Origin of the sequence: Orlajensenia leifsoniae, assembly GCF_004570845.1 — a bacterium.
In the GTDB taxonomy this organism is placed as follows: Bacteria; Actinomycetota; Actinomycetes; order Actinomycetales; family Microbacteriaceae; genus Orlajensenia; species Orlajensenia leifsoniae.
On record NZ_SPQZ01000006.1, the window covers coordinates 55,264 to 112,934 of the forward strand.

48 protein-coding genes and 1 pseudogene (2 of these 49 only partly in view) are annotated in these 57,671 nt (G+C 69.9%); 26 read left to right on the forward strand and 23 right to left on the reverse strand.

Annotated elements, in window-relative coordinates; all coding sequences use genetic code 11:
- On the reverse strand, positions 1-743 hold the 5' portion of the coding sequence (locus tag E4M00_RS14710; RefSeq protein WP_135121244.1) for a DUF4097 family beta strand repeat-containing protein. Its footprint begins 130 nt before the window's first position; 743 of the gene's 873 nt are visible here — the first part of the coding sequence; it begins with the start codon at positions 741-743; its stop codon lies beyond the left edge, outside the window.
- A gap of 211 nt (positions 744-954) precedes the next feature.
- Between E4M00_RS14710 and E4M00_RS14715 the strand changes: the two genes are divergently transcribed.
- Complete coding sequence (locus E4M00_RS14715) at positions 955-1,713, forward strand: MerR family transcriptional regulator (protein ID WP_135121245.1); 759 nt, start codon at positions 955-957, stop codon at positions 1,711-1,713.
- A 417-nt stretch (positions 1,714-2,130) separates the two neighbouring features.
- On the opposite strand, the gene yczE is transcribed toward E4M00_RS14715, so the two are convergent.
- Entirely contained in the window at positions 2,131-2,826 is a 696-nt protein-coding gene (yczE, locus tag E4M00_RS14720; RefSeq protein WP_204773017.1) for a membrane protein YczE, read from the reverse strand.
- A 61-nt stretch (positions 2,827-2,887) separates the two neighbouring features.
- Here yczE and yczR point away from each other — a divergent pair, with 61 nt between their 5' ends.
- Entirely contained in the window at positions 2,888-4,363 is a 1,476-nt protein-coding gene (gene yczR / locus E4M00_RS14725; protein WP_135121246.1) for a MocR-like transcription factor YczR, read from the forward strand.
- 18 nt (positions 4,364-4,381) lie between these two features.
- Here yczR and E4M00_RS14730 read toward each other — a convergent pair whose 3' ends face one another.
- Positions 4,382-4,948 carry an HhH-GPD-type base excision DNA repair protein gene (locus tag E4M00_RS14730; protein ID WP_135121247.1) on the reverse strand — a complete coding sequence of 189 codons (567 nt, stop codon included), beginning with the start codon at positions 4,946-4,948 and terminating at the stop codon, positions 4,382-4,384.
- Positions 4,949-5,098: 150 nt separating this feature from the next.
- On the opposite strand from E4M00_RS14730, the gene E4M00_RS14735 reads away from it, so the two are divergent.
- From E4M00_RS14735 to E4M00_RS14745, 3 genes are all read left to right on the forward strand, one after another.
- Complete coding sequence (locus E4M00_RS14735) at positions 5,099-8,242, forward strand: efflux RND transporter permease subunit (RefSeq protein ID WP_135121248.1); 3,144 nt, start codon at positions 5,099-5,101, stop codon at positions 8,240-8,242.
- Positions 8,243-8,398: 156 nt separating this feature from the next.
- Positions 8,399-8,872: an NUDIX hydrolase gene (locus E4M00_RS14740; protein WP_056165087.1), complete on the forward strand. Its 474-nt coding sequence runs from the start codon at positions 8,399-8,401 to the stop codon at positions 8,870-8,872.
- On the forward strand, positions 8,869-9,477 hold the full coding sequence (locus E4M00_RS14745) for a DUF6226 family protein (RefSeq protein ID WP_135121249.1): 609 nt from the start codon (positions 8,869-8,871) through the stop codon (positions 9,475-9,477). Before E4M00_RS14740 ends, E4M00_RS14745 begins: the two co-directional genes overlap by 4 nt.
- A 63-nt stretch (positions 9,478-9,540) precedes the next feature.
- On the opposite strand, the gene E4M00_RS14750 is transcribed toward E4M00_RS14745, so the two are convergent.
- A complete protein-coding gene (locus E4M00_RS14750; protein WP_240037167.1) occupies positions 9,541-11,745 on the reverse strand; it encodes a copper-translocating P-type ATPase in 2,205 nt (734 codons plus the stop codon).
- Positions 11,746-11,864: 119 nt separating this feature from the next.
- Between E4M00_RS14750 and E4M00_RS14755 the strand changes: the two genes are divergently transcribed.
- A complete protein-coding gene (locus E4M00_RS14755) occupies positions 11,865-12,845 on the forward strand; it encodes an arginase family protein (RefSeq protein ID WP_135121250.1) in 981 nt (326 codons plus the stop codon).
- A 160-nt stretch (positions 12,846-13,005) separates the two neighbouring features.
- Here the strand turns inward: E4M00_RS14755 and E4M00_RS14760 are convergent, their stop codons facing one another.
- The gene (locus E4M00_RS14760; protein ID WP_135121251.1) at positions 13,006-13,809 is read right to left on the reverse strand and encodes a dienelactone hydrolase family protein; all 804 of its coding nucleotides are present in this window, start codon (positions 13,807-13,809) and stop codon (positions 13,006-13,008) included.
- A 64-nt stretch (positions 13,810-13,873) separates the two neighbouring features.
- Here E4M00_RS14760 and E4M00_RS14765 point away from each other — a divergent pair, with 64 nt between their 5' ends.
- Positions 13,874-14,413 carry a SixA phosphatase family protein gene (locus E4M00_RS14765; RefSeq protein ID WP_135121252.1) on the forward strand — a complete coding sequence of 180 codons (540 nt, stop codon included), beginning with the start codon at positions 13,874-13,876 and terminating at the stop codon, positions 14,411-14,413.
- A gap of 20 nt (positions 14,414-14,433) precedes the next feature.
- Here E4M00_RS14765 and E4M00_RS14770 read toward each other — a convergent pair whose 3' ends face one another.
- Positions 14,434-15,639, reverse strand: coding sequence for an ROK family protein (locus tag E4M00_RS14770; protein ID WP_135121253.1), 1,206 nt, complete (start codon positions 15,637-15,639; stop codon positions 14,434-14,436).
- 146 nt (positions 15,640-15,785) lie between these two features.
- On the opposite strand from E4M00_RS14770, the gene E4M00_RS14775 reads away from it, so the two are divergent.
- The 4 genes from E4M00_RS14775 to E4M00_RS14790 are packed head-to-tail and all read left to right on the forward strand — an operon-like array spanning position 15,786 to position 20,678.
- A complete protein-coding gene (locus tag E4M00_RS14775) occupies positions 15,786-17,048 on the forward strand; it encodes an ABC transporter substrate-binding protein (RefSeq protein WP_135121254.1) in 1,263 nt (420 codons plus the stop codon).
- A 24-nt stretch (positions 17,049-17,072) separates the two neighbouring features.
- Positions 17,073-18,041 (forward strand): carbohydrate ABC transporter permease, encoded by a 969-nt coding sequence (locus E4M00_RS14780; RefSeq protein WP_135121255.1) that lies wholly within the window; start codon positions 17,073-17,075, stop codon positions 18,039-18,041.
- On the forward strand, positions 18,038-18,955 hold the full coding sequence (locus E4M00_RS14785) for a carbohydrate ABC transporter permease (RefSeq protein WP_135121256.1): 918 nt from the start codon (positions 18,038-18,040) through the stop codon (positions 18,953-18,955). The genes E4M00_RS14780 and E4M00_RS14785 overlap by 4 nt, the downstream gene beginning before the upstream one ends.
- Before the next feature lie 55 nt (positions 18,956-19,010).
- A complete protein-coding gene (locus tag E4M00_RS14790; protein ID WP_135121257.1) occupies positions 19,011-20,678 on the forward strand; it encodes a glycoside hydrolase family 13 protein in 1,668 nt (555 codons plus the stop codon).
- Positions 20,679-20,795: 117 nt separating this feature from the next.
- On the opposite strand, the gene hutI is transcribed toward E4M00_RS14790, so the two are convergent.
- Together hutI and hutU are read right to left on the reverse strand one after the other, a co-directional pair.
- Positions 20,796-22,061, reverse strand: a complete 1,266-nt coding sequence (gene hutI / locus E4M00_RS14795) for an imidazolonepropionase (protein ID WP_135121258.1) — start codon at positions 22,059-22,061, stop codon at positions 20,796-20,798.
- A gap of 124 nt (positions 22,062-22,185) precedes the next feature.
- Positions 22,186-23,940 carry a urocanate hydratase gene (hutU, locus tag E4M00_RS14800; RefSeq protein WP_135121259.1) on the reverse strand — a complete coding sequence of 585 codons (1,755 nt, stop codon included), beginning with the start codon at positions 23,938-23,940 and terminating at the stop codon, positions 22,186-22,188.
- A 122-nt stretch (positions 23,941-24,062) separates the two neighbouring features.
- Here hutU and E4M00_RS14805 point away from each other — a divergent pair, with 122 nt between their 5' ends.
- Positions 24,063-24,605, forward strand: coding sequence for a DUF1697 domain-containing protein (locus E4M00_RS14805; RefSeq protein ID WP_135121260.1), 543 nt, complete (start codon positions 24,063-24,065; stop codon positions 24,603-24,605).
- 39 nt (positions 24,606-24,644) lie between these two features.
- Here E4M00_RS14805 and E4M00_RS14810 read toward each other — a convergent pair whose 3' ends face one another.
- Together E4M00_RS14810 and hutH are read right to left on the reverse strand one after the other, a co-directional pair.
- Complete coding sequence (locus E4M00_RS14810; protein WP_135121261.1) at positions 24,645-26,159, reverse strand: peptidoglycan DD-metalloendopeptidase family protein; 1,515 nt, start codon at positions 26,157-26,159, stop codon at positions 24,645-24,647.
- A gap of 165 nt (positions 26,160-26,324) precedes the next feature.
- Positions 26,325-27,914 carry a histidine ammonia-lyase gene (hutH, locus tag E4M00_RS14815; RefSeq protein WP_135121262.1) on the reverse strand — a complete coding sequence of 530 codons (1,590 nt, stop codon included), beginning with the start codon at positions 27,912-27,914 and terminating at the stop codon, positions 26,325-26,327.
- A gap of 143 nt (positions 27,915-28,057) precedes the next feature.
- Here hutH and E4M00_RS14820 point away from each other — a divergent pair, with 143 nt between their 5' ends.
- Positions 28,058-28,543 carry a hypothetical protein gene (locus E4M00_RS14820; RefSeq protein WP_135121263.1) on the forward strand — a complete coding sequence of 162 codons (486 nt, stop codon included), beginning with the start codon at positions 28,058-28,060 and terminating at the stop codon, positions 28,541-28,543.
- 33 nt (positions 28,544-28,576) lie between these two features.
- Positions 28,577-29,377: an IclR family transcriptional regulator gene (locus tag E4M00_RS14825; RefSeq protein ID WP_135121264.1), complete on the forward strand. Its 801-nt coding sequence runs from the start codon at positions 28,577-28,579 to the stop codon at positions 29,375-29,377.
- A gap of 141 nt (positions 29,378-29,518) precedes the next feature.
- Here the strand turns inward: E4M00_RS14825 and E4M00_RS14830 are convergent, their stop codons facing one another.
- Entirely contained in the window at positions 29,519-30,601 is a 1,083-nt protein-coding gene (locus E4M00_RS14830) for an alpha/beta hydrolase (RefSeq protein WP_135121265.1), read from the reverse strand.
- A gap of 78 nt (positions 30,602-30,679) precedes the next feature.
- On the reverse strand, positions 30,680-31,177 hold the full coding sequence (locus tag E4M00_RS14835; protein ID WP_240037172.1) for a GNAT family N-acetyltransferase: 498 nt from the start codon (positions 31,175-31,177) through the stop codon (positions 30,680-30,682).
- Between the two features lie 260 nt (positions 31,178-31,437).
- On the opposite strand from E4M00_RS14835, the gene E4M00_RS14840 reads away from it, so the two are divergent.
- The 3 genes from E4M00_RS14840 (at position 31,438) to E4M00_RS14850 (ending at position 36,216) form a co-directional block, all read left to right on the forward strand.
- A complete protein-coding gene (locus tag E4M00_RS14840; protein WP_135121267.1) occupies positions 31,438-33,492 on the forward strand; it encodes a DEAD/DEAH box helicase in 2,055 nt (684 codons plus the stop codon).
- 236 nt (positions 33,493-33,728) lie between these two features.
- Positions 33,729-34,457, forward strand: a complete 729-nt coding sequence (locus E4M00_RS14845; protein ID WP_167756910.1) for a sulfite exporter TauE/SafE family protein — start codon at positions 33,729-33,731, stop codon at positions 34,455-34,457.
- Between the two features lie 295 nt (positions 34,458-34,752).
- Positions 34,753-36,216 (forward strand): FAD-binding oxidoreductase, encoded by a 1,464-nt coding sequence (locus E4M00_RS14850; RefSeq protein ID WP_240037174.1) that lies wholly within the window; start codon positions 34,753-34,755, stop codon positions 36,214-36,216.
- A 42-nt stretch (positions 36,217-36,258) separates the two neighbouring features.
- On the opposite strand, the gene E4M00_RS14855 is transcribed toward E4M00_RS14850, so the two are convergent.
- Positions 36,259-36,765, reverse strand: coding sequence for a hypothetical protein (locus E4M00_RS14855; RefSeq protein ID WP_135121269.1), 507 nt, complete (start codon positions 36,763-36,765; stop codon positions 36,259-36,261).
- Between the two features lie 113 nt (positions 36,766-36,878).
- Positions 36,879-37,925 (reverse strand): LLM class flavin-dependent oxidoreductase, encoded by a 1,047-nt coding sequence (locus E4M00_RS14860; protein WP_135121270.1) that lies wholly within the window; start codon positions 37,923-37,925, stop codon positions 36,879-36,881.
- Positions 37,926-38,113: 188 nt separating this feature from the next.
- On the opposite strand from E4M00_RS14860, the gene E4M00_RS14865 reads away from it, so the two are divergent.
- The 4 genes from E4M00_RS14865 (at position 38,114) to E4M00_RS14880 (ending at position 40,814) form a co-directional block, all read left to right on the forward strand.
- Positions 38,114-38,362, forward strand: coding sequence for a glycine zipper domain-containing protein (locus E4M00_RS14865; protein ID WP_135121271.1), 249 nt, complete (start codon positions 38,114-38,116; stop codon positions 38,360-38,362).
- An 18-nt stretch (positions 38,363-38,380) separates the two neighbouring features.
- The gene (locus E4M00_RS14870) at positions 38,381-38,815 is read left to right on the forward strand and encodes a YdeI/OmpD-associated family protein (protein ID WP_135121272.1); all 435 of its coding nucleotides are present in this window, start codon (positions 38,381-38,383) and stop codon (positions 38,813-38,815) included.
- 35 nt (positions 38,816-38,850) lie between these two features.
- Positions 38,851-39,189 (forward strand): gamma-glutamylcyclotransferase family protein, encoded by a 339-nt coding sequence (locus tag E4M00_RS14875; RefSeq protein ID WP_240037176.1) that lies wholly within the window; start codon positions 38,851-38,853, stop codon positions 39,187-39,189.
- Positions 39,190-39,323: 134 nt separating this feature from the next.
- On the forward strand, positions 39,324-40,814 hold the full coding sequence (locus E4M00_RS14880) for an HNH endonuclease signature motif containing protein (protein ID WP_135121274.1): 1,491 nt from the start codon (positions 39,324-39,326) through the stop codon (positions 40,812-40,814).
- 132 nt (positions 40,815-40,946) lie between these two features.
- Here E4M00_RS14880 and E4M00_RS14885 read toward each other — a convergent pair whose 3' ends face one another.
- Both E4M00_RS14885 and E4M00_RS14890 read right to left on the reverse strand, forming a co-directional pair.
- The gene (locus tag E4M00_RS14885) at positions 40,947-41,207 is read right to left on the reverse strand and encodes a glutaredoxin family protein (RefSeq protein WP_135121275.1); all 261 of its coding nucleotides are present in this window, start codon (positions 41,205-41,207) and stop codon (positions 40,947-40,949) included.
- Positions 41,208-41,216: 9 nt separating this feature from the next.
- The gene (locus E4M00_RS14890; RefSeq protein ID WP_135121276.1) at positions 41,217-41,885 is read right to left on the reverse strand and encodes a TetR/AcrR family transcriptional regulator; all 669 of its coding nucleotides are present in this window, start codon (positions 41,883-41,885) and stop codon (positions 41,217-41,219) included.
- Between the two features lie 169 nt (positions 41,886-42,054).
- On the opposite strand from E4M00_RS14890, the gene E4M00_RS14895 reads away from it, so the two are divergent.
- Both E4M00_RS14895 and E4M00_RS14900 read left to right on the forward strand, forming a co-directional pair.
- A complete protein-coding gene (locus E4M00_RS14895; RefSeq protein ID WP_135121277.1) occupies positions 42,055-43,110 on the forward strand; it encodes an agmatine deiminase family protein in 1,056 nt (351 codons plus the stop codon).
- Positions 43,107-44,849 (forward strand): annotated as a pseudogene (locus E4M00_RS14900) (amidase); the annotation flags it as partial. The gene E4M00_RS14895 and the pseudogene E4M00_RS14900, both read left to right, overlap by 4 nt.
- A 396-nt stretch (positions 44,850-45,245) precedes the next feature.
- On the opposite strand, the gene E4M00_RS14905 reads toward E4M00_RS14900, so the two are convergent.
- Positions 45,246-48,857 carry a TM0106 family RecB-like putative nuclease gene (locus E4M00_RS14905; protein WP_338033197.1) on the reverse strand — a complete coding sequence of 1,204 codons (3,612 nt, stop codon included), beginning with the start codon at positions 48,855-48,857 and terminating at the stop codon, positions 45,246-45,248.
- A gap of 119 nt (positions 48,858-48,976) precedes the next feature.
- On the opposite strand from E4M00_RS14905, the gene E4M00_RS14910 reads away from it, so the two are divergent.
- Positions 48,977-49,585: an asparagine synthase gene (locus E4M00_RS14910; protein WP_135121279.1), complete on the forward strand. Its 609-nt coding sequence runs from the start codon at positions 48,977-48,979 to the stop codon at positions 49,583-49,585.
- Here E4M00_RS14910 and E4M00_RS14915 read toward each other — a convergent pair.
- The 3 genes from E4M00_RS14915 to E4M00_RS14925 form a co-directional block, all read right to left on the reverse strand.
- A complete protein-coding gene (locus E4M00_RS14915; RefSeq protein ID WP_135121280.1) occupies positions 49,582-51,039 on the reverse strand; it encodes an MFS transporter in 1,458 nt (485 codons plus the stop codon). The two genes, E4M00_RS14910 and E4M00_RS14915, sit on opposite strands and share 4 nt — an antisense overlap.
- Positions 51,040-51,107: 68 nt before the next feature.
- On the reverse strand, positions 51,108-52,481 hold the full coding sequence (locus E4M00_RS14920; RefSeq protein ID WP_135121281.1) for a M20/M25/M40 family metallo-hydrolase: 1,374 nt from the start codon (positions 52,479-52,481) through the stop codon (positions 51,108-51,110).
- A gap of 44 nt (positions 52,482-52,525) precedes the next feature.
- On the reverse strand, positions 52,526-52,747 hold the full coding sequence (locus tag E4M00_RS14925) for a hypothetical protein (RefSeq protein WP_135121282.1): 222 nt from the start codon (positions 52,745-52,747) through the stop codon (positions 52,526-52,528).
- A gap of 224 nt (positions 52,748-52,971) precedes the next feature.
- Here E4M00_RS14925 and E4M00_RS14930 point away from each other — a divergent pair, with 224 nt between their 5' ends.
- The gene (locus E4M00_RS14930; protein ID WP_056165152.1) at positions 52,972-53,220 is read left to right on the forward strand and encodes a hypothetical protein; all 249 of its coding nucleotides are present in this window, start codon (positions 52,972-52,974) and stop codon (positions 53,218-53,220) included.
- Between the two features lie 29 nt (positions 53,221-53,249).
- The gene (locus E4M00_RS14935; RefSeq protein ID WP_135121283.1) at positions 53,250-54,737 is read left to right on the forward strand and encodes an MFS transporter; all 1,488 of its coding nucleotides are present in this window, start codon (positions 53,250-53,252) and stop codon (positions 54,735-54,737) included.
- On the opposite strand, the gene E4M00_RS14940 is transcribed toward E4M00_RS14935, so the two are convergent.
- From E4M00_RS14940 to E4M00_RS14950, 3 genes are all read right to left on the reverse strand, one after another.
- A complete protein-coding gene (locus E4M00_RS14940) occupies positions 54,734-55,570 on the reverse strand; it encodes a TspO-related membrane protein (RefSeq protein ID WP_135121284.1) in 837 nt (278 codons plus the stop codon). The two genes, E4M00_RS14935 and E4M00_RS14940, sit on opposite strands and share 4 nt — an antisense overlap.
- Positions 55,571-55,707: 137 nt before the next feature.
- Positions 55,708-56,634 carry an endonuclease/exonuclease/phosphatase family protein gene (locus E4M00_RS14945; protein WP_135121285.1) on the reverse strand — a complete coding sequence of 309 codons (927 nt, stop codon included), beginning with the start codon at positions 56,632-56,634 and terminating at the stop codon, positions 55,708-55,710.
- A gap of 129 nt (positions 56,635-56,763) precedes the next feature.
- A protein-coding gene (locus tag E4M00_RS14950; protein ID WP_135121286.1) for a sugar porter family MFS transporter crosses the window boundary here: on the reverse strand, positions 56,764-57,671 show its 3' portion. Its footprint extends 601 nt past the window's final position; 908 of the gene's 1,509 nt are visible here — the last part of the coding sequence; its start codon lies off the right edge, out of view; it ends in the stop codon at positions 56,764-56,766.

Consider the following 57,671-nt stretch of genomic DNA (forward strand, 5'->3'; position numbering starts at 1 on the left):
CCGCCGTCGAGCGAACCCGTGACGCGCTCGAAGCCCTTGCCCAGCGTGCCCTTCACGGTCACGTCGTCGAGCTGCACCTTCCCGCTCACAGTGTTGATGCGGTAGCGAGCGCCGTCGCCGCGGACGAGCCGCAGCGTCAGGTTGCCCGACACGGTGTTGCTGTTGACGTACGAGGGGGTGCCCGACGCGTCGACGACGATGTTGCCCGAGACGCCGTCGGCCGAGAACCGGCTGATGTCGCCGCTGGCGATGAGGTCGCCCGAGACCGTGTTGGCCCGGATGCGACCGGTGTGGTGACCGACCGACAGTTCGCCACTGACGGAGTTGAGTTCGAGGTCGCCGGTGATGTTGTCTGCGACGATGTCACCCGAGACCGTGCTGAGACGGGCGTCGGTCTCGAGTCCGGCGATCAGGGCGTCGGCCGTGACGACTCCGAGCTTCAGCTCGACGTCGCGCGGCACGAGGACGCTGACCTCGGCCTTGGCGTGCCCGCGGAAGCCCTTGAACACCTCGATGAAGTTGTCCCAGCGCACCATGGGGTGATCGATCACCAGACGGTCGCCGTCGATCTCGACGGTGAGCTCCTTGCTCGTGACTGCGCTGACCTCGACCCGGGCGTTCGGTTCGTCGTGGCCGATGATGTTCACGCGTCCGCCGATGAGGCTGACCTTGAGCTTGCGGACGAGCTCGAGGTCGATGACCTTCGTCTGGCCGGGCTGGATGACCCATTTCTCGATCGCCATGGTGTTCTCCTTGCTGTGTCCTGCGGGGTGGCATCCGCGATTCGGATGCGGGAAAGACGTTATTCGCGATATATCGCGTGTGCTGCTGAAATCACGATATATCGCGTTATGCCTCGATGCAAGACAATCAGCGAAAATACAGCTTGACCTTGACGCAACGTCAACTTGTACCGTGGAGGCATCGCACGGAGGAACGAGAGGAGGTCGACGCATGGACTGGTCCATTCAGGAGATCGCCCGGCTCGCGGGGACCACGAGCCGAACACTTCGCCATTACGGCGAGGTCGGACTGCTCGAGGCGACCCGCACCGGGAGCAACGGCTACAGGTACTACGACGAGCAGGCGCTGGTGCGGTTGCAGCGCATCCTGCTGCTCCGCGACCTGGGGCTCGGGCTCCCCGCCATCGGCGAGGTGCTCGAGAACGAGCGGGACTCCGGGCGGGCGCTGCTGAACCACCTCACGTGGCTGCAGCGCGAGCAGGACCGGCTGGCGCGACAGATCGCGTCGGTCGAGAACACGATTCTGGGAATGGAGGGAGGTGAACAACTGATGGCAGAGAACATGTTCGACGGGTTCGACCACACCGAGTACAAGGAGGAGGTCGAGGACCGTTGGGGACAGGACGCGTACGCGAAGAGCGACGCGTGGTGGCGCTCGATGAGTGCCGCGGAGAAGAAGGACTGGCAGCAGCGCCAGGCGGCGCTCGCCGCCGACTGGGCCGAGGCCGCGAATCGCGGTGCGGCACCGGACAGCGACGAGGCCCAGGCCCTGGCGAAGCGCCAGGCCGACTGGCTCGGCGGCATCCCGGGAACTCCGGGCAGCGCGCAGGGCCGCCCGACGAAGGAGTACTTCGTCGGGCTCGGCGAGCTGTACGTGGCCGACGAGCGCTTCGCGGCGAACTACCGCGGAACGCAGGGGGCGACCTTCGTGCGCGACGCGATGAAGGTCTATGCGGAGAAGCTGGGCTGATCCGCTTACGCCTCCGCTGATCGAGTAGCGACCGAGCGCAGCGAGGACGCGTATCGAGATCACACCGGCGTCAGCGCGACGCTGGCAGTGGTCTCGATACGGCTGCTCGCTGCGCTCGCGGCCTACTCGACCAGCGGGGGTCTCAGCGGGTCGGCGTGCGCCGGTAGCCGTCGCGGACGAGGGCGACGACCGTGCCGACGATGCCCCACAGGGCGAGGATGGCGATGGCTGCGAGGGTGACGAACATGGGACACCTCCTGGTGCGTTGGGTGGATTGAGGGTCGTTCGCCTTCTGGCCGTTCGCTGAGGCCCGACGAAGTCGCGGTCGAAGCGCATGAGAAGGGCGCGCTGAGGAGCGCTTCGACCGCGGACTACGTCCGGGCCTCAGCGAGCGGGTTCGGTGAGAGTGAGTGGCGCCTAGTTCGCCGGGGAGTCCACGGCCGGCTCCGAGGGGGTCACGTCGCCTTCGAGCACCTGTTCGGTTGCGGCATCCGTCGCCTTCGTGGGCTGCGTGATGGCGAAGAACGGGATGGCCCAGCCGCAGAGCGGTCCGACGAGCAGCGCGAAAGCGAGCGTTCCGATGCCGACGTTGCCGCCCAGCGCCCAGCCGATGGCCACGACGACGACCTCGATGCCCGTGCGGACGGTCCAGATCTTCCAGCCGGTCCGGCGGTGCAGGCCCGTCATCAGGCCATCGCGCGGACCGGGACCGAAGTGGGCTCCGATGTAGAGGCCGGTGGCACCGGACAGCACGAGCAGGCCGGCGATGAAGACGAAGATGCGCGCGACGAGCGGCAGGTCCGTGGGGATGAGCGCCAGGCCGATGTCGGCCGACGGGCCGACGAGGAGGGCGTTCAGCACGGTTCCGATGCCGGGCCGCTGCCGCAGGGGGATCCAGAGCAGCAGCACCACGCCGCTGGTGAGGATGGTGATGAGTCCGAAGCTCAGGCCCGTGTGCTTCGCGATGCCCTGGGTGAGCACGTCCCAGGGGGCTGCTCCGATCTGACCGCGCACGATGAGCGAGATGCCGATTCCGTAGAGGAACAGTCCGACCAGGAGCTGCGCGATGCGGCGGCTCATGAGGAGGGGGGCGGATGCGGCGGTCGAGGTCATGATGCAATCCAATTACACGATTGGCCTTTCATCCAATATCCAATTCACCTAAAGTGGCCTTATGGCTGAGACAGTGCTGACCGCCCGCTCTGTGGAGAACCTGCTCGGGGACTGGCGTGCTGGGGGCGCCGCGGCCTATATGGCCTTGGCGGAGCGCATCCGTCTGTTGATGCTCGACGGGCGCATCCCCGTCGACACCAGGCTGCCGGCCGAGCGTGAACTCTCGGAGCGCCTCGGAGTCAGCCGCACGACCGTCACCGCCGCCTACAGGCACCTGCGCGAGGCCGGCTACCTCGACAGCGTGCGCGGATCCGGCAGTGCTGCGAGGCTGCCGGGAGCGCGCCTGGCCGCCGCGCCCTCGCACGACGCCGGCTTCCTCGACTTCAGTCAGGCGACGACTCCGGCCATCCCCGGTCTCGCCGATGATGCGCGCGCCGCCGTGGAGGAACTGCCGCTCCACCTCGGCGGCCACGGCTTCGACCCCGTCGGCATTCCGTCACTGCGCGAGGCGCTGGCGCAGCGGTACAGCGACAGGGGGCTTCCCACCAGTCCGGACCAGATCATGGTGACCATCGGCGCCCAGCACGCCATCGCCCTGCTGGCGCGCACCCTCGTCAGCCGCGGTGATCGCGCCGTCATCGAGGTGCCGACCTATCCGCACTCCTACGAGGCCCTGCGCGCGGCGGGAGCCAGGCTCGTGCCCGTCGGCATCACTCCGCAGAGGGATGCCGCGGCTCGTGCCGGCGGGCTCGCCGACGACGGCTCCGACGATGACGGCGCCGACGAGGCCGACGACCTCGTGCAGGCCATCAGCTTCAGCAACCCGGCCCTGGCCTACCTCATCCCCGACTTCCACAACCCGACGGGGCGCTCGATGACGGTGGAGGCGCGCGAGAGGATCCTCGCGGCCGCGTCGCGTCAGGGCACGATCATCGTGGCCGACGAGACCACCGCCGAGATGGACATCGACCGCCAACAGTCCTACCTGCCGCTCGCCGCCTACGGCGACGCCGTGATGATCGGGTCCGTCGGCAAGACCGTCTGGGGCGGGTTGCGTCTCGGCTGGATCCGCGCCGAGGCTCCGCTCATCCGCCGACTGGTGGCCAACAGATCGCACAACGACCTCGGAACGCCCATTCTCGACCAGCTGGTGGTGAAGCAGGTGCTGCGCCGGATGGACGAGGTGCTCGCCATCCGCCGGGAGCAGCTGCGGGTGGGCCGGGATCACCTCGAGGGCCGCCTCGCCGAGACCTTCCCGGACTGGACCGTGCCGCACGTGAACGGGGGCCTCGCCACCTGGGTGAACCTCGGCACTCCGGTGAGCTCGCAGCTCGCCCTCGGCGCCCGTGCACACGGACTCATCATCGCCGCGGGCCCGCGCTTCGGCATCGACGGCGCCTTCGAGAGGTTCCTGCGCATCCCGATCGGCTACACGCCGGACGAGACCGATCGCGCCGTCGAGGCTCTCGCGCGTTCCTGGGCCGCTCTCGGCTCGCACCCGGTTCCGGATGCTCCCTATCTGGCCGCGGTGGTCTGAGGCGTCAGCCCGCTCGCCCTACTTCTTCGCCGCGGCCTTCGCGGCGCGCTTCGTCTCGCGCACCTGCGCGAGGGAGTCAGCGTCGACGATGTCGGCGACGGAGCGGTGCGAGCCCTCCTCGCCGTACGCCCCGGCGGCCTCGCGCCATCCGTCTCCGGTGAAGCCGTACTGCTTGCCGAGCAGGGCGACGAAGATGTGGGCCTTCTGGTCGCCGAATCCGGGCAGAGCCTTGAGGCGGCGGAACACCTCGGCGCCGTCGGGCTCGCCGCGGGTCCAGAGCTGCGCGGCGTCGTCGCTCCAGTCCGAGGCGATGGCGGCGCACAGCGCCTGTACACGGGCGGCCATCGAACCCGGGAACCGGTGAACCGCAGGGGTGGCGCGGAACAGCTCGACGAATTCGTCCTCGGGGAACGCCGCGATTGCCGACGCGTCGAGGGTGCCCATGCGGTCGCGGATCTTCGCGGGGCCGGCGAACGCCGTCTCCATCGGCACCTGCTGGTCGAGCAGCATGCCGATGATGAGCGCGAGGGGGCTCTGGGTGAGGAGGTCGTCTGCGGCGTCGTCGCCGGTGATGTGGAGGGCCATGCCTCCAGTCTGCTCCGAGAGAGCCGAGTTCACAGCTGTCCGTGACCTTTGTGCAGTCACTGCAATGCGATACTGAACCCTGGTGAGTCGCCGCCGACCACGTCCCGCCGCAGTTCGCGGCACCCACACCTGTTCCCGAGGGGATCATCCGTGCACTTCCTTGCCGTTCTCAGCATGAAGAACCGCGCACTCATCGCGCTCATCACCGTGGTGGTGGCGATCTTCGGTGGCATCACCCTCACGACGCTCAAGCAGGAGCTCGCGCCGTCGATCCAGTTCCCCCAGCTCGCGATCGTGGCGACCTACCCCGGTGCGTCGCCCGAGGTCGTGAACAACGACGTCAGCACCCCTGTCGAGTCGGCGATCCAGGGTGTGCCCGATCTCGAGAGCACCACGGCCGTCAGCAACACGAACCAGTCGCTCATCACGGCGCAGTTCACCTACGGCACCGACCTCGCGACGGCCGAGCAGAAGCTCACACAGGCCATCAACCGCATCAAGGGCACGCTGCCTGACGGCGTCGACCCGCAGGTGTTCAGCGGAAGCTTCGACGACCTGCCCATCGTGCAGCTCGCCGTCACGAGCGATGACGATGAGAAGAGCCTCGCGGCCGACATCACCAAGCTCGCCCTGCCCGACATCGAGGAGGTCGACGGTGTCAACGGCGCTCAGCTGACCGGTGCCATCGGCCAGCGCGTCACGATCACGCCCAACGACGCTGCGCTCGCCGAGGCAGGACTCACCAGCCAGGCCATCAGCGACGCCCTCAAGCAGAACGGCGTGCTGCTCCCCGCGGGCTCCATCACCGAGGACGACCTCACCCTGACCGTGCAGTCGGGCGCGAAGCTCGACTCCGTTGACGCCATCTCGGCGCTGCCGCTGGTGCCGACGGATCCGGCGGGGTTCGCATCCGGGATCAAGACCGTCGGCGATGTGGCCACAGTCGCCGAGACGGATGACCCGACCACCTCGATCTCCCGCGTCGACGGAAAGCCGGCCCTCACGATCGCCGTGACGAAGCTGCCGTCCGCCAACACCGTCGACGTCTCGAAGGGCGTCAACGCCCTCATCCCCGACATCGAGGACAAGCTCGGCTCGAACGCGACGATCACCGTGGTGTTCGACCAGGCTCCGTTCATCGAGCAGTCGATCCAGTCGCTCACCGAGGAGGGCCTGCTCGGCCTCTTCTTCGCCGTGATCGTCATCCTGATCTTCCTGATGTCTGTGCGCTCGACCCTGGTGACGGCCATCTCCATCCCGACGAGCGTGCTCATCACGTTCATCGGCATGCAGGCGACGGGCTACACGCTCAACATCATCACGCTCGGCGCTCTGACCATCGCCATCGGCCGCGTGGTCGACGACTCCATCGTGGTCATCGAGAACATCAAGCGTCAGATGGTCGCGGGCGTCGATCGCGCCGAGACCATCCTGCGAGCCGTCAAGGAGGTGGCAGGCGCGATCACGGCGTCGACGATCACCACCGTCGCCGTCTTCCTGCCGATCGCCTTCGTCGGCGACGTGACGGGTGAGCTGTTCCGTCCGTTCGCCCTCACCATCACGATCGCGCTGCTGTCGTCGCTGCTGGTGTCGTTGACGATCGTGCCGGTGCTGGCGTACTGGTTCCTGCGCCCGCCGAAGAGCCGCAAGCACGAGGCCGTCGACCTTCCGGCCGACGAGGGCGGCTCCGCCGACTACGACGAGCTCGAGCACCCGTCGCGACTGCAGAAGGGCTACCTCCCGGTCATCCGCTGGACGCTCAGGCACTCCGTCGCGACCATCCTCATCGCCGTGCTGGTACTGCTCGGCACCCTCGCCCTCACGCCCCTCATGAAGACCAACTTCCTCGGGGCGACGGGCCAGAACACCCTGACCGTCACTCAGACGCTCGAGCCGGGTGCATCGCTCGAGGCTCAGGATGCCGCGGCCACCGTCGTGGAGAAGGCACTGCTCGACACCGATGGCGTCGAGACGGTTCAGCTCACCATCGGCTCGTCGGGCAGCGCACTCCGCGACGCCTTCACCGGCGGCGCCGGCGGCATCACCTACTCGATCACGACCGACCCCGACGCCGACGCGACGGCGGTGCAGGCCGACATCGAGGACCAGCTCGCCGACATCACCGACCAGGGCGAGATCGCCGTGACGGCGTCGAGCGGATTCGGCGGCGGCAGCGACATCCTCGTCGACGTCACGGCCTCGTCGAGCGATGACCTCCAGAAGGCCTCCGACGAGATCGTGACCGCCCTCGGCGACCTCGACTCGATCAAGGCGGCCTCGTCCAACCTGAGCGCTTCGCTGCCGTACATCGCCGTCACCGTCGACCGTGACGCCGCCGCCCAGGCCGGCCTCAGTGAGGTCGCCATCGGCAGCATCGTCTCGCAGGCCATGCAGCCGAGCACGATCGGCAGCATCGCGATCGACGACTCGACGCTGACGATCTACCTGCAGTCGGAGAACCCGCCCACGACGATCGCCGAGCTCTCGGCCCTGCAGATCCCGACCCTGGCGGGGCCCGTCGCGCTCGACACCCTCGCCACGGTGGAGAACACCGAGGGGCCGGCATCCGTCACCACGGTGAAGGGACTGCGCAGCGCCACCATCACGGCGACGCCGGGCACCGACAACCTGTCGGTGGCCAACACCGAGGTGACCGCGGCCCTCGCGGATGCGAAGCTGCCGCAGGGTGCGAACGCCGAGATCGGCGGCGTCACGGCCAGCCAGGGCGACGCGTTCAGCCAGCTCGGCCTCGCGCTGCTCGCGGCGATCCTCATCGTGTACATCGTCATGGTGGCCACGTTCCGCTCGCTCCGCCAGCCGCTGCTGCTGCTCGTCTCGGTGCCGTTCGCGGCGACGGGCGCGATCATCCTGCAGATCGTGTCGGGCATCCCGCTCGGTGTGGCCTCGCTCATCGGCGTGTTGATGCTGATCGGCATCGTGGTGACGAACGCCATCGTGCTCGTCGACCTGGTGAACCAGTACCGACGGCGCGGCATGGGCGTGGAGGAGGCCGTCATGCACGGTGCCTCGCGTCGTCTGCGCCCGATCCTCATGACGGCTCTCGCGACGATCTTCGCGCTGCTGCCCATGGCGATCGGCCTCACCGGCCACGGCGGATTCATCTCGCAGCCCCTCGCCATCGTCGTCATCGGCGGCCTGGTGTCGTCGACGGTGCTCACGCTCGTCGTGCTGCCGACGCTGTACAACCTGGTGGAGGGCGCCCGTGACCGCCGGGCCGCGAAGAAGGCCGCCAAGGCCGGGGCCGAGGTTCCCGAGGCTGCGGCCGCCGAGTAGGTTCCGCCTCGCTCCGCTGGTCGAGTAGCGACCGAGCGGAGCGAGGGCGCGTATCGAGACCACCTCTCACGACCGAGCGTCGGCTGAGGGGTGGTCTCGATACGCCTGCGACTTCGTCGCGGGCTACTCGACCAACGGCTTGGGTAGGGTGACCTCATGCCCACCCCCGACTTCGTGCTCGACCTGCGCCGCGCCATCGGCACCTCCCCGCTCTGGCTGAGCGGGGTCACCGCCGTGATCCTGCGCGGCGATGAGGTGCTGCTCGCCCGCCGGGCCGACAACGGCCGCATCGCCCCGATCGCCGGGATCATCGAGCCTGGCGAGGAGCCGGCCGTCGCCGCCGTGCGCGAGGCCTTCGAGGAGACCAACGTCGTGATCGAGGTGGAGCGGCTCGTGTGGGTGCACGTGCTCGAGCCGATCACCTACGAGAACGGCGACCGGTCGGTCTACCTCGACCTCGCATTCCGCTGCCGGTATATCTCGGGCGACCCGCACCCGACCGACGGCGAGAACACCGAGGTGATGTGGGTGCACGTCGACGATCTCGACTCCGTCGGCATGACGGATGATCAGCGCCGCCGCATCGACTACGCCCTCTCGGCCGACGAGGCCGCGCACTTCGAGCGGTGACGAGCGGCATCACGGGTGATGTGACGCCCCCGCCGGCGCCGACCTGGGGCGCCGCCTCCGGGATCGACGAGGTCGTCGAGGTCTCGCGCTGGGACTTCCTGGCAGGCGAGAGCCCGAGCGACGACTCCTACAGTCGCGTCTCCGATCCGGGGCGGTACCGTTCGCTGCACGCCTTCGCGCTCGCCCTCCTCGACGACCTCGAGGCCGAGTTCGAGGTCTCGCGGGACGAGGGGCTGGAGCTGGCCGGCGGCATGGACACCGGCGTCAGCGTGGTGCGCGCGATCCGGCTCACTCCCGACATGGAGGGGGCGGCATCCGTCACCGTATGCCTCACCGATTTTCCGGGGCTCATGGTGCGCTTCGGTTCGAGCGCCGCGGTGCCGTTCCCGTTCTGCGGTTGCGACGCCTGCGACGAGCTGGTTCAGGACGTCGTCGAGTCCCTGCGCGACCGAGTCGACGCCGTGGTCAGCGGAGGCTTCGCCGAGTACGCCCACGGCGAGGCGTCATTCGTCACTGTCCGCGGGTCGAGCGGTCCGGGTGACCCCAGCGGCACGCCGATCATGCACTCTGCCTGGTCGCCTCGCATCGAGACGCCTCCGAAATGACGCGAATGGCTGCATCCGGAGCCCCGGAGCAGCCATTCGAGTCCCCTCGAGTCCGGCTCGTCGTCAGCGCCGCACCGACACCTCGGGACGCAGGTCGAGTCGGCGCAGCAGCTGGGCGTTGGCGGCCACGATGATGGTCGACAGGCTCATCAGGATGGCGCCGACCGACATCGGCAGCACGAAGCCGATCGGGGCGAGCACGCCGGCCGCGAGCGGCACCGACAGCAGGTTGTAGCCGGCGGCCCACCAGAGGTTCTGCTGCATCTTGCGGTAGCTCGCCGTCGACAGCTCGATGACGGACAGCACGGAGCGCGGATCGGAGCTGGCCAGCACCACGCCGGCCGATGCGATGGCGACGTCGGTTCCGGCGCCGATCGCGATGCCGACGTCGGCCTGGGCGAGGGCGGGCGCGTCGTTCACGCCGTCGCCGACCATGGCCACGCGCAGTCCCTCGGCCTGCAGTTCCTGCACCTTCGCGGACTTGTCCTCGGGGCGGACGCCGGCGAAGACGCGGTCGATGCCGAGGCTCGCGGCCACGGTGCGGGCCACGGGCTCGGCGTCGCCGGTGATCATGACCACCCTGATGCCGCGACGGTGCAGGGCGTCGACGGCCTCGCGCGACTCCGGCCTGACCTCGTCGGCCAGCGCGAGCGCGCCGGCCACCTGGCCGTCGACGACGACGTGCAGCACGGTCGAGCCGGCCTCGGCCCAGCCGAGCGACGACGCGAGAGGCTCGAGGGCGTGCTCGGCGAGCAGCGCCGGTCCGCCGACGTGCACGTCGCGTCCGTCGACGACGGCGGTGACGCCCACGGCGGGCGAGGCGCGGAATCCTGTCGCCGACGCCACCTCGAGACCGCGGAACGCGGCATTCGCCACGATCGCCCGGGCGAGCGGATGCTCGGAGTCGGCCTCGGCTGCGGCTGCGAGAGCGACCACGGCGTCTGGGTCGAAGCCCGGCGCGGCTGCGGCATCCGTCACCACGGGCTCGCCCTTCGTGAGGGTGCCGGTCTTGTCGAACAGCACGGCGTTGACCGTGCGCATGGTCTCGAGGGCCAGGCGGTCGGTGACGAGCACTCCGCCCTTCGCGGCGCGCTCGGTGGCGATGGAGACGACGAGGGGGATGGCGAGGCCCAGGGCGTGCGGGCAGGCGATCACGAGCACCGTGATGGTGCGCACGACGGCGTCGTCGGGGCTGCCGAGTGCCGTCCAGACCACGGCGGTGATGAGCGCCGAGCCGAGCGCGAACCAGAACAGCCACGCAGCGGCCTTGTCGGCGATGCGCTGGGCGCGCGAGCTCGAGGCCTGCGCCTTGGCGACGAGGCGCTGGATGCCGGCGAGGGCGGTGTCGTCGCCGACGGCACTGATGCGGACGCGGATGGCCGTGTCCGTCGCGACGGTTCCGGCCACCACGTGGTCGCCGGGGCCGCGGGTGACGGGGCGCGATTCGCCGGTGATCATCGACTCGTCGACGTCGGCCGCGCCCTCGATCACGTCGCCGTCCGCGGGCACACGGCCTCCCGGACGCACGATCACCACGTCGCCGAGCGCGAGCGCCGAGGGGGAGACCAGCTCGGTGCCGGCATCCGTCACCCGCTCCGCCTCATCGGGGAGGAGGGCGGCGAGGGCGTCGAGTGCCGACGACGCCTGGGCGATCGAACGCATCTCGATCCAGTGGCCGAGCAGCATGATCACGATGAGGAGGGCCAGCTCCCACCAGAAGTCGAGCTGGTGGTCGAGCAGGCCGAGGCTCGCGCCGAGGGAGGCGACGAAGGCCACGGTGATCGCCAGCGCGATGAGCAGCATCATGCCCGGCTGGCGGCTCTTCAGCTCGGAGACGCCGCCCGCGAGGAACGGCCAGCCGCCCCAGAAGAACATGACGGTGCCGAGCACCGGCGAGATCCAGTCGATGACGGATGCCGCGGGGAGCTCGTAGCCGAGCAGCATCGCGAAACTCGGACTGAACGCGATGACGGGCACGGCGATGACGAGCATGATCCAGAACAGGCGGCGGAACAGCGCGACGTGGTGGGCGTGGCCGCCGTGTCCTGCGTGTCCTGCGTGTCCGGCGTGGGCGTCGTGGCCGGCGTGGGCGTTGTGCCCCGCATGAGCGTCGTGTCCCGCGTGGGTGTCGTGCCCCGCGTGGTGCTCGTGTCCGGCGTGGGCATCGTGCCCCGCGTGCTCGTCGTGTCCGGCGTGCTCGTCGTGGTGCTCGTGCATGCCGTGCCCGTGCTCGGCGTGCGCATCCGTCGCCGCGTTCTTCTCAGCCATACAGGCGTCACTCCTCAGTCATCGATCTGATACCCCTGGGGGGTACCTCTCCATACAACCACAGATCTCGGTTTCTGTTCCCGATTCCCCCGAACCGGCCCACTCGTTAGGCTCGAAGCGTGACCGATTCTGCGACAGACCCCGCCTCCGATCTCGACGCCGAACACGGTCTGCCGCACGACCCGTCATGGCCGCGCGCCGGGGACTGGCCGTCGCTCGACGAGTTGGAGCCCGGCATCCACCCCGACCTGGCGATCATCGGCATCCCGGCCTGGCGCACCTCCCTCTCGCCCACGGGCGCGCACGCCACCCCGGCGGCGATCCGCGAGGTGCTGCGCCGCTACAGTCCGGCCCTGATGCCCGACCGCAGCTCCACATCGAGGCTCGTGCTCGATCACCTCGACCTGGGGTCGCTCGTCACGGTCGACGTCGGTGATGTCGACGATCCCGACGGACCTATCGGCGAGGGGCGGGCTATCGCGGCGGTGGCGGATGCCGCAGAACAGGCGACCCTGCTCGTGGCCCTCGGGGGAGACAACTCCCTGACCGTCGCCACGGCGCTCGGCGTCTGGGGCGAGCAACTCCCGACCGCCGGCCTCATCACGCTCGACGCGCACTACGACCTGCGCGACGGGGAGTCCAACGGCTCACCGGTGCGCCGCCTCATCGAGGCCGGCCTCGACGGGCGCCGGATCGTGCAGATCGGCATCGCCGACTTCGCCAACTCGGCCGAGTACGCCCGCCGCGCCTTCGACCACGGCATCACCGTCGTGCACCGCGACGAACTGCACCGCCGCCCGATGAGCGACGTCATGGCCGAGGCGCTCGACATCGCCGGGGCCGCGGGCGGCCCGATCCACGTCGACCTCGACGTGGACGTCTGCGACCGGTCGGTGGCGCCGGGGTGCCCGGCTTCGGTGCCCGGCGGCATCTCGGCCTATGAGCTGAGAATGGCCGCGCGCGCCGCAGCCGCCGACGACAGGGTGCGCTCCATCGACATCGCCGAGGTCGACGCCACCGCCGACGCCGAGGACGGCCGCACGGTGCGCCTCGCCGCGCTGCTCGTGCTCGAGGCCCTGGCTGGAGTCGCGCTGCGCTGATGCGCTGCGGCTCCCGCGGCCTGCCCCGCGGCTCCCGCGGGCTGCTCCCGCGGCCCACGCCGTCGCACTCACCCGCGATCTGCCCACTTCCGTGGGTGTTCGAGCCCGAGCACTAGCGGGAGTGGGCAACTGGGTGGGCGGCGCGGCTCCGCGAGCGACCTCAGCCCAGCCGCTCGTGCAGGAACGCGACGACGCGAGCGCGGGCAGCAAGCGCCGGGTTGCCGGGGGTCTCGCGCAGCTCTCCAGTCAGCACGGAGTGCGCCGTGCTGGAGAACCCACCCGGGTTGCCGCGCGACGAGTCGAGCTCGATGATCTCGAAGGCGTCGCCGAGACGCGCCTTCACCGTGCGGAAGCGCGCGCCCTGGGCTGCCCTGTCCTCGCTGAAGCGGAGCCCCATCGCGCACAGCTCGCCGGATGCCGCCCTCTCGGCGACCCGGTCCAACTCGGCCGGGCTCATGCCGGGGTCGGCGATGCGACGCGCTCCGAGGGGGAACGGAACCGACGGCTGGCTCGCGACGGCCGCGAGCACGGAGTCGTCGACGGCGGCGGCCAGCGCGAAGCCGCCGGTGAAGCACATGCCGATCACTCCGACGCCCGCGCCCGGGGTGCGCGCGTTGAGGTCGGCGGCGACTGCGCGCAGGTAGGCGCTCACGGGGCGGGCGGCATCCGTTGCGAAGGCCCGGAACTCCGTCGAGACGCAGAGGCGCGCCACGACGCCGGCCGTGTAGCCCGCGGTCATCGGGCGGCCGGGTTCGCCGAACGGCGACGGCACCACCACGGTGAATCCCTCGGCGACGAGGTGTTCGGCGAGGCCGAGCACCTCGGGCGTGATGCCCGGGAGCTCGGGGATGAGCACGACTCCGGGGCCACTGCCCTTCTCGTAGCAGTCGTGGGTGAGGCCGGCACCCGTGAACCGTGCCACGACCCAGCCGTCGAGGGTGGCGGTGGGAGCGGCGGCGGTCATGGGGCGATCGTAGTCGTCGCCGCTCTCTGGGCGTCGCGGCGGTGCCGGAGTAGCGTGGACTGGCATGAAGACCCTCGTGATCGTGCGGCACGCGAAGTCCGACTGGGATGATCCCGACCTGAGCGACCATCAGCGTCCGCTGAACGATCGGGGCCAGAGGGACGCTCCCCGGATGGGCCGACGGATGCAGGAGCGCGGCCTCGCGCCCGACGTGGTGTTCTCGAGCAGTGCCGTGCGGGCGCTCACCACGGCCACGATCATCGCCGACGAACTCGGCTACGCGCGGGATCGCATCCGCGTGCTCGATCGGCTCTACGGGGCTTCGCCGGCGACGATGCTCGACGTCGTCGCCGAGTTGGACGAGACGGATGCGGCTGCCGACGCCTCCAGTTCCACGGTCGTGGTGGTCGCGCACGATCCCGGCATGAGCGACTTGGCCGCCCACTTCACGATGGACCGCGGAGCGGAGGCCATCGCGGCCATGCCGACCTGCGCCGTCGCCGAGTTCACCTTCGATGCCGACCGGTGGACGGGGCTGGCGGAGCGTCGGCCGATGGAGGTGCGGTTCGATTCGCCCGGGCACGGGCACGGGCACGGGCACTGAGGAGCATCCGCTCTCAGTAGTCAGAGCGTCAGGTCGAGCGCGCTCTCCCGGACGGCGGTGATGGCGCGGTGCACGGCGCCGAGGCTCACGACGTCGGCGCCGAGACGCGAGCCGACCAGCTCGGGGGAGGTCGGATCGTCGTAGCCGTCGATGGCGACGCGCGCGGCGTCGAGCACCGACTCGAGGGGCTCGGCCATCGCGCCGGCGATGATGATGCGCTGCACATCGAGCAGTTCGCCGAGCACGACGCAGATGCGCGCGAACCTGTCGGCGAGGCGCCGTGTGATCTCGATGGCGCCCACGTCGCCCGTGTCGGCGGCATCGAGCACGTCCCGGGCGTCGAACTCGGGCAGCTCGGCGTGCCGCAGCACGCTCGCCCGCAGCACGGAACCGGCCGCCACGGCCTCCCGAGACCACTCGCGGATCAGCACGGCGGCCCCATCGGCAGAGCCGACGCCGTCGACGTGGTCGAGCACGCGCATCTCGCCGGCGCCGCCACGCACGCCGCGCAGCAGATGGCCGTCGAGGACGATTCCGCCGCCGAGGCGCTCGCCCGACAGGAGGGTGATGAACGAGTCGACGCCGACGCCGTGCCCATCGGGTTCGGCGCCCTCGGCGATCGCGGCCAGGTTGGCGTCGTTGTCGACGACGACGAGGCGCCTGTCGTCGGCGAGCAGCCCCGCGAAATCGGGGTTGGAGAGCGACCAGAAGCCGTCGGCGTCCGGTGATGCGCCTGCGGCATCCGTCGGCGCGGGAACTCCGACGCAGATCGCGCGCACTCCGTCGCCACGCACACCCGCGGCGGCGACGGCGTCGTCGATCACCGCCGTCACCATGGCTCGCCGCTCCTCGCCGCTGGCGTCGTCGGCGATGGGCCGGTCGGCCGTTCCCAGAACGTTTCCCCGCAGATCGGCGACGGTGGCCGTGACCCTGTGGCGGCCCGCGTCGACACCGACCACTGCGGCGGCATCCGCGCGGAGTGAATAGCGTCGTGCCGGCCGCCCCTTGCTGTACTCGCCGACGCTGCGGGCGTCGTCGAGTTCGTCGAGCCAGCCGCGGTCGACCAGTTCGTCGCAGACTCCGATGACGGTCGAGCGCGTGAGGCCGGTGTGAGCCATCAGATCGCTCGCCGTGAAGGCCCGCCCGGTCCACGCGAAGCGCAGCACCACATCGGCGTTGCGGCGGCGCAGCATCGTGGGGGAGTTCGCCGCGACCGATTCCAGCAAGCCCTTGACCTTTCCTCGAGGATGCTTCAGTATTTCCTACACCAAGTAAATCTACACTCTAAATTTATGGCCACGGATGCGGCACGCTGGCGTGCCGCCGACGGACACAGGGAGACAGCGACGTGCCCCACGGATCAGGACGGCAGATGGAACGGCGCCGGTGGCGCTCTCGGACGGCGGTCACGCTCTCGGTGGCAGTCGGTCTCACGCTCGGTCTCGGCGGGTGTGCCGCCGACTCCGGCGGGCCGGCCGACATCACGTTCCACATGAGCAAGCCGGAGGCGATCCCCTACTTCCGGGAGCTGACGAAGAAGTTCAACGCCGAGCAGTCGGACGTGCGCGTGACCCTCGACACGGCGTCGAATCTGTCAGCCGGATTCCTCCGCGGCAACCCGCCCGACGTCGGACTGCTGAACTACAACGAGGAGATGGCGCGCTTCATGGAACGCGGTGCCCTCTCCGACCTCTCCGATCTCCCGGTGGCCGAGCGCATCCGCCCCGACGTGCAGGAGCTCGTCGACCAGTACGCCACGTATCCCGGCCGCACGAGTGTTCTCCCGTACTCGGTGGCTGCGGCATCCGTCATCTACAACGTCGAGCTGTTCGAGGAGAACGGCGTCGACGTGCCGACGACCTGGGATGAGCTCATCGCCGCCTGCGACACCTTCGAAGCCGCCGGCATCACGCCCATCTACAGCACCTTCAAGGAGCCCTGGTCTGTGGGGCAGGGGCTGTTCGACTACACGGTGGGCGGCTCCATCGACGTCGCCGGGTTCTACGACGAGCTCGATGAGCTGGGCACCGAGGTGGGACCGGACTCCGACGTCTCCTTCGAGAAGACGCTGAAGGAACCCGTCGAACGGATGGTCGAACTCGCCGGGTACTCGAACGACAACGCGGCGAGCCGGAGCTACGGCGATGGCAACGTGGCGATGGCGAAGGGCGAGGCTGCGATGTACATGCAGGGTCCGTGGGCCCTCGGTGAGATCGCGAAGACCGACCCAGACCTGGAACTCGGCACCTTCCCGCTGCCGGTGACGGACGACCCCGACGACCTCAAGGTGAGGGTGAACCTCGATCTCGCCCTGTGGGTGCCCGAGGCGAGTACGGAGAAGGAGGCGGCCAAGACCTTCGTGTCGTACCTGATGGAGCAGGACACCCTCGACGAGTACAACGCCGAGTTCCTGGGCTTCGGGACGACCGTGGACGCGGCGCCGGCGACGGACGAGCGCATCCTCGGGATGCAGGAGTACTACGACGACGGCCGGTTCTACCAGGGCGCGTCGAAGTTCGTGCCGCTCAGCATCCCGACAGACAACTACATCCAGTCCATCGCCACGGGCGCCGACGTGGACGCGACGCTGCGCCGACTCGACGCCGACTGGGCGCGACTCGCGCTGCGTGGCTGAGACGACCCGAGAGGACAGCAGACCATGACAACCACCGCATCCCCAGCCGCTTCGACGGGTCGGACGGCCGCATCCGCCGATCGCGCCCCGACGACGACCGCGCCACCGACATCGGGCAGGAGCGCGCGCCGCAGGCAGAGCGTCGACCGCATCTACTACCTGTTCCTCGTCCCATCGCTCGTGCTGTTCACCCTGGCCATCACGGTTCCGGCGCTGCTCGGCATCTTCTACAGCTTCACGAACTTCATCGGCTTCGGAGACTGGGAGTTCATCGGCATCACCAACTACATCGCCGTGTTCTCCGACCCGGCCATCCTCTCCAGCTACCTCTTCACCTTCGGCTTCGCCATCGTGACGGTGCTGCTGGTGAACGTGGTCGCCTTCCTGCTGGCCGTCGGGCTCACCGCGCAGATCAAGGCGAAGACGGCGCTGCGGGCGGTGTTCGTGATCCCGATGGTCATCTCGGGCATCGTCATCGCCTACGTCTTCAACTTCCTGTTCTCGAACTCGCTGCCGGCCTTCGCGACGGCAGTCGGCATCGGCCCGCTGCAGGAATCGATCCTCGCCAACCCCGACCTCGCCTGGATCTCGATCGTCATCGTCACGGCCTGGCAGTCGATCCCGGGCACGTTGCTCATCTACATCGCCGGCCTGCTGTCGATCCCCGGCGAGGTCTACGAGGCGGCGGCCATCGACGGCGCCAAGCCGTTCCGCCAGCTCTGGTCGGTCACGCTCCCCCTCGTGGCCGGATACGTGGTCATCAATGTGATCCTCGGGTTCAAGAACTACCTCAACGCCTACGAGGTGATCGTCGGCCTCACCAACGGCGGTCCGGGCACCTCGACCCGCAGCATCGCGATGACGATCTTCACCGGATTCACCGGTGGCGACTACGCCTATCAGATGGCGAACGCCACCATCTTCTTCGTGATCGCCATCGTCATCTCGCTCATCCAACTCCGGATCACCCGCGGAAAGGCGGCACTCGCATGACCCAGACAGCAGCGAGCGTCCCGCTCGGCGACGCGAAGAGGACAGCCCGGGAGGCGTCGGCGACGACCCGCCCGACCCGAGGCCGGGTCGGCCAGGAACGCACCAACTGGTCCGTGATGATCATCCTCATCCTGTGCGCCGTCACCGTGCTGGTTCCGCTCTACGTGACGGTGTCGATGTCGCTGAAGACCGGCGCCCAGGCCGTCGACGGGAACGCCTTCTCCCTCCCGTCGCCGATCGACTTCTCGGGCTTCGCGAAGGCGTGGGAGCTGACGAACTTCCCCGTGTCGTTCACGATCTCGGTTCTGATCACGGCCGGTACGGTGATCGGCACCGTGCTGCTCAGCGCGCTCGCGTCCTACGCCATCGCCCGCAACTGGGACCGCCGGTTCTTCCGCTGGTCGTTCTTCTACCTGCTGGCCGCGCTCTTCCTGCCGTTCACCGTCGTCGCGCTCCCCCAGATCCAGTTGACCGGACTGCTCGGTCTCGCCAACCCCGTGGGCGTCACGATCCTGCACATCATGTTCCAGCTCTCGTTCAGCATCCTGCTGTTCACGGCCTTCCTCAGGTCGATCCCCCTCGAGCTGGAGGAGAGCGCACGGATCGACGGCGCCACCACCTGGCAGACCTTCTGGAAGTTGATCTTCCCGCTGCTCGCACCGATGAGCGCCACCGTCGCGATCTTCGCCTTCCTGGCGTCGTGGAACGACTTCATGATGCCGTCGCTCATCATTGCCGACTCCGCGCAGCAGACGCTGCCCGTGATCCAGAACATCTTCCAGACGCAGTTCAGCACGAACTACAACGTCTCCTTCGCGTCCTACCTCATGGCCATGGCGCCCGCCATCGTCGTCTACCTCTTCACGCAGCGCTGGGTGATGGAAGGCGTCACGCAGGGCGCTGTGAAAGGATGACCGCTCCTCTCGTCCAGCCCACGCTCCACCCCACCGGAAGGAACCCCACCCGCCCATGACCGACGTGCTCGAGACCACCGTCACGACCCCCCTCGCCGATGACGCCACCTGGTGGCGCCAGGCCGCCGTCTACCAGATCTACCCCCGCAGTTTCGCCGACGCGAACGCCGACGGCATCGGCGATCTGCCCGGGATCACGGCGCGCGTTCCCTACCTGCGCGACCTCGGCATCGACGCGGTCTGGCTGAGTCCGTTCTATCCCTCGGCGCTGGCCGACGGCGGCTACGACGTCGACGACTACCGAGACGTCGACCCGCGACTCGGAACCCTGGCCGACTTCGACGCGATGGTGGATGCCCTGCACGGAGCCGGCATCCGGATCATCGTCGACATCGTTCCGAATCACACCTCGGATCGCCACGAGTGGTTCGTCGAGGCTCTGGCCTCGCCTGCCGGTTCGGCGGCGCGGGCGCGGTACATCTTCCGCGACGGCCTCGGCCCGAACGGATCGCTGCCCCCGGCCGACTGGACCAGCGCTTTCGGCGGCCCGGCGTGGGAGCCGGTCGGCGACGGCCAGTGGTACCTGCACTACTTCGCCACCGAGCAGCCCGACCTCAACTGGGACAACCCCGAGGTGCACGAGGACTTCCTGACGACGCTGCGCTTCTGGTCGGATCGCGGGGTCGACGGCTTCCGCATCGACGTGGCGCACGGCCTGGCCAAGCGGCTGGACGCCGAGCTGCCGACGCAGGCCGAGATGGACGCCATGCCCAAGGACGGCGGTCACCCGCTCTGGGACCGCGACGAGGTGCACGAGATCTACGCCGAGTGGCGCCGGGTGTTCGACAGCTACACGCCTCCGCGCACGGCCGTCGCCGAGGCCTGGGTGGATTCCTCGCGGCGTCCTCGCTACGCCAGCCCCGACGGGCTCGGCCAGGCCTTCAACTTCGACCTGCTCGAGTCGGAGTTCGACGCGGCCGAGTTCCGCTCGATCGTGACGGCGAACCTGGCCCTGGCCGCGGCATCCGGATCATCGACGACGTGGGTGCTCTCGAATCACGATGTCGTGCGCCACGCGACCCGCTACGGCCTGCCGCCGCGCTCGGGAATCGACGAGAAGCACGGCTCGCAGTGGCTGCTCTCCGGCGGAGTGACGCCGGTGCTCGATCGTGAGCAGGGCCTGCGTCGTGCGCGGGCGGCCTCGCTGTTCATGCTCGCGCTGCCCGGCTCCGCCTACGTCTACCAAGGCGAGGAGCTCGGCCTGCACGAGGTCGCCGAGATTCCCGCGGCCGAGCGCCAGGACCCCGCGTTCTTCCGCAACCCGGGCATCGACATCGGGCGCGACGGATGCCGTGTGCCCATCCCGTGGACGCGCGACGGGTCTTCGTTCGGCTTCGGCGCCGAGTCGGCGCACCTGCCCCAGCCTTCCTGGTTCGGCGACTCGTCCGTCGAGGCCGAAGCCGCAGACCCGGCCTCGACCCTGTCGCTGTATCGCGACGCCCTGGCCCTACGACACGCGTTGCAGGGTGCCGAGGAACTGGAGTGGGTCACCACCGATCGTGCCGACGTTCTGCACTTCCGCCGCCCGAACGGCTGGGGGATCGTACTGAACTTCGGTACCGAGCCGGTCGCGCTGCCCGCGGGTGAGGTGCTCATTGCGAGCGCCTCGCTCGTCGGAGGTCGACTGGCCGGTGAGTCGGCGGTGTGGTTGCGCGCAGCGTGACCGCCCGCTGACTTTCCCCTTCGCCCGCTGAGGACCGGACGAAGTCCGCGGTCGAAGCGCACCCAGGAACGCTTCGATCCCGGCTTCGTCCGGGCCTCGGCGATCGGGGGGAAGGCGTCAGCGAGCCCGCACGCCGTCCTTCCAGACGGCCGCGATCTGCGGGACGCCCGGGCGGTACGCCAGGTGCACGTGGCTCGGCGCGCTGAGCTGCACGAAGTCTGCGCGCGCGCCGGGCCTGATGACGCCGACATCGTCGCGGCGGAGCGCCGCAGCGCCGCCGGCCGTCGCCGCCCACAGGGCCTCGCCGGGCGTCATGCCCATGTCGCGCACGGCGACGGCGATGCAGAACGGCAGCGAGCTCGTGTAGCTCGAGCCCGGGTTGCAGTCGCTCGCCAGCGCCACCGTCACGCCGGCGTCGAGGAGGCGGCGCGCATCGGGATAGGGCTGGCGTGTCGAGAACTCCACGCCCGGCAGCAGGGTCGCCACAGTCCCCGTTCCTGCGGCGCCCGATCCCGCCAGGGCCGCGATGTCGTCGTCGGTGAGATAGGTGCAGTGGTCGACGGATGCCGCTCCCAGCTCCACGGCCAGCCTCACGCCGTCGCCCTCGCCCAGCTGGCTGGCGTGCACCCGGGGAAGCAGGCCGGCCGCGATGCCGGCCTCGAGCACCCGCCGTGACTCGGCGATCGTGAAGGCACCGGTCTCGCAGAACACGTCGATCCAGCGGGAGTGCGGCGCGCAGGCCGTGAGCATGTCGCCCACCACGAGGTCGACGTAGGCAACGCGGTCGTCGGCGAACTCGGCCGGCACCACGTGAGCCCCGAGGAACGTGACCTCCTCGGTCACCTCACGGGCGAGGCGCACAGCGCGCTCCTCGTCGGCGACGCTCAGGCCGTAGCCGCTCTTGATCTCGACCGTCGTGATGCCTTGGGCCCGCATCTCGGCGATGAAGCCGGCCAGCCGCATCCGCAGCTCGTCGTCCGATGCTGCACGGGTCGCTGCGACGGTGGAACGGATGCCGCCGGCCTCGTAGCGTCGCCCCGCCATGCGCGCCTCGAACTCGACGGCGCGATCGCCGCCGAACACGAGGTGGGCGTGCGAGTCGACGAACCCCGGGATGACGGCCAGCCCGCCCGCGTCGACGAGGTCGTGCTGAGTCGAGTTGCCCACTTCCATCAGTGCGGCGTGACCGGGACCAGCGGAAGTGGGCGACTCGGCGTCGCCGGCGCGACCCACCCACACCACGCGCCCGTCCTCGACGAGCACCGCGGCGTCGCGGATGATGCCGAGCTTCCCGCCCTCGCGGTCGGGTGCCGGGTCGTTCGTGACGAGCTCGCCGATGTTCGTGATGGTCGTCGTCGTCGTCGTCGCCGTCGTCACGAGCATCCCCAGCCGTCGAGTCGCCCGAATTCGTCGCCACGACGGCCATCGGAGCGCGTCGAGGCGACGAAGATGGGCGAGTCGCGCGGTGAGCGGGACGGGCGGGGTGCGAGGGGTGGGCGGGGCGTCATCACTCCTCCATCGGGATGCGCAGGCCACGCTCGTGCGCGACCTCGCGGGCGCGCTCGTAGCCGGCGTCGACGTGGCGCATCACACCGGTGCCGGGGTCGTTCACCAGCACGCGCTCGATCTTCTCGGCGGCGAGGGGTGTGCCGTCGGCTACGATCACCTGACCGGCGTGGATGGAGCGGCCGATGCCGACTCCGCCGCCGTGGTGGATCGACACCCAGGTCGCGCCCGACGCCGTGTTCAGCAGGGCGTTCAGCAGCGGCCAGTCGGCGATGGCGTCCGAGCCGTCGGCCATCGCCTCAGTCTCGCGGTACGGCGAGGCCACCGAGCCCGAGTCGAGGTGGTCGCGGCCGATGACGACAGGCGCCGACAGTTCGCCCGACGCCACCATCTCGTTGAACTTGAGGCCCGCGAGGTGCCGCTCCTTGTAGCCGAGCCAGCAGATGCGGGCGGGCAGCCCCTCGAAGTGCACCTTCTCGCCAGCCTTCGTGATCCAGCGCCGCAGGTGCTCGTCCTCGGGGAACAGCTCGAGGATGGCGCGATCGGTGGCGGCGATGTCGGCCGGGTCGCCCGAGAGCGCGGCCCAGCGGAACGGCCCCTTGCCCTCGGCGAACAGCGGACGGATGTAGGCGGGCACGAAGCCCGGGAACTCGAACGCCCGCTCGTAGCCGCCCAGCTCCGCTTCGCGACGGATCGAGTTGCCGTAGTCGAAGACCTCGGCTCCGGCGTCCTGGAATCCGACCATGGCGGCGACCTGCCTTGCCATCGACGCCCGCGAGCGTTCGGTGAAGGCCACGGGGTCGGATGCGGCGAGCTCATGCCACTCCTCGACGGAGACGCCTTCGGGCAGGTAGTGCAGCGGGTCGTGCGCGCTGGTCTGGTCTGTCACAATGTCGATCGGCACGCCGCGCTCGAGCAGTTCGGTGAACACCGTCGCCGCGTTGCCGACGATGCCGACGGAGAGCGGCGTACGCGATGCCTTCGCGGCGAGCACCCTCTCGACGGCGGCATCGAGGTCGGTCGTGTACTCGTCGAGGTAGCCGTGCTCGACCCGGCGGGCCAACCGCGACTCGTCGACGTCGACGATGAGCACCACGCCGTCGTTCATCGTCACGGCGAGGGGCTGCGCTCCGCCCATGCCGCCGCATCCGCCGGTCAGGGTCAGCGTGCCGGCGAGGGTCGCACCCTGAATCGCCGCCGAGTCGCCCACTTCCGCTCGTGGCGCGCGGCTCGCACTGGCGGAAGTGGGCAACTCGGTGGAGTGCGCGGCCCGGGCGGCGAACTTGCGCGCCACGGCCCCGAAGGTCTCGTAGGTGCCCTGCAGGATGCCCTGGGTGCCGATGTAGATCCACGAGCCGGCCGTCATCTGGCCGTACATGGTGAGGCCGAGCGCCTCCAGCCGGCGGAACTCGGGCCACGTCGCCCAGTCACCGACGAGGTTGGAGTTGGCGATGAGCACGCGCGGCGCCCACTCGTGAGTGCGGAAGACGCCGACGGGCTTTCCCGACTGCACGAGCAGCGTCTCGTCGCTCTCGAGTCCCTCGAGGGTGCGCACGATCGCGTCGTAGGCCTCCCAGTTGCGAGCGGCCTTGCCGGTTCCGCCGTAGACGATGAGGTCCTCCGGCCGCTCGGCCACCTCGGGGTCCAGGTTGTTCATGAGCATGCGCAGGGGCGCCTCGGTCTGCCAGCTCTTCGCGGTGAGGGTGGTGCCGCGGGACGCTCGGACTGTGCGCGCGACTGTGGGTGCATCGGTCATGCATCGATCACACCGCACTGGCAGGCCGGGGGCAACGGATGCCGCAGGCCCCGTGTCCGGGATCCCAGACGCGCGCCAGCTCGGCCGATGCGCGGCACCGGGGCCCGTGCCACAGTGGGGTCATGGCGAGTTCGGTCGCGCTGCTGCGCGGGATCAACGTCGGCGGCAGGAACCTGATCGGGATGCCTGCCCTCGCCGACGCCTTCCGTGACGCCGGGTACTCCCATGTGACGACGCACCTGCAGAGCGGCAATGTGCTGTTCACGGCGTCGCCACCGACGGGAGCGGCCCTCGAGGACTCCCTCGAACGGATGCTGCAGAAGGCGTTCGACATCCCGCTCCTCGTGGTGGTGCGCTCCACCGAGGAGCTCGCTGCGACGATCGCGGGAGCACCGGCCGACCACGGCTCCGACACGCTGCGCAGCGACGTGTACTTCGTGAAGCAACCCCTCACCGTCGACGAGGTCTGGCAGCAGCTTCCCGAGTTGCGGGAGGGCGTCGATTCCATCGCGCCCGGTCCTGGTGCGCTGTACTTCTCGCGGGTGGCGGCGCGGGCGACCAAGACCCGCATTCAACGGCTCCTGGCCATGCCCGTGTTCCAGCAGATGACGGTTCGGACCTGGCGCACCACGACCCGCCTGTTGGAGCTGCTCGAGGAGGGCTGATCCTCAGGACGAGCTGCTGAGGGTCGAGGCGTCGAGGGTCTAGCCTCCGAGTTCGACCCCACGCGCCGCGAAGAACGGCATCGGGTCGGCGCGTACGCCATCGAGGCGCACCTCGACGTGCAGGTGGCAACCGGTCGACGCCCCCGTGCTGCCGACCAGGCCGACGGGATCACCGGCCTCGAGCTTCTCGCCCACCGTCACGACCGTGCCGCCGGTGGCGAGGTGCGCATAGGCGGTCTGCACGCCGCTGCCGTGATCGATGAGCACCCAGTTGCCCAGGGTGCCGAACCAGCCGGCGTCGACGACGGTTCCAGCTGTGGCTGCACCGATCCAGGTGCCGCAGGCGGCGGCGATGTCGACTCCGTAGTGGAAGGGGCCGGCTCCGGCGGGCTGCTCGGGGCGGGGGCCGTAGCCGTCGGTGATCGTGCCGAGCACGGGGCTGGTCCAGCCGGCCTCGCTCAGCTGTCCGCGGTCGACGGCACTCGGAACGCTGAGAGCCTGGCCTGCCGTCGCCACCTGGAGCTGCACTGTGGCCAAGGCCGCCGTGGCCGTGCCCACGGTGCTGTCGGCGGCGTTCATGGCGAGCTGCATCTCGGTGAGGGGAACGGATGCGGCCTTCTGGGCGGCATCCGACGCCTTCTGGCGCAGTTCATCGGCGCGGGCGGCGTCGGCCTTCATGCTGAGGCCGAGTTCCGCCGGGTTGGCCGAGATGCGGTCGAGTTGCTTCACCGCACCGATGGAGGCGAGGAGATCGCCGTCGGGAGCATCGAACAGGGCGTCGAGCGTGCTCGGTCCGCCTCGGGTTCCCGCGGCGTGCGCCACCTGGAGGAGTGCGCGTGCCGACGTCTCGGCCTGCAGATCGGCTGCGTTGGCGAGCGACTCAAGCTTGTCGGCCACGCTGCGCGCTGCGTCGACCTCTGCCTGGGCCGACTCGTACGCTCGCGTCGCCTTGGTGTAGCTGGCCCGTGCGGCTGCGAGCTTCGTCTTCGCGGCGAGCATGCTGGCCGCGCGGGCCCTGGCCGCCGTGGAGACCGACGTCGAGACGGGCGGGCGTCGCACCGGGATCTGCGCGGCGGCATCGTCGGGTGCCGGCGGAGCTGTCGGCGCTGTCGTGGGCGGCGTGGTGGGCGGCGTCGTCGGCGCGGGGGTCGGCGCGGGGGTCGGCGTGGGCGTGGGGGTGGGCGTCGGCGTCTCCGTGGGCTCCGGTGTCTCCGTCGGCTTCGGCGTCGCGGTGGGTGTCGGCGTCGGTGTGGGGGTCGGCGTCGGCGTCGGTGTGGGAGTCGGGGTCGGCGTCGGCTCCGGATCCGGTGTCGGCTCAGGGGTCGGAGTGGGGGTCGGCGTCGTCACCGTCTCGCACGAGGCGTCAGTGGTCGCCTCGGGCGTCGGCGTGGCCGTGGCTGAGGTGTCCGTCGCGGGATCGCATCCGTCGGCGAGGGCCGATGCGGGAACTCCGAGGATGCCGAGAGTGGCGACAAGAGTGGCAGCGGAGAGCAGCGCGATGCGGCGGACGACTCCCCGCCGTACCGCCGGTCGTGCTTCCGTGTACGTCTGCATATGTTCTCGGTTTCCATCTTCGGGTGATGGATGTCAGGCCGTTGAGCCGGAACAGTTTTCAGTCTGTCACTCGGTCCGCCCGCTGACAATGGATTCCGGGCCCGATCGGGGTGCGGAGCGGTGAATTCCGGCGGAACGAACGCTGCGCCGGCGTCGAACCCGCGTTCAGCGCCCCGCCACGACGTCGCCGACGGCGTCGGCCACGGCTCCAGACGCCACGAGGTCCACGATCGCCTCGATCTCGGGCGAGAGGAAGCGGTCCTGGCCCGGGCCCTCGGCGACTGTGCGGACGAGGCGGACGACGGCTCCGGTGGCGGCGCCGGGGAGGAGCGGAGAGCGCAGGTCGAGCCCGCGCGCCGCCGTCATGACCTCGATGGCCAGCACGCGCGTCAGGCCGTCGATCGAGCGACGGAGTTTCCGTGCAGCCGCCCAGCCCATCGACACGTGGTCCTCTTGCATGGCCGACGAGGGGATCGAGTCGACGGATGCCGGAACGGCGAGCCGCTTCAGCTCGCTCACGATGCCCGCTGCCGTGTACTGCGCGATCATGAGGCCGGAGTCCACGCCGACCTCGTGCGCCAGGAAGGGCGGCAGGCCGTGGCTGCGGGCCTGGTCGAGGAATCGGTCGGTGCGGCGCTCCGACATGCTCGCGACATCCGCCACGGCGATCGCGAGGAAGTCGAGCACGTAGCCGACTGGGGCGCCGTGGAAGTTGCCGTTCGACTCGACGCGTCCGTCGAGGGTGAGCACGGGATTGTCGACGGCGCTCGCCAGTTCGCAGTCGGCGACGGATGCCGCATGGCCGAGGGTGTCGCGCGCGGCGCCGTGCACCTGCGGGGCGCAGCGCAGCGAGTAGGCGTCCTGCACGCGGGTGCACTCCGGGCCCTTGTGGCTGGCGACGATGGGGGAGCCTGCCAGCAGGGCGCGGATGTTCGCGGCCGAGACGGCCTGGCCGACCTGCGGGCGCAGGCGGTGGAGTTCTGGGGCGAAGACGGCGTCGGTGCCGAGCAGGCCTTCGACGCTCATCGCTGCGCTGATGTCCGCCGTCGTGAGCAGCATCCGCAGGTCGTGGATGGCGAGGGCGAGCATGCCGAGCATGCCGTCGGTGCCGTTGATGAGGGCGAGGCCCTCCTTCTCGCCGAGCTGCAGGGGAATGATGCCGGCTGCGGCGAGGGCGTCGGCTGCCGGATGCAGTTCGCCGTCGGTCGTGCGCACCTCACCCTCGCCCATCGCCACCAGCGCGCAGTGCGACAGCGGCGCGAGGTCGCCCGAGCAGCCGAGCGAGCCGTACTCGCGCACGATCGGCGTGATGCCGGCGTTGAGGATGGCGGCGTAGGTCTCCACGGTGACGCGGCGTACGCCCGTGCGGCCGGTCATCAGGGTCGAGAGGCGCAGCAGCATGAGGGCGCGCACCACCTCGCGCTCCACCTCGGAGCCCGACCCGGCGGCGTGCGAGCGCACCAGGCTCGCCTGCAGCTGCGCGCGGCGGTCGGCGGCGATGAAGGTGGTGGCGAGGGCGCCGAAGCCCGTCGAGATGCCGTAGTGCGGCTCCGGATCCTCGGCGAGGGCGTCGATGATGGCCCGGCTGGCCTCGACCTCGACGAGGGCGCTCTCGTCGAGCACGACGACGGCCTCGTGACGCGCGACGGCCACGACCTCCTCGATGCTCAGGGGGCCGATGCCGACGGTGACCGATGCCGCGGGCGTCGTGTCGGTGGCCGTGCCGGATGCTGGGAGGGAGGTGCTCGTGCTCATGCTCTCGATCCCACTCCAGGCCGGGCCCCACGGCCACAGCGGCAGCTGCATCCGTGTCCGGGATCCCAGACGTGCGCGCGCCCTTCACCTCTGATTCAGAAGAGTTCCCCCGGAATGTCATCAACGGGCGGGAGGGTGGACCGGTGACCGGAAGCCCGAGGATCGTCTTCTCGACCTTCTGGTCGGGCTCAGACCCGATGCTGCGGGCCTGGGTGCGCTTCCGCGACTCCGTCATCGGCGGCGGGCACTCGGCCGGACTCGTCGCAGAACCGATCGATCCCCGTGCGGAGCATCCGGGCGTGTGGCGCGTGCTGGCGTCCAACAATCGCGAGCTCGCGCGCAGCGCAGGCTGGTACGAGTCGTTCGCCTCGGCACATGCGCACGCGATCAGCATCCGGCAGTCCGTGAACGATCTCGACATCCTGCTGGTCGCCGGGGTCGAACCCGCGACGCACGGGTGGTATTTCACCCTCGACGGCTGCGCGGTGCTCACCTGTGGACGCTGGTACGGCAGCTCAGCACTCAGCCTCGAGTCGGCGCTCGCGGCCATCGACGCCCTCCGCGTCGGCCACGTGGCCGAGCTCTCGCACGAGATCCGGGCGAGTCGACGATCGGCCCGTATCCGCTGACGCCATGAGCGTCTGGGATGCCAGACTGAGCGCATGCCCGGCCCGAAGGTTCCCGCAGCCGACCAGACCCTCGCGATCCTGTCGCACCTGGCCGCCCAGCGCGGTCCGGTGCCGGCGTCGACGATCGCGAGTGCGCTCGGACTTCCGCGGTCGACCGTCTACCACCTGCTCGGCGTGCTGCAGGAGAGGGGCTTCGTGGTGCACCTCCCTGAGGCGCGACGCTACGGCCTCGGGGTCGCGGCATTCGAGCTGAGCAGCGGATTCTCACGCCAGCAGCCGCTCTCACTGCTGGGGCGTCCGCTGGTCGCAGCGCTGGTCGACCGCACGGGGGAGAGCGCGCACCTCGCCGTGCTGCACGGCCGCGACGTGCTCTACATCGTCGAGGAGCGCGCCCGGCGGCGACCCTCCCTGGTGACGGATGTCGGGGTGCGCCTTCCCGCGCACCTCACCGCGAGCGGTCGCGCGCTTCTCGCGGCGCTGCCCTTCGCCCAGGTTCGGGCGCTGTATCCGGATGCCGCAGCCTTCGTGGCGCGCAGCGAGGACGTCGAGGCCACGGGCCCCCGCACCCTGAAGGAGTTGCGCGGTGTGCTCGACCGGGTGCGCGCGGACGGGTTCGCGGTGGAGGACGGCGAGATCACGGGGGGGTTCGCATCCGTCGCCGTCGCAGTGCTCGACCACGCCGGCTGGCCGGCCGCCGGCATCGCGAGCACCTTCCCTCGCGAGAACGTGGCGCCCGCGGATCGAGCCGACCTCGCTGCCGAGATCACGCGCACGGCGACGGAGCTGAGCCGCCGCATCCGTGGGGCTGCGACGCTGCCGGATGCCGCACGCTGAGCTCTCTCGACCCTCCGCGCCTGCGCAATTCAGGCTGAATCGAGTGACACGCCGCGCTGGAGGGGCAAAACGCCCTGCCGAGGTGGATCGAGCCTGAGTTATGCGGCGGGCCGGGCCGGACGTCGCGGGCGCGACTCGCGCTCAGCCCGCGGCGAGAGGCGCCGGCGCCGCCTCGACCGCAGGAGCCGCATCCGTCACCACGGGAGATGCCGGCGCCGTGAGCGTCGCCCGGAAGAAGTCGGCGACCTTGCCGCGCATGGCCTCGTCGAGGATGCCGATGGAGTGACCGACGCCCGGGACGACCTGCATCGTGTTGGCGACCCCGGCGGCGCTGAGCGCCTCGGAGAACGACGTCGACTGCCGGAGCGGGATGAATTCGCTCTCGGAGTGACCGATGAAGACCGGCGGATCGCTCGGATCGATGAAAGTCGTCGCCGACGCGTCCGCTGCCTGCGGGCAGTCGGCGAGTCGGTCGCAGCCGAGGTAGTTGAGGGCGATCTGCTCGACCAGTTCTCCGGCACCGCTCGCCTGCATGGCGGCATCCGTGAGATCGATGGGTCCGCTGAGTTCGGCGACGGCGGCGACGCGCGAGCCGGCGTCGAGGGTGCCCTCGCCCCGGGTGCCGAGGAGTGCGGCGAGGTTTCCGCCGGCTGATCCGCCGAAGGCGCCGATGCGAGCGGCATCGATCCCGTAGTCGGCGGCGTGCGCCCGCACCCACTCGACGGCCAGGCCGACGTCGTCGATGGCGGCCGGGAAGTGCACGGCCGGAACCAGACGGTAGTTCACCGAGAAGGCGACGAAGCCCTCCGAGGCGAGCCACTGGCAGACGTGCCGCCAGTCGTCGTTCGACTTGTCGCCGCGTGCCCAGCTGCCGCCGTGGATCGAGACGATGCCGACGCGGGTCTCACCCGGAGCTGGGTCGGATGCGGGGGAGCAGACGTCCAGGTCGAGACGGGTGCCGTCCTCCCGGGTGCCGTACGTGACGTCGGGTTCCACGGTGATGCCGGTGGCCACGGTCCAGGTGCGGATGCCGATGCGCTCGGTGGTAGTCAACTCACTGGCGCGGTCGGAGCCGGCCGGATCGATGTCGTGGAGTTCCGCGTGGAAGCCGGAGAGCACGACGGCACCCATCAGGGCGGTCGCCGAGGCGGCGAGGGCGATGAGCGCTCGACGGCGGGGTCGTCCCTGGGCGGGTCGGGAGAACTTCACGGATGCTCCGGTCATGCGGCGTGGATCGAGCTCCACGTGCCGAGACCGGTCGACTGAGCGTGAGATGAGAATAGATCCGGACGGCCCCGATTCCTAATCTCCCGTTCGAGGGAGCTCCTTCGCGAAGCAGACGCTGTGGGCCTCGCCCACGTACTGCCCGAACTGCGGGATGAGCTCGTAGCCGGCGTGACGGTAGAGCGCCTGCGCCGCGTCGTGCAGGTCGCCGGTCTCAAGCACGATGCGACGGATGCCGCCGGCTGCGGCATCCGTTTCGATGCGATCGAGCAGGCGCCTGGCCACGCGCTGGCCTCGCGCCTCGGGGCTCACGAACATGCGCTTGAGCTCGGCTGTCCTCTGCCCGGTGGCGTCGGGCGCGTCGGTGGCATCGACGACGAGGGCGGCGCATCCGAGTGCGGCGCCGTCGATGCCGCGTGCGACGTAGAAGGTGACTCCCGGCTGCTCGAGCGACTCGATGTCCAACATGAAGTTGCTCTCGGGCGGATACAGCGCCATCGCGTAGGCGCTCGACTGGAGCAGCAATTCTTCGATCTCGGGCTGGCGGGGCGGTTCCACAGTGATGCTGACTGACACGGAAATCATGCTAAACCGGGCATATTTCATCGACGTTTCCCAGCTTCGTCCGCTAGGCTCCCTCAGTCGGCTCTTGACACCGCACTGTGTGCGGATGGGTTTGTAAGTCTGTTGGGCCGGTTTCGCAGCAATTCTGCTGGCGAAAATCACACTGTATGTGAACGGCCCCGGGCGACGAAGATTCCGGGTTCTCAGTTGCGCTGCGCTTTCGTGCGTACCGCTGTTCTGCCATGTACGCGAGAACAACCCAGGAATGAGCTATGCCCAACAACAAGAAGCCCGCTGGCGGTCGTCCCGCCAAGAACTTCGATCCCTACGCTCGCAGCGGCAAGGGTGGACCCAAGTCCGGTTCGCGCAGCCCCGGACACCGCGGTTACAAGCCCGAGTCCGAGGCCCCCGCCAAGAAGGCGCGCTGGAACGCCGACGAGCGAGCCGAGCGTGCCGCATCCGGTGCCGGCGACCGTCGCTCCTACGGCAACGACCGCCCGCAGCGCGGAGAGCGCAGCGAGCGCCCCGCGTACGGCCAGCGCTCAGAGCGTCCCGCGTACGGTGACCGCAACGACCGTGGTGCTCGTAGCGAGCGTCCCGCGTACGGTGACCGCAACGACCGTGGTGCTCGTACCGAGCGCCCCGCCTACGGTGACCGCAACGACCGTGGTGCTCGCACCGAACGCCCCGCCTACGGTGACCGCAACGACCGCGGTGCTCGCTCCGAGCGCCCCGCCTACGGTGACCGCAATGCGCGTCCGTCCTACGGCAACGACCGCCCGCAGCGTGGCGACCGCCCCGCCTACGGCAAGCGCGAGTCCGGCTACGGCGACCGTCCCCGCGAGGAGCGCGCACCCCGCGCCGACCGCACCGAGCGTCCCGCGTACAACGACCGCGCCCAGCGCTCGGATCGCCCCGCCTACAACGCCAGCGAGCGTCCCCCGCGTCGCGACGACCGTGGCGGCTCCTACGAGCGCCCCGGCTTCAAGGCGTCCGACCGCAGCGACAGCAAGTTCTACCCGTCGCGCAGTGCAGGCGGAGCATCCGCCGGCCGCGTGCACGGCGACCAGAAGGGGCACTTCACCCCCGAGGACGACGTCGTGCTCGAGCGTCTCGAGGCTCAGGCCATCGAGGCGACGGATGTCGACGGCGTGAGCTTCGGCGACCTCGGCCTGGGCGGCAACATCGTCGCAGCCCTCACCGCTCTCGGTGCAGCCAGCCCGTTCCCGATCCAGGCAGCCACCATCCCGGTCGTGCTCGAGGGTCGCGACGTTCTCGGCCGCGGCAAGACCGGCTCCGGCAAGACCATCGCCTTCGCGGCTCCCACCGTCGAGCTGCTCATGAAGCAGTGGGCGCAGAGCGGCAAGTCCGGCGGAAAGCGCCAGATCGGCCGCAAGCCCCGCGCGCTCATCCTCGCTCCGACGCGCGAGCTCGCGCTTCAGATCGACCGCACGGTCCAGCCCATCGCCCAGAGCGTCGGCCTGTTCACCACGCAGATCTACGGCGGCGTTCCGCAGTACAAGCAGGTCGGTGCCCTCCAGCGCGGCGTCGACATCGTGATCGGCACCCCCGGTCGCATCGAGGACCTCATCGAGCAGGGTCGTCTCGACCTCAGCGAGGTGTCCATCACGGTTCTCGACGAGGCCGACCACATGTGCGACCTCGGCTTCCTCGAGCCCGTGCAGCGCATCCTCCGTCACACCAAGGACGGCGGCCAGAAGCTGCTGTTCTCGGCCACGCTCGATAAGGGTGTCGCCACCCTCGTCAACGAGTTCCTCGTGAACCCGGCCGTGCACGAGGTCGCCGGTGAAGACCAGGCCTCCTCCACGATCGACCACCGCGTTCTCGTCATCGAGCACCGCGACAAGGCCGCCATCATCGAGCAGCTCGCCGACCGCGACGGCAAGACCCTGGTCTTCGCCCGCACCCGCGCCTTCGCCGAGCAGCTCGCCGACCTGCTCGACGACGCCGGCATCCCGGCCGTCTCGCTGCACGGAGACCTCAACCAGGGCCGCCGCACGCGCAACCTGGCGCAGCTCACCTCGGGTCGCGTCAGCGTTCTCGTGGCGACGGATGTCGCAGCCCGCGGCATCCACGTCGACGACATCGACCTGGTCATCCAGGCCGACGCCCCCGACGAGTACAAGACGTACCTGCACCGCGCCGGCCGCACCGGCCGCGCCGGCAAGCAGGGCACCGTCGTCACGCTCATCCCGCGTCAGCGTCAGCGTCGCATGAGCGAGCTGCTCGAGCGCGCCGAGATCTCGGCCGACTTCGTCGACACGCGCCCCGGCGACGAGCTGCTGCGCGAGCTCGCTGCACTGTAGCCTGCGGCATCCGCCGTACGAGAAGCCCCCATCCGGTTCGCCGGGTGGGGGCTTTCCTCATCTCTGCCAGCGCGCTATTCAGGCTGGATTCGCCTGGGCAGGGCGTGTCTGTCTCAACACGCCCTGCGCAGCGCAATCCGGCCTGAATTGTGCGCCGGATGCGGCCGATTCGGCGCGAACGGATGCGGCGGGTTACGCTCATCCGTCCCTTCCGCTCCATCGAATGCCCACCGCCCATGTCTGCCATCGTCGTCACAGTGCTGACCTGTGCGTCCGTGCTCGTCGGAGCGGCGGCCCAGCGCATCACCGGGCTGGGGTTCGCGCTGGTGGCCGCACCGCTCCTGGTGGCATCCGTCGGCCCCGTCGCCGGAGTCTCTATGGGCAACGTGCTCTCGGCCGTGCTCTGCGTCGTCGTGCTCGCGAGCGCCTGGCGGTTCGTCGACTGGCGGCGGGCGCTGCTGCTCACGCTGCCCGCTCTGGTGGCGATTCCCGTCGGCGTCGCCGTGACGCGGATGGTGCCGACGGCGCCTCTCATGATCCTCGTCGGATCGATCGCGCTCCTCGCCATCGCCACCGTGGCGTTCAGCCAGACAGTCCGGGTGCTCCCCGGCCGTCGTGGAGCAGTCGTCGCCGGCGGACTCTCGGGCTTCATGAGCGCCACGGCCGGGGTCGGCGGACCGGCCCTCGCCGTGCACGCCTTCAGCGACCGCTGGCCCCGGCAGGTGTTCCTCGGCACCGGACAGGCCTTCCTGCTCGCGACGAACCTCGTGGCAGTCGGTGTGAAGGGCGTTCCCGCCATCGACGGATGGCTCTGGCTGGCAGCCGCGGTCTCCCTCGGGGTCGGCATCCTGATCGGTCAGGCGGTGGCGCCCCGAGTGAGCGACGGCCTCGGGCGCCGACTGGTCATCGGGCTGGCCGCCGTCGGCAGTGCGGCCGCGATCGTGCGCGGCATCCTGCTGCTGTAGACGCGTCGGATGCCTCATGCCTCACCTGCCGGGCGCGATTGCAGGATGAGTCTCCACCTGGCCGCATATCGCAGCCAGGTCGAGCGTGGTCCTGCATTGCTCGACGAATCTGCGGGTGAGCCCTGAGCGGAGTGCCGGGTGGGCTCCGATGGGCCGCCCGACGCCGCGGGTGTTCGATGGAGCTCGCGCCTCGTGCGGCGGAGGAGGGCCTCGGGCCCCGCCGATCGTGTTGAGGCATCCGCTCCGTGACGGAGCAGCTCCACCCGAGGAGCACCTCACCCGAAAGGAAACATCAGTGAACACCCCTGCGCCCACCGCGCCCACCGTCATCGCCGCGAACCCCGGATCGATCGCCGTCGCCCAGCCGAACGCCGCGCCCGCCGCATCCACCACCCCGGTCCGAGAGCTCCTCGCCCTGCGCGACGCCCTCGACGGCTCGCTGCACCTCCCGGCGGATGCCGACTGGGATGCCGCTCGCACGGCGTGGAACCTCGCCGTCGACCAGCGTCCGGCCGCTGTCGTCATCGCCGGCAGCGCCCATGACGTCGTGCTGACGGTCAACGCCGCCCGCGAGCTCGGCCTGCGCGTCGCGCCGCAGAGCACCGGGCACAACGCCGCGCCGCTGGGCGGACCCGACGGACTCGCCGGCACCATCCTGCTGCGCACCAGCTCGCTGCGCGGCGTGAGCATCGTGCCGGAGTCCCGCATCGCGCGCTGCGAGTCCGGCGCGCTCTGGGCCGACGTCACAGCGCCGGCGGCAGCCTTCGGTCTCGCTGCCCTCGCCGGGTCGAGCGCCGACGTCGGCATCGCCGGTTACCTGCTCGGCGGTGGCGTGAGCTGGCTCGCCCGCTCGCACGGCCTCGCCGTCAACTCGATCACGGCCATCGAGATCGTGACGGCCGACGGACTGCTGCGCCGCATCGACGCCGACCACGAGCCCGAGCTGTTCTGGGCCGTGCGCGGCGGAAGCGGCAACTTCGGCGTCGTCACGGCGATCGAGCTGCGCCTGTTCCCGATGACCGAGGTCTACGCCGGAACCCTGTTCTTCCCGCTCGCGGAGGCGAGCCGGGTGCTGCAGGCATGGCGTGAGTGGACGGCCGACGTGCCCGAGCAGGTCACCAGCGTCGGCCGCATCCTGCAGTTCCCTCCGCTGCCCGAGCTGCCGGACTTCCTGCGCGGTCAGAGCTACGTCGTCATCGAGGCAGCCCTGCAGGCGCCCCCGGTCGACGCCGACGCCGTGCTCGCGCCGTTGCGCGACCTCGACCCCGTGATCGACACCTTCCAGCCCACCCCGATGACCGAGCTGGACCAGCTGCACATGGACCCGCAGGGTCCGGTGCCCGGAGTCGGCGACGGCTTCGCGCTGGCCGAGCTCACGGCCGACGCCGTCGAGGCGTTCGTCGCTGCGGCCGGAGCCGGCTCGGGCTCGGCGCTGCTGTCGGCCGAGATCCGTCACGTGGGCGGGGCGGCGGGCCGGGCTCCGCGGGGAGCCGGCGTCGTGTCGCACCTCGACTCGGAGTTCCTCGTGTTCGGTGCCGGCATCGCCGCGACGCCGGAGATGGGAGTCGCAGCGGCGGCATCCGTCGACCGTCTGGCTGAGGCGCTCGCTCCCTGGCGCGCCGCGGTGCTCTACCAGAACTTCGCTGAGGGCCCCCAGGAGCCCCGCGCCATCTGGGGAGCCGACCTCGACCGGTTGCGCGCGATCAAGGTGGTCTACGACCCGAGCAACACCATCCGCTCGAACCACCCGGTGCTGTAGCGGGAGCTGCGCATCCGTCATCGAGAACGGAGGAACTGCGGGTCAGATCGTCTTCTGACCCGCAGTTGCTTCGTTCCGGGCGTGCAGCCAGCCGCTCGTGGGGCGTGCGGAGCCCGGGGTCGTGCCGGTGAACGGAGCCGCGAGCAGGTCGCCGGCGCGGACGTCGGAGGGGAGCAGAGCGGAGGCATCCGTCGCCCGACGAGAGTCGAGGGAGCGGATGCTGAACGTCATGGAGCGCGCAGTCGAGGCGCGACCGATGAGTCGCAGATCACCCCAGCAGGCAGCGAGGGTGGCGAGGTCGAGATCGAGGGTGACGGATGCCGTCCTGCTCGCATCCGCACCGACGTCCCGCACGCGTACGACCACCACGCCGATGTCGTCGACGACGTGCACTGCAGGGGTGGCGCTCAGCTCGACCAGTCGCAGCATCGAGACGCCGGAGACGACGAGGTCCGTCGTGGTTGCGATGGTCGCGGCCGGCCAGAGCCCCGGCGCGAGCGGATCGGGGATCGAGCGACGCAGGCTCGGGATGATGGACGTGAGGGTCACACGTCTGTTCTACGTGGAGTGCGTCGGGCATCGGCGATTGTTACGGAACCTCCACGCCTGAGGGGGTGATCCTGACGGTTCCGTCACGGCTGTCCCGGTCAACGAGGACCGTGCTAGAGCAGCTCGCCCGCCAGCAGCTCCAGGGTCTGCGCGCGGCCCGGGGTTGCGTCGAGGGGGTCGCTCGCGAAGGCGCCGCTGATGGGCGACACCATCACCTCGTCGACTCCGTAGCGCGAGGCGAGCTGGCGGACGGCCTGGCCTGCGGCATCCGGGGCCCCGATGACCCAGCGCTTCTCCATGGCGGCGACGAGCTCGTCGGTCGCCGTGTCGCGTCCGGAGTTCTCGGAGTCCTCGACGGTCTCGAGCACGCTGAGCGGGCGGCCCGTGCGAAGTCGCGCCATCGCGCGCATCTGCGGCAGGGCCCGGCGGCGGGCCTCCTCGGCGGTCGGGGCGACGGAGGCGTTGAGGGTGAGGAAGGTCTGCGGCTCGGGGTGCTCGGGGCTCGGCGTGTAGTTGGTGCGGTAGAGCTCGAGGGCCGCTTCGATGCCCTCGCCCGAGAAGTGGTACGCGAACACGTACGGCAGGCCGTGGCTCGCGGCGAGGCGGGCCGAGTAGTCGCTCGATCCGAGCAGCCAGATCGTGGGGACGCTGCCGGCGGCCGGCGTCGCGTGCACCGTGTACTCGCTGCCGCTCGTCATGCGCAGGGCGGCTCCACCGGGGTGGATGAGCGCCTGGATGTCGGCGATGTGATCGGGGAAGCGGTCGACGTCTGCAGTGGGGCCGCTGATGCGCAGCAGCTGCGTGATGACGGGGTCGCTGCCGGGGGCGCGGCCGATGCCGAGGTCGATGCGTCCGGGGGCGAGCGCCTCGAGGGCCGCGAACTGCTCGGCGACGACGAGCGGCGCGTGGTTGGGCAGCATGACGCCGCCGGATCCCACACGGATACGCTCCGTCTTCGCCGCCGTCGCCGCGATCAGCACGGGCGGGGTCGTCGAGGCCACAGACGGCATGTTGTGGTGCTCGGCGTACCAGTAGCGCGTGTAGCCGAGGGTGTCGGCGAGCTGGGCGAGGCCGACCGAGGCTGTCATCGCCTGCGAGCTGGTCTGGCCGCTGCGCACGGGAATGAGGTCGAGAACGGAGAGGCGGAGTGGTGCAGTCATCCTCAAGCGCAACCGGCGGGAGCGGGCGGCTATTCCGCAGCTACCGCCCGCGTCGTCGCGCGCGTCAGCGCGCGCGTCGTCGCGCGCCTCGGCGTCAGCATCGGGCCGGCAGTGGCTCCGCCGCGTGGGGGAGCCGTCTCGTTCGGTTGACGGATGCCTCTGCTGCGGCATCCGCCTACCGTGAGGGTATGGCTGACACGAAGAAGGCAGCGTTCGACTCGAAGGATCCGACCACGCGCGGCTGGGCGTTGGGGATAGCCATCGGGATCGCGCTGGGGGCGGGCCTCGGAGTCGCCCTGGGGAACGTGGGGATCGGGATCGCGATCGGCGTCGCGATCGGAACCGCACTCGCCGTCTCGTTCACCGAGATGTACAAGAAGGAAGACGCCGAGAAGGCCGCGGCTGATGACGACGAGGCCTCGCCGCCGACGACCTGACGCGGCCATAATCGAGGCATGCGCTTCTCCACGAACATGGCCCAGATGGGAAACAACACCGGCATCCCCGTACCCGACGAGGTCATCGAGGCTCTCGGCGGCGGCAAGCGCCCGCCGGTGAACGTGACGGTGAACGGATACCAGTACCGCAGCACCGTGGCACCGATGGGCGGTCGGTTCCTCATCGCGTTCAGCTCCGACAAGCGCGCGGCGACGGGCATCCAGGGCGGGGATCCGATCGAGGTGGAGCTCACCCTCGACACCGAGCCGCGCATCACCGAGGTGCCCGACGACCTGGCCGCGGCGCTCGCCGCATCGGCCGAGGTGCAGGCCGCCTTCGACAAGCTGTCGCCGAGCGCGAAGAAGGCGCACGTGGTGAACGTCGAATCGGCGAAGACGGATGCCACCCGCCAGCGTCGCATCGAGACCATCGTGGCGAAGCTCGGCGCGTGAGCGGGGGCGCTGGGAGCGGCAGCGAGGGTGTCAGCGTGGAGCACCTCTTCTCCTACGGCACGCTGAGGCTCGCCTCGGTGCAGCGCGGCACATTCGGCGCCGAACTGCCGACGCGTGACGACGCGCTGCCGGGGTTCCGACTCGGGGTGCTGAAGATCACGGATCCCCACGTCATCGCGTTGAGTGGCTCGGACGAGCACCCGATCCTGGAGCGCACGGATGACCCCGCAGACAGTGTGGCCGGCTCGGTGCTTGAGCTCACTCCCGAGCAGCTCGCGGCGGCCGACGCCTACGAGGTGGCCGACTACGTGCGGGTCACGGTGACGTTGGCGTCGGGGACGCGGGCGTGGGTGTACGTGGCGGCTGAGGGCTGAGGGCTGAGGGCTCCCGGCACTCCTCCCCAGCTCGCTGTCGAGCTGTCTGATTCCACAGAAAATTCTTTCGAAAAACCTGATCAAAGGGTGAAAAACGCGCCGGCAGTGTCGGTGGGTGCTGCGAGTATCAAGGTATGGAAACCCCGACACCGTTGGCTTCGTTGCAGCAGGATGTTGCAGCGCTGGCCGCCGCGTGGGCGGGTGCTCTGCCGGCGTTCGGGGTGGTTCCGTCCGATGCGCAGGGCTCTTTCGAGCTGATGAGCGGTTCCGGTCTGGTGTCGGTGACGGATGCGATCGCCCAGCTCCGTCGCACCACTGATGCTCTTCTGGCGCGGGCAGCGGGAGAGGTCGGCCGACGCTCCGGGCCCGAGTTCGGCTCCGAGGGGTTGGCGAAGAAGAACGGGTTCTCCACCCCGACCAAGCTCGTCGCCTCGTCGACCGGAGGCAGCACGGGCGAGGCCGCCCGGTTACTCGCGGTGGGTGCTGCGACGGCATCCCGTCAGGACTTCAGCGGCCAGGCTCGCCCGGCACGGCATCCCCACGTCGCCGCCGCACTGGACGCCGGCCTCATCAGCGTCGACGCGGCCGGTGCGATCACCGGGATGCTCGACCGGGTGGAACCCCGAGCGGATGCCGCCGTGGCTGAGGGCATCGAGAAGATCCTCGCCGAGCGTGCAGCCGACCTCCCGTTGAGCCTGCTCTTGCGGGTCATCAAGCAGGCCGAGGCGCGGCTCGATCCCGACGGTGCCGAACCGCGTGACGAGGAGCGCTGGTTGGGGCGGTCATTGACCATCCGGGAGAACCGCCACGGCATGACCGAGCTCACCGCTCGCCTCGACCCGGAATCGGCGTCACTCGTGAAGACAGCCATCGAAGCACTCGTCTCCGACGGGCTGCGCGCGAAGGATGCCGGTCCTGGTGCTGGTGCTGGTGCTCGTGCTGGTGCTGGTGCTGGTGCTGGTGCTGGTGCTGGAGTGTCAGGCGGTGGGGCGGATGTCGCGGCGGGTGCCCGTGCTGACGGTGAACCGGTCATCACCGATGACCGCAGCATCCCGCAACGCCAGGCTGACGCCTTGGTCGAGATCATGCGTCACGTGCTCGGCTGCACCCACACCCTCCCACCGCTCGCCTCAGTCACCACGATCACGCGCATCGACCTCGACGCCCTCCGCACCGGGCTCGGGTCGGGCAGCATCGACGGCATCGACCAACCCGTCTCAGCCGGAACCATCCGCCGCATGGCCGCATCCGCCGACCTCATCCCGATGGTCCTCGGCACCGACAGCGTGCCCCTCGACGTCGGCCGCACAGCACGCCTGTTCACCAAAACGCAACGCCTCGCCCTGCACGAACGGGACGGCGGATGTGCCAGCTGCGGGCAGAACATCAACTACACGCACGCCCACCACATCCGTTGGTGGAAACGACATCACGGCCGAACCGACATCACCAACGGGGTACTGCTCTGCAGCTTCTGCCACCACATGATCCACCGAGACGGCTGGAACATCCACGCCACCCCGACCGAGGTGTGGTTCATCCCACCACCCCACATCGACCCCGACCAAGCGCCCCGACTCGGCGGCAAGGCCCGGTTCGACCTGCCCCGGATCGCGGCGGCATGAAGGGCGGGCGAGGTCAGGACTCCGTGCTCGCCGAGGGCAGCCGAGAGCGACACCCCGAAGCGGCTCGTCGTTACCGCGGCGGCGCTGAGGGGGTCTGCCTACGCGGCGGGTGAGCCGAGGCGGCGGGCGGATCTACGCGGCGACTGCCTCGAGCTTGGAGCGCAGGGCGGCATCCGTCGGCTCGACGAAGTGCTCGCCGTCGGGGAAGACGACCACGGGAATCTGGGTGCGACCGCTGATGGCCTTGGCGCGGTCGGCGCCGTCTTCGACGGTCTCGAGGTCTACGTAGTCGTACTGCACGCCCAGGCCGTCGAGGAGGCGCTTGGAGCGGCGGCAGTCGCTGCACCACTCGGCGCCGAACATGGTGATGCGGTCGAAAGTCTCAGAATTCATTGATCAAGCCTAAGCTCGCGCCGCTGAACATCCGGTGGTCGCGGATGCGCCGGCAGGCGCCGTGAGCGCCCCCGACGGCAGCCCCAGCGCGTGCTCGAGGGCGTCGGTGACGAGCCGTCCGCGGGCAGCCGGGTCGCGGTACGACACCAGCCCCTGCGCGCTCAGGCCGTCGACCATGCCGAGCAGGTGCCAGGCGACGGTCTGGGGGTCGGATGCCGTGAACTCGCCTGTGGAGCATCCGTCGTCGACGATGCCGAGCACGAGGTGCTGCCAGGCATCCATCTGGGCGCGCACGGCCGTGGCCAGCGGTGCGCTGCGCCGACCCAGACTCCAGCCGTCGAGCCAGACGGTGGTCACGTCGTCGCGTGCGGTCTCGATCAGCGTGTGGATGAGGGCGGCGAGTCGATCCGTGGGGGAGGTGTACGGCTCGACGATGCCGGCGACCTCCGCCATCTCAGCGGCGACGACGGCGGTGAAGGTATCGGCGACCAGTACTTCCATGTTCGGCTGGTAGTGAGCAACCAGGGCCGGCGTCACTCCGACGCGAGCGGCGACGCTGCGCAGGGTCACCGCCCAGAGTCCGCCCTCGAGCGCGACGTCACGGGCACCCGTGCGGATCTCGGCCGCGCGCTCCTCCGCGCTCTTGCGCGCCGCTCGGGGTCGAACCGCTCTTGACATCATCACCTCCCGCTGGGTAGCGTCGTCCCATCTTATTGATCGCGCGATCAATAGCAAACGATCACCACACGATCACCACACGATCACCACACGATCACCACACGATCACCACACGATCACCACACGATCACGACAACGATCACGAGCACGTGGCACTGGAGCTGAACGCATGACCTGGTTGATGCCCCCCGAGACAGCTCCGCACGACCGCCTCTGGATGGCCTTCCCCGTGGCCGGCCTCACCATCGGCGAGTCCGAGAAGGAGCGCGAGGCCGCCCGCGCCGCCTGGGCATCGGTCGCCCACGCCGTGCTCGACTTCGAGCCCGTGACGATGGTCGTCGACCCGTCCGCCGTCGAGGATGCGCGTCGCCACCTGAAGCCCGAGGTCGAGATCGTCGTCGCCCCGCTCGACGACTTCTGGATGCGCGACTTCGGCCCCACCTTCGTGTTCGACGAGCAGGGGATGCCCGGCGCCGTCGACTGGATCTTCAACGGATGGGGCGCCCCCGCCTGGGCGACCTGGGGGAAGGACCGCGAGATCGCCCGCTTCATCGCGGCTGAGACATCCGTGCCCGTCATCTCCTCGATGCTGGTGAACGAGGGTGGCGCCATCCACGTCGACGGTGAGGGCACCGTCATCATCACCGAGACCGTGCAGCTCGATCCGGGCCGCAACCCCTACGCCGACAGGGTGCGTGTCGAGGAGGAGCTGGCCCGCACCATCGGAGCGACCAAGGTGATCTGGCTGCCGCGCGGCCTCACCCGCGACTACGAGGACTTCGGCACCCGCGGCCACGTCGACATGATCGCCACCATCCCGTCGCCCGGCACGATCCTGCTGCACCAGCAGCCGAACCCCGCGCACCCCGACCACGAGGTGATGCGCGACCTGCGCGCCTTCCTCGAGACGACGACGGATGCCGCCGGCCGGTCGTGGACCATCATCGACCTGCCGGCACCCGCCCAGCTGGAGGACGAGGAGGGCTTCGTCGACTACAACTACGTGAACCACGTGGTGGTCAACGGCGGCGTGATCGCCTGCGGCTTCGGTGACGACGAGGCCGATGCGCGCGCCCGTTCACTCCTCGAGGGCGCCTACCCGGGCCGCCGCGTCGTCACCGTCGACGCGCGCGAGATCTTCGCGCGCGGAGGCGGCATCCACTGCATCACCCAGCAGCAGCCCGTCGGAGTCGCACGAGCAGTCGCCCGAGGAGTCGCGCGATGACCTCGGGCGATGCGCGGGTGCCGTTCGACGTCGTCGAGGCGTCGATCGCCCAGCTCGGTGCCGCTCTGTCCTCCGGTGCCGTGACGAGTGTCGACCTCGTGGCCGCCTACCTCGAGCGCATCGCCGCCTACGACAGGCAGGGCATCAGGCTGAACGCCGTTCCGGTGCTGAACCCCGAGGCCTTCGCCGACGCCCGCGCCTCGGACGAGCGGCGCGCCCGCGGCGAGACGCGCGGCTCGCTCGACGGCATCCCGTACACGGCGAAGGACAGCTACAAGGCCCGCGGTCTCACCGTGGCGGCCGGATCCCCGGCGTTCGAGAACCTCGTGGCGACGGATGACGCCTTCACCATCGCACGGCTGCGGGCAGCGGGCGCCGTGCTGCTCGGCCTGACCAACATGCCGCCGATGGCCAACGGCGGCATGCAGCGCGGCGTCTACGGCCGGGCCGAGAGCCCGTACAACCCCGACTTCCTGACGGCAGCATTCGCCTCGGGCTCCTCGAACGGATCGGGCACGGCCACGGCCGCGAGCTTCGGAGCCTTCGGGCTCGGCGAGGAGACCTGGTCGAGCGGACGCGCGCCTGCCTCCAACAACGCGCTCGTGGCCTACACGCCCTCGCGCGGCGTCATCTCGGTGCGCGGCAACTGGCCGCTCGTTCCCACGATGGACGTCGTCGTTCCCCACACCCGCACCGTGGCCGACCTGCTCGCCGTGCTCGACGTGATCGTGGCCGACGATGCCGAGACGCGCGGCGACTTCTGGCGTGCGCAGCCGTGGGTCGCCATTCCGGCGTCGTCGGAGGTGAGGCCGGATACGTACGTCGGTCTGATCGCGGCAACGGATGCCGCTCCGAATGCCGCGCTCGCAGGCACGCGCCTCGGCATCCCCCGCATGTACATCAACGCCGACCCCGAGGCCGGTACCGCCGAAGCCGGGGGGATCGGGGGACCGACGGGTCAGCGTATCGAGACCCGCGCATCCGTCATCACACTCTGGGAGGCCGCCCGTCGCGACCTCGAGGCCGCCGGCGCCGAGGTCGTCGAGGTGGACTTCCCGGTGGTGTCGAACTACGAGGGCGACCGGCCGGGAGCTCCCACCATCGCGACGCGCGGACTGGTGAGTGCCGAGTACCTGAAGCGCGAGATCGTCGACCTGTCGGTCTGGGCATGGGACGACTTCCTGGCGGCCAACGGCGACCCGGTGATCGGCGCTGTCGCCGACGTGGACGGCGCGCTCATCTTCCCGCAGCCGCCCGGAGCCGTGGCCGACCGCTACGCGGGCTTCGACGACGACATCGCCGAGTACCCCGAGTTCGCGCGGGAGCATCCGTCGGGGGCGCTCGCCGACATCCCGCTGCTCGAGAGCGGCCTGCGCGGTCTCGAGGAGACCAGACGCATCGACCTCGAGGAGTGGATGGCGGACCTCGGCCTCGACGCCGTGGTGTTCCCGGCCGTCGCCGACGTCGGGCCGGCCGACATGGACGTGAACGAGGAATCGGCCGACCGAGGCTGGCGCAACGGCACGTGGGTGGCCAACGGCAACCTGGTTCCGCGCCACCTCGGCATCCCGACGGTGACGGTGCCGATGGGCATTATGACCGACATCGGCATGCCCGTCGGCCTGACGTTCGCCGGAGCCGCGTACTCCGACACGGCGTTGCTGCGGCTTGCGGCCGCGTTCGAGGCGACGGGCGCGCCCGGCTCGCGGCGGGTGGCTCCCGGGCGGACGCCCGCACTTCCCGGTCGCGCGATCGATGCTGTGACGGATGCCGCTGCCGCGCCTGCGCCCGCTGTCGTGCCGGCCGGCGCCCCGAGCCTCGTGCTGGAGGCCGAGGCGCTGCCGCCCGAGGGCGGACGCGTCGAGATCGTCGTGCGCGGGTCGTTCGCGGCGCCGGCCGGCTTCGCGGCGCTCACGATCTCGGTGGACGGTGCGCCGGTGGCCGTCGATGTCGACGGCACCGCCTTCAGCGCCCGTGTCTCGGTCGACGAGGAGTCGCACCGGGTGAGGCACAGTGTGTGGCGCGAGCCCTACGGATCGATGGTCATCGCCGTGCTGCGTGATGCGGCGGGGGCCGCTGTGGGGGCGATGGTGAGCGTGCCGCCCGTCGAGTAGCGGGACCAGACTTCCCGGCGGCTATCCCTCCACCAGCCTGATGAACGCGCTCAACTCGGTGACTCCCTGCGGCGTCAGCGGCAGGTACTCGGTGAGCTCGGGCGAGTAGACGAGGTAGGCCGCCCACTGCGCTCGCGAGATCGCCACGTTGAGGCGGTTCTTCATGATGAGGAACTCCATGCCGCGAGGAACGTCGGCGGCCGAGGATGCGGCGAGCGACACGACAGCGATCACGGCCTCCTGGCCCTGGAACTTGTCGACGGTGCCGACCCGCACCCGGGGCAGCTCGGCCGCATCGAGCACGTCCCGCACCAGTGCGAGTTGCGCGTTGTACGGCGTCACCACGATGAAGTCGCCCTGGTCGAGAGGCCGCGCCTCGGCGTCACGGCTCGGTCGCCACGGCGTTCCGAGGAGCGATCGCACCACCTGCACGACGACGGCTGCCTCCTCAGGCGACTCCGTCGCGTTGCCCGAGTGCACGACCGGCACCGTGTGGAGACCGGGTTCGGTCTCGAGGAGCAGGCGGTCGGCGGCATCGGGGTGCGAGCGCAGTTCGCCCTCGTAGGAGAGCGTCGACACGGGCTCCGCGACCGCCGGATGCATCCGTCTGCTCTCGGCGAGGAAGTAGCCGAACTCCTTCGGGAGCACGTCGTGACCTGCGGCCACCCAGCCGAGGGCGGAGCTGTCGATGGGTTCGGGGTGGGTGCCCTGGCTCACCTGCGGCAGTTGCTGAGGATCGCCGAGGAGGAGCAGGTTGCGGGCGCTGACGCTCGTGGCGACGGTCGACGCCAGCGAGAATTGACCGGCCTCGTCGACCACGAGCAGATCGAGGGCACGTCGCGGGAAGCGTGCGGGGTTGGCGAAGTCCCACGCCGTGCCGCCGACGACGAAGCCCGTCTGGGCGTTCGCCTGCGCGAACAGCAGGGCGGCGTTCTTGTCGGCGAACAGGGTGTAGTCGTGGGCCGTCTCATCCCCCGCCTTGGGCGCCTTGCCCACCAGGGCGGGGTCGAGTCCGGCACCGGCGAGCCGATCGAGCAGGTTCTCGACGACGGAGTGCGACTGGGCGACGACGCCGACCTTCCAGTGGTGGTCGTTCACCAGCCGGGCGATGACGTGCGAGGCGAGGTACGTCTTGCCGGTGCCGGGTGGGCCCTGCACGGCCAGATAGGAGGAGTCGAGATCGACCAGGCTGGCGACGACGGCGTCTTCATAGGCGCCGGTGGTCACGGGGACGAGCTCGCCACGTCTCGATCTCGGCGGCATGCGCCGGAGGATGTCGATCAGGGGATCCCGTGGCCAGGTCGGATGCTCCCGCACGAGGGCAGCGCCCCACTCGCTGATCGCGTTCTCCAGCGCGGTCGTGCGCAGCGGCCACCCGGGCACCACAGCCATGGGGGGCTGACGATGCCGTGCGGCGCCGACGGGCAGTGCCTCCTCGACCACCACCCCGTCGTCGAGCACCTCGAGAACCGTGACGTCGCGCCGGATGCGCTGCCCGGGGTCGGCATCGTCGTCGATCACCGCACCGTCGGGCTCGTACAGGGCGAAGAGCCCGGCGCCGGCCGAGATCCTGGTGCCGGGACCGAAGCGCCCGTGCAGCCGCAGCGTGCGCCGCTCCTTCTTGCTCTTTCCCTCGGGAAGATGCCAGTCGACCTCGACGCGCGACGTCGCAGCATCGACGACGAGGACGTCGCGGGTGTCCTCCCACTCGCGCACCGGCTGGTCGAGGCGGAAGAAGTGCGCCCACCAGAAGCTCTTGCGCTCGCGCGGGTAGTAGTCGATGGCGGCGGATGCGAGGGCCAGGGCGGTCTGGTCGGGCGTGCGGTGATCGATGGACGCGTCACCGGCTCCTGCCAGGTGCGACAGCGCGATGGCGAGCTCGGACTGCACGTACTGCTCGCCCTCGCGAGGCGCACGGGGAGCCGGCCGGACCCCCACCTCGGCGGCACGCTCGAGCAGCCACTCGCTCAGGCGCAGGGTGGACAGCACGTCGTAACGGTTGTAGCGGGCGATGTCGTCGAGGATGGCCTGCGACTCGGCGACCTCTCCGGCCGCGGCGAGATCCATCGACCTCTGGTACTCCACGATCGAGTCGGCGGCGTTCGTCACGCCCTCGCGCTCCTCATCGCCCATGTAGAGCGGCTCGAGCTTCTTGATCGAGTAGGAGCGACTGCCGACGAGCATGCCGCGGCGCACGATGGGGTAGAGGTCGATGAGCACGCCGTCGCTGAGCAGCTGGTCGACGCGGGCCTCGCAGGTGCCGTGGCGGGCGGCGATGGAGAGCAGGTGGGTGCGCTCGTAGCTGGCGTAATGGTAGATGTGCAGGCCGGGGTGGGCGGCCCGACGCTCGTCGACGAAGTCGAGGAAGCGTTCGAGGGCGACCTTCTCCTCGGCGAAGCTGTGCGCCCAGAACGTCGTGAACTCATCCCTCCGGTCGAGCACGCCGAACAGATAGTCGATGCCCCAGCTGATGCCGGCGCCCTCGGTGTAGAGCGGATCGCCCTCGAAGTCGAAGAACAGGTCGCCGGGATCCGGTTCGGGGACGGCTGCCAGCGCCTGCGCGTCACGCACGGCGACGGGCGGCGCGAGATGCACCTGCTCGGGATCGGCGCCTGCCGCGATCGCGTCGTCGCGTGCGGCATCCGTCGCCCGATCGGCCTCGACCTGCAGGGCCGCCTGCACGCTGAACGACTCCAGCGTGCTGCGTGCCATGCCCTCGACCGGCGACTCCCCGTCGGGGCGCAGGTCGATGGCCGCCAGCTCGTCGATCGTGGTGATGCCCGCGGAGCGCAGGGCGTCGCGCTGCGAGATGCGCATGCCGGCGACGAGCAGCACGTCGCGGCTCGCATCGACCTCGGCCGAGCACGTCGCGCAGCGGCCGCAGACCGTGTAGCGCGGGTCGCCCCATGCGACCGGTGCGTCGGCAGCCACGCGTTCGTCGACGATCTGCAGCAGCCTGGCGCGACGCTTGCGGTAGACCGGCAGGATGTCGTCGACCCGGTGCACGCTCACGCTGCCGTCGCCGAGGAGCAGCTCGACGGTGTCGGCGCGGGGCACCCGGAGCGCGTCGAGCTGGTCGGCGTAGGCGGCGAGCTGCAGCAGTGCCGTCACCCGGGCGCGACGGGCGAGCTTGGTGTCCTGCACCAGGTAGACGCCGCCGGGGCGCCGCACGATGAAGTCGGCGAAGCCGAGGAACGCCCCGTCGAAGAAGGTGGCCTGGAAGACCACATCGGCTCCGGATGCGAAGGCCGAGCTCGTGGCATCCGTCGCGTACTGCAGAGTCTCCGTCGTGAGCTCGGGTGGACGCGCCACCTCGACAACGCCGTCGCCGAAGTGCTCGCGATAGTCGGCGAGCACCCGGTTCTCGTGCTTGTCTCCGAGGACGGCCGTGCGGGCGAGCATGGCGTCTTCGGCATCGGGGACGGCGGCGATGCGGCCGAGCTTGGCGTCGAGCTTGCGGAGGAAGGCGAACTCGCACTTCGAGGCCGTGGTGAGGTCGCTCGCACTCGTCACCACAGTGCCGTCGAGCAGGAACATGCCACCTCCGCCGCCGTCGTCGCGTCCGTCGCGCCGTCTGCCTGCACGATAGCGCGAGCCGACGACAGGACGGTGGCGACGCAGGGTCACAGCCACAGCACGGCATCCCTCTCGACCTGCGTGGCATCGTTCAGCCGGGCTCTGCCGCGGTGTCACGGGCCGCCGGTATTCTCGAGAGTGGTGCGTCGACGATCGACGCCCGGAGCGGGAGTGCGATGTGGTTCAGTCGGTGGCGCAGGAGGAAGCCGCCGCCGTTCGACTTCTCCACCCTGCCGTGGGCTGAGCCCCCCGAGGAGGCCGACGCCCGCGAGGAGGGCGTGATGCTCGCCGAGTACTCCAGCCGCATGGTGCTGAAGAACCGCATCCTGGTGAGCGTGCTGGGCGAGAGCATCGACTTCGACATCGACTCCTTCCTGCCCGACGCTCGCGACGCGCTCGCCGGACTGGCCGCCGAGATGCGCGCGGCCGCCGAAAGGGTGGCCCAGGAGAGCGCGGCTGCGGCCACGCTTCACGGCAATCCGCAGGACATGCACGACTACAGGTCGAAGGACCTCGTGAACCTGGGACTGCGCGAGAGGGTGAACCTCGCCGTGGCGGCGGAGCTCGAGAAACGCGCGGCCGACGACGAGTACCTGCGCACCTTCATCACAGCGGCACGCGACGACGCCTGGGACGACGTGGCTGGCGCCATCGGAATGCGCCTCGACCTGGAGCGCCCGCAGAGCGCCGTCGACGCCAATTACAAGCGCACCCGCAAGGAGCGCATGCGCATGGTGCGCAACGTCGACCTGGCGCGGCTCGAGATCGAGAAGCTGGACTACTAGCGGACGACGGGCTCCGTCGCCACCTCGGCCACGGCGGCATCCGAGAAGGCCAGCTTCGGCACGAAGACCAGCAGAACGGCGGCCACCACGGCGGTCAGGCCGCAGACCAGCCAGACCGTGATGTAGCCGCTCAGGGATCCGGCGGTGCCCTCGGTCGCGGTTCCTCCGACGTGGCTGAGCAGGGCGATTCCGAAGACGCAGGATGCGATGGCCCCGCCGACGGTCTTGACCGAGTTGGTGAGACCCGTGGCCACACCGGTCTGGCGGCGCGGGGCTGCAGCGGCGGCGGCGGCCGGGAGGGCCGCGACGAGGGCGCCGGAGCCGATGCCGGCGATGATCATGTTCGACAGCACGTTCACGTAGCCGTCGTGGAACGGCAGGAACAGCAGGTAGCCGATCGCCACCAGGGAGCTGGCTCCGATCAGCGCGATGCGCGGTGTCACGAATCGGGTAGCGATGGGGAACAGCATGGCGCCGACGATCATCGACAGCACGTACGCCCCGATGAGGATGGAGGTCTGGCCGCTGGTGGCCGAGAGACCGTAGCCGTAGGTCGCGGCATCCGTTCTGGCGAAGGTGGAGAGGGGAGCCTGCGCTCCGAGCACGCTCACGCCGAACAGGCCGGCGGTGAGGAAGATCGGGCCGAGAGCCGGCGAGCGGAACAGGCGCACGTCGATGAGCGGATCCTTCTGGCGCAGCTCGTAGCGGGCGAAAGGGATGACGAGCAGCACACCGAGGAGCATGACCGCCCACGAGAGCAGGTCGCCGGGGCCGGCGAGACGCAGCAGGCTGAGGCCGCCGGTGAGGGCGAGCAGGGCGAGCGAGATGAGGATGAGGCCGCCGGTGTCGAACTTTCCTCCGGTGAGGTCCGGCGACTCCTTCACGCCGAACAGCACGACGAAGAAGCAGATGGCCACGGCGATGCCCGGGATGAGCAGGGTGGTCTGCAGGGGGATGACGTCGGCCAGGGCTCCGGCCGTGAGGGCACCGGCGATGGCGCCGAGCTCGAGAGCGGCCACGAGCAGGCCGGCCGCACGGCGGGTGATCGCGGCGGGGGAGCCGAGCGAGCGACTGCGCGACCAGACCAGCGCGATCTCGAGCGGGAGCCACACCACGTAGAAGCCCTGCAGAGCCCAGGCCACGAGGAACACCCAGAACACGTCGGTGAACGGCAGGGCGAGCGAGGCCACCGCCGTGACTGCAGTGGAGATGAGCAGCATCCGCCGGTGACCGACCATGTCGCCGAGCTTGGCCATGGCGGGCACGACCAGGGCCGAGAGCATGAGCTGCGTGCCCTCGAGCCAGTTGACGTCGGCGTCGTGGATGCCGAGGTGGCGCGCGATCTCGGTGAGCAGGGGCGTGTAGTAGCCCTGCAGGATGCCGCTCGTGAACTCCACGAAGGCGAGGAAGCCGACGACGCCGGCCACCGATCCGAGTTTCACTGCACGCGACATCGCGTCTCCTTAGGCAAGAGGACGGCCCGTCCATCCGGGCCGAGTCACACTCTAGGCAGAGGAATGTTTCAGGCAGGCAACGAACGCAGCAGAGCGGCGTAGAAGCGCTCCCCCCGTTCGAGGCTGTCGATCGAGACGTGCTCGTCGACGCCGTGGATCGAGGCGCGTTGAACCCCCGTCATCATGAGCGGGGCGAAGCGGTAGGTGGCCGGCGAGAAGCGGTGGAAGTGCCGTCCGTCGGTCGCCGACATCTGCACGTAGGGCGCCGTGACGGCCTCGGGGTAGGCCACGCCCACGGCGTCGCGGATGAGCGCGAACTGGGCGTTCTCGGTCGACGACTCCGGCGATGGGTCATCGCCCTCGAGCACCGTCACCGTGATGTCGAGGCCGCGGATCAGGTGACGGATGCGGGCGACCGAGCCGGCGACGGTCTCACCGACGGCGATCCTGATGTTGAGGGTCGCCGAGGCCTGGGACGGCAGCACGTTCGCGGCCGTTCCGCCATCGAGCATGGTGACGGCGACAGTCGTGCGCACCATGGCTCCGGCATCTCCGGCGAGCCTGGCGAACAGCCGGGCCGTGAGCGGGGGCACCGCGAGGAGCGCCGACACGATGGCGCGCGGTCGACCCGTGGTGTTCTCGCGGAACACCCGGAACATCGTGCGCGCCGCCCGCGGGAAGTGCGGCCTGAAGCCATGCCTGTTGATGCGGCGTACGGCGAGGGCGAGACGCGTTGTCGCCGTCTCGCGCGGAGGAGCCGACGCGTGGCCCGGCTCGCCGCGGGCGTCGAGGCGCACGGTGAGGGCGCCCTTCTCGGCCACGCCGACGACGGCCGTGACCAACGGGATGAAGGGGAGCGGAGCATCCGTCACAGCCCCACCCTCGTCGAGCACGAGCCAGGGGCGGATTCCGCGGCCCTTCAACGTGCTGGCGATGGTCCTGGCGGCGTCGCCGAAGGTCTCCTCGTTGCCGCCGAAGGAGAGGTAGACGTCGCGCGCCGGCGTGAAGCCTGCGGCGAGCAGGTTCTCGACGGCGTCGAGGATGAGCACGAGCTCGCCCTTGTCGTCGAGGGTGCCGCGCCCCCAGACGTGCCCACCGGCGACGGTGCCGTCGAAGGGCGGGTAGGTCCAGGCGTCGGTCTCGTCGACCGGAACCACGTCGTAGTGCGCCATGAGGATGACGGGCTCGTTCGCGCTGCCGGCACCGGGGCCGCCGCTGCCGGTCCAGCGGTAGAGCAGCCCGAACTCGGTGATCTTCTCGAAGGCGAGGTGCTCGTGCACCAGCGGGTAGAGCTCGCGGAGGAGGGACTCGAGGCCCTCGAACGGCGCGTTGCCGCGGGTCTCGAGCTCGGCCGACACTGTGGGCAGCTGCACCAGGCGCGAGAGCCTGTCGGCGATTCCGGGACGAGGACCTGAGGCGGCGGGGGAGTCTGCGGCTGGCACGGGTTCCACCCTAGGCGGCAGCGCTCCGGGCTCGGAAACCCGACTCAGGCGGGGGTGGAGAGGAGGGAGAACAGCAGGTAGCCGAGGCCACCGACGGCCAGGACGGCGCCGAGCGTGCGCACGACGATCGACTCGATGCGCGCGAGCTTGGGCTGGAGCAGTCCGAGGGGATTGAGGATGTCGGACATGTCACTCGGGTCTCCGAGGCGAGACTTCGCCGCGGTTTCCTCGTCGGTGACGGTGGTGCTGAGTGGAGTAGGGCTCACGTTTCAACGCTAACCGCAGGGGTGTCGTGTCGACATTCCCCGTATGCGGGACAAAAGACCGACGGATGCCCCCACAGTGCGGGGTCGCATACTGCTCGTCGGCGTGGTTCGGGGTACAGCGCGATCAATCATGTCGGCGCTTCGGACGACCGAGGCGAGGTCGGGGTGCGAACCGCCGCGGCCGTGCCGCGTCGATGTCGGTGGGCCGACGTAGCGTCTCCTGCATGAGCACCATCGAGATCAACACCCCCACGGAAGCCCGCCGCTTCGCGTGCCCCGACTGCCGCTCGGGTGCCACGGTGCAGATCATCTACGGCGTCCCCGACGATGTGCTGCGCGCAGCAGCCGACGAGGGTGACGTCGTGCTCGGCGGCTGGCTGACCGAGATCGACGCTCCCACCCGCCACTGCCGCGCCTGCGGATCGGAATGGGTCGACGCCGACGAGTACGTGGAGCGGTTGCACTCCTCCTGAATCGAACGCAGCCGCCTAGGCTGGACGTGATGACGGATGCGCCGATCACGCAGAACATACCGCTCACCCCGCAGAAGCGGTGGCGAGCCTATTGGGTCTGCGTCGCTGTCGCCGCTCTCACCATCCTCGACCTCTCGAAGGTCAACGTGGCCCTCCCGTCGATCGAGAAGTCGTTCGGCGCGAGCTCGACCGAGCTGCAGCTCATCGTCTCGGGCTACGTTCTGGCCTTCGGCCTCACCCTCGTACCGGCCGGGCGGTTCGGCGACATCCGCTCGCGCAAGGCGTTCTTCATCGTCGGCCTCACGCTGTTCACCCTCGCCAGCGTCGCCTGTGCCCTGGCCCCCACCAGCACCTTCCTGCTCGTCGCCCGCCTCGTCCAGGGTGTAGCCGCCGGCATCCAGATGCCGCAGGTGCTCGGCCTCATCCAGCAACTGTTCCCCGGCGCCGAGCGGGCGAAGGCATTCGGGTTGTTCGGTGCGATGATCGGCATCGCCACGGCCGTCGGGCCGACGCTCGGCGGTCTCCTCATCGCGATCGGCGGCGAGGCCGACGGCTGGCGCCTGATCTTCTGGATCAACCTGCCCCTGGGAGTCGCCGCGCTCGCCCTGGCGATCTGGCTGTTGCCGAAGACCCGCGAGAGATCGTCGCGATCGGTCACCATCGACCCCGTCGGCATCCTGCTGTTCGGCGTCACGATCCTCGCGCTGATGTGGCCGTTCCTGCTCACCACGGGTGCGCCGACCGATGACCCGGCGCGCTGGTGGCTGCTTCTGGTGTTCGTGCTCGGGGCCACGGCGTTCATCGCCTGGGAGACGCGCTACGCGGCTGGGGGTCGAGATCCGTTGATCCCGCTGGTCCTCTTCCGCATCTCCTCGTTCCGCAACGGATCGGCCCTCATCGCCGTGTACTTCGCGGCGCTCCCGTCGGCGTTCCTGCTGACGACGCTCTACCTGCAGCAGGGACTCGACCTCGCCCCGGTGTTCGCCGGCATGGTCTCGATCGGGTTCGCGCTCACCAGTGCGCTCTCGTCGTGGCGGGGCGGCACCCTCGTCTCGCGCTATGGGCGAGCGCTCGTCGTGTGGGGGCTCGTCGGAGTGCTGCTGGGTGCCGGCCTGCTCGTGGCCGCGGCCATCCTGACTCCCCCGGATCTCACACCGTGGTTCATGGCCGGAGCCATGCTCGTCGCCGGCACCGGCGGCGGCTTCGTCGTGTCGCCGAACCAGACGCTCACGTTGCACGACATCCCCGTGCGCCAGGGAGGCCTCGCCGGCTCGGTCGGCCAGCTCGGCCAGCGCATCGGAACGGCCATCGGAACCGCCATCGCGCTCTCGCTGTTCTACTCCACCATCTACCGCGAGAAGGGCAGCGGTGAGAGCGACATCACGCTGTACCACCACGCATACGCCTACGGGATGCTGTCGGTCGCCCTGTTCATAGCTGTGGCCTTCGCCATCGCCGTGCTCGACCTCGGTTCGCGCCGCAGACGGGGTAAGACCCCGACCGACGACGCCGCTTAGGCGACTGTCGCAGCCGGGATCCTGTCAGGGTCCTCGGTCGTCGCGCGCAGTCGCGCCACGATGGTGACGATCACGACGGCGACGACGGCGATGATCGCGGTGACGGCCGTCGGCGTCGAGAGCAGGTCGCCGGTGAGGCGGGCGATCGCGACCCACGCGATGCCCCAGCAGAGCGAGGCCGTCGGCGCGAGCCTGCCCTCGCCCCGGAGCGCCAGGCCGACGCCGATGAGGCCGGCGACGGCGATGACGATCACACCCCACACGTCCGGCTCGAGCCCGAATCCGTCGAAGCCGATCGCGACCAGGCCCGCCGTGATGTTGGCGACAGTCGCGATGGTGACCCAGCCGAGGTAGAGCCCGATGGTGCCGTCGGTGATGATGGCGTCGATCACCCCGTCGCCGCGGTACTGCCGCGCCAGCAGGAAGCTGCGGATGAGCACCAGCAGCAGGGCGATGATGATGGGGATGCTCAGCCAGAGCTGGTCGAACTGGATGCTGAGGATCCACGCGGCGTTCAGGATGAGTGACGCCGCGATCCAATAGCCGAGCCGGCGGTGGCGCTCTGCGGTGCGCTGGCCCGGGAAGAACTGCCAGACGGCGTAGGCGAGCAGTCCCGCGTAGATGACGCTCCAGATGCTGAAGGCACCCGAGCCCGGCGCGATCACGGTGGCGTCTGCAGCGAGAGCTCCCCCGGCGGCATCCTGGATCGGCGTTCCACCGGCCGCCCCCGAGCCGATGAACGAGCCGACGACGGCGATGACGGCGCTCACCGCCACGGTGATCATGCGGGCGTAGTCGCTGCCCGTCGCCGTCTGCTGTGTCTGCTGTGCCATGGTTCTCCCCGTCGTCCACTCGGGTCCAGCGTAGGGCGCGTACCCCGTTCAGGGGGCATCCGTTCAGTGAATACACGGATCCGTCGAGCTACGTCAGGCGCCCGTCCCCCGCGAGACGACGAGCGTCTGTGAGTGCGTCAGCGTCCGATGGTGAGCGCGATGGCGCGGTGGTCCGATCCGTTGGCATCGAGCACGTGAACGGATGCGGCGTCGATGCCGCGCGTCAGAGCATGGTCGAGCGCCACCAGGGGGATTCCGGCGGACCACGTGAACGGGAACCCCGCCGTGTCGGTCCGCACCAGGGGTGCCTCATCCGTCACCGGAACGAGCATGTGGTCGTCGGTGGAGGTGTTGAAGTCGCCGATCACGACGAGGCGCTCCGACGTGTCCTCGGCGAGGGTGCCGGCGAGGTTCTCGAGCATCCGGTCGCGGTCCTCGTATTCGCCGGGGCGGAAGGAGGCGAGGTGCACGGCGAAGAGCCGGGTGGGGCCCTGCGCCGTCTCGACGTCGACGCTGAGGGCGCGCTTCCAGCCGAGGCCGAGGTCGAGTCGCTGACCGTTCGAGAGTTCCGTCGTGCTCCAGACGCCGACGGTGCCGGCGACGAACGAGTACGGGTAGCGGTCGGCGAGGGCGGAGGCGACGGTGTCGCGGATGTCGCCGCTGAGCTCCTGCAGCACGATCACGTCGGGCTGGTCGTCGGCGAGGGCGCTGACCATGGCCGCAGCGTCGCCGTTGCCGGCCTCGAGGTTCTCGCTGACGATCGTGGTCGTCTCGGCGGTTGCGGCGACGGCCGGTACGGGAAGGGCGGCAGGCAGCACGACGAAGCACCACGCCAGCGTTGCGGCGCCGGCCCCGATGAAGGCCGCCGGAGTCCGCACGATGACCGCTCCGATGAGCAGTGCGATCACGACGACACCGAGCCAGGGGAACGCGGCCTCGACGAGCGAGAGCGTTCCCGCGAAACCGGGCAATGCCCGATGGAAGACCAGCAGTGCCGTGAGCACCAGACCCCACACGAGAACCGAGACTCCCCGCGCTGTGCGGCGGCGGGTGCGAGTGGTCATCGGTCGATCATGGCAGCACCGGATGCCGCGAAAGTGAACGGCAGCTGAGTGCGGGCTGCGTACCCGGGAACGCAGCGAGGGTCGGCCGCCCTGTGAGCGCCCGACCCTCGGAGTACTGCGTGGCGGTCGCTACAGCTTGGCGGCGACCTCGGACTTGCCGCGCTTGTTGGGCTTGGACGCGAAGGTGACCTCGGCCTCCTCGAGCGCCATGCCGCGGGTCTCCGGGATCTTGAAGAACACGAAGACGCCCGAGAGCAGCGCGAACGTCGCGTACATGCCGTAGGTGAAGGTGAGCGAGAACGCCGCCAGCGCGGGGAACGACACCGTGATGAGGAAGTTCGCGATCCACTGCGCTGCAGCGGCGAGGCCGAGGGCCTTGCCACGGATGCGGCTCGGGAAGATCTCTCCGAGGAGCACCCACACGATCGGGCCCCACGAGGCACCGAAGGAGATGACGAAGATGTTGGCGGCGACGAGCGCGATCGGGCCCCAGGCATCCGGCAGCGAGACCTCGCCGTTCGATCCCGTGACGGCGAACGAGAACGCCAGCGCCATGGCGCCGAGCGACAGGAACATGCCGGTGGAGCCGGCGAGCAGGATCGGTCGACGACCGAGACGGTCGACCAGGAGGATGGCGACGACGGTGACGGCGACGTTGGTGACCGAGGTGATCACGCTGATGATCAGCGAGTCGGATTCGGCGAATCCGACGGCCTTCCACAGCGTCGTCGAGTAGTAGAAGATCACGTTGATGCCGACGAACTGCTGGAAGATCGACAGCGTGAGACCGATCCAGACGATGGGCTTGAGGCCGAACGCCTTGCCGCGCAGGGTGGCCTTCGCGCCCTCCTTGTCCTCGTCGATCGCCTTCTGGATGTCGTCGACGGCACGATCGAGGTCGTCTGCTTCGACGAGGGTGGAGAAGATCTCGCGCGCCTCGTCGGTGCGGCCCTTGGTGAGCAGGTACCGCGGTGACTCCGGCAGCCGCAGGGCGATCACCCCGTAGACGACGGCCGGGATGGCGCCGACGAGGAACA

Coding starts and splice junctions, on each gene's coding strand:
- E4M00_RS14930 (WP_056165152.1), top strand. CDS start 52,972: ATGAGCACCATCGAGATCAACACCCCCACGGAAGCCCGCCGCTTCGCG.
- E4M00_RS14870 (WP_135121272.1), top strand. CDS start 38,381: ATGCGCTTCTCCACGAACATGGCCCAGATGGGAAACAACACCGGCATC.
- E4M00_RS14730 (WP_135121247.1), bottom strand. CDS start 4,948: ATGGCCCTCCACATCACCGGCGACGACGCCGCAGACGACCTCCTCACC.
- hutI (WP_135121258.1), bottom strand. CDS start 22,061: ATGCTCGTGACGACGGCGACGACGACGACGACGACCATCACGAACATC.
- E4M00_RS14780 (WP_135121255.1), top strand. CDS start 17,073: ATGACAACCACCGCATCCCCAGCCGCTTCGACGGGTCGGACGGCCGCA.
- hutU (WP_135121259.1), bottom strand. CDS start 23,940: ATGACCGATGCACCCACAGTCGCGCGCACAGTCCGAGCGTCCCGCGGC.
- E4M00_RS14885 (WP_135121275.1), bottom strand. CDS start 41,207: ATGAATTCTGAGACTTTCGACCGCATCACCATGTTCGGCGCCGAGTGG.
- E4M00_RS14790 (WP_135121257.1), top strand. CDS start 19,011: ATGACCGACGTGCTCGAGACCACCGTCACGACCCCCCTCGCCGATGAC.
- E4M00_RS14760 (WP_135121251.1), bottom strand. CDS start 13,809: ATGACCGCCGCCGCTCCCACCGCCACCCTCGACGGCTGGGTCGTGGCA.
- E4M00_RS14935 (WP_135121283.1), top strand. CDS start 53,250: ATGACGGATGCGCCGATCACGCAGAACATACCGCTCACCCCGCAGAAG.
- yczR (WP_135121246.1), top strand. CDS start 2,888: ATGGCTGAGACAGTGCTGACCGCCCGCTCTGTGGAGAACCTGCTCGGG.
- hutH (WP_135121262.1), bottom strand. CDS start 27,914: ATGAGCACGAGCACCTCCCTCCCAGCATCCGGCACGGCCACCGACACG.
- E4M00_RS14910 (WP_135121279.1), top strand. CDS start 48,977: ATGTGGTTCAGTCGGTGGCGCAGGAGGAAGCCGCCGCCGTTCGACTTC.
- E4M00_RS14805 (WP_135121260.1), top strand. CDS start 24,063: ATGGCGAGTTCGGTCGCGCTGCTGCGCGGGATCAACGTCGGCGGCAGG.
- E4M00_RS14715 (WP_135121245.1), top strand. CDS start 955: ATGGACTGGTCCATTCAGGAGATCGCCCGGCTCGCGGGGACCACGAGC.
- yczE (WP_204773017.1), bottom strand. CDS start 2,826: ATGACCTCGACCGCCGCATCCGCCCCCCTCCTCATGAGCCGCCGCATC.
- E4M00_RS14825 (WP_135121264.1), top strand. CDS start 28,577: ATGCCCGGCCCGAAGGTTCCCGCAGCCGACCAGACCCTCGCGATCCTG.
- E4M00_RS14830 (WP_135121265.1), bottom strand. CDS start 30,601: ATGACCGGAGCATCCGTGAAGTTCTCCCGACCCGCCCAGGGACGACCC.
- E4M00_RS14740 (WP_056165087.1), top strand. CDS start 8,399: ATGCCCACCCCCGACTTCGTGCTCGACCTGCGCCGCGCCATCGGCACC.
- E4M00_RS14765 (WP_135121252.1), top strand. CDS start 13,874: ATGAAGACCCTCGTGATCGTGCGGCACGCGAAGTCCGACTGGGATGAT.
- E4M00_RS14810 (WP_135121261.1), bottom strand. CDS start 26,159: ATGCAGACGTACACGGAAGCACGACCGGCGGTACGGCGGGGAGTCGTC.
- E4M00_RS14865 (WP_135121271.1), top strand. CDS start 38,114: ATGGCTGACACGAAGAAGGCAGCGTTCGACTCGAAGGATCCGACCACG.
- E4M00_RS14945 (WP_135121285.1), bottom strand. CDS start 56,634: ATGACCACTCGCACCCGCCGCCGCACAGCGCGGGGAGTCTCGGTTCTC.
- E4M00_RS14890 (WP_135121276.1), bottom strand. CDS start 41,885: ATGTCAAGAGCGGTTCGACCCCGAGCGGCGCGCAAGAGCGCGGAGGAG.
- E4M00_RS14860 (WP_135121270.1), bottom strand. CDS start 37,925: ATGACTGCACCACTCCGCCTCTCCGTTCTCGACCTCATTCCCGTGCGC.
- E4M00_RS14750 (WP_240037167.1), bottom strand. CDS start 11,745: ATGGCTGAGAAGAACGCGGCGACGGATGCGCACGCCGAGCACGGGCAC.
- E4M00_RS14775 (WP_135121254.1), top strand. CDS start 15,786: ATGGAACGGCGCCGGTGGCGCTCTCGGACGGCGGTCACGCTCTCGGTG.
- E4M00_RS14840 (WP_135121267.1), top strand. CDS start 31,438: ATGCCCAACAACAAGAAGCCCGCTGGCGGTCGTCCCGCCAAGAACTTC.
- E4M00_RS14785 (WP_135121256.1), top strand. CDS start 18,038: ATGACCCAGACAGCAGCGAGCGTCCCGCTCGGCGACGCGAAGAGGACA.
- E4M00_RS14915 (WP_135121280.1), bottom strand. CDS start 51,039: ATGTCGCGTGCAGTGAAACTCGGATCGGTGGCCGGCGTCGTCGGCTTC.
- E4M00_RS14880 (WP_135121274.1), top strand. CDS start 39,324: ATGGAAACCCCGACACCGTTGGCTTCGTTGCAGCAGGATGTTGCAGCG.
- E4M00_RS14845 (WP_167756910.1), top strand. CDS start 33,729: ATGTCTGCCATCGTCGTCACAGTGCTGACCTGTGCGTCCGTGCTCGTC.
- E4M00_RS14895 (WP_135121277.1), top strand. CDS start 42,055: ATGACCTGGTTGATGCCCCCCGAGACAGCTCCGCACGACCGCCTCTGG.
- E4M00_RS14940 (WP_135121284.1), bottom strand. CDS start 55,570: ATGGCACAGCAGACACAGCAGACGGCGACGGGCAGCGACTACGCCCGC.